Source organism: Acidobacterium sp. S8, assembly GCF_009765985.1.
Classification (GTDB): domain Bacteria; phylum Acidobacteriota; class Terriglobia; order Terriglobales; family Acidobacteriaceae; genus Alloacidobacterium.
Genome location: NZ_LMUM01000037.1, coordinates 425,433 through 483,103, shown reverse-complemented (window position 1 = coordinate 483,103; position 57,671 = coordinate 425,433). Strand labels below are relative to the sequence as shown.

The 57,671-nt window shown below is 55.9% G+C and carries 53 protein-coding genes and 1 tRNA gene (1 of these 54 only partly in view); 26 read left to right on the top strand and 28 right to left on the bottom strand.

Features of this window, described 5'->3' with window-relative positions:
• The 4 genes in view from GSQ86_RS20810 to GSQ86_RS20795 are tightly spaced (at most 10 nt apart) and all read right to left on the bottom strand, a layout consistent with a single transcriptional unit that may run on beyond the window.
• Positions 1-396, bottom strand: partial view of an SDR family NAD(P)-dependent oxidoreductase gene (locus GSQ86_RS20810; protein WP_158752083.1) — the 5' portion only. 402 nt of this gene lie to the left of the window's left edge; the window shows 396 of its 798 coding nt (coding positions 1-396); it begins with the start codon at positions 394-396; its stop codon lies off the left edge, out of view.
• The gene (locus tag GSQ86_RS20805) at positions 393-1,439 is read right to left on the bottom strand and encodes a galactitol-1-phosphate 5-dehydrogenase (protein ID WP_158752082.1); all 1,047 of its coding nucleotides are present in this window, start codon (positions 1,437-1,439) and stop codon (positions 393-395) included. Before GSQ86_RS20805 ends, GSQ86_RS20810 begins: the two co-directional genes overlap by 4 nt.
• 10 nt (positions 1,440-1,449) lie before the next feature.
• Positions 1,450-2,979, bottom strand: a complete 1,530-nt coding sequence (locus GSQ86_RS20800) for an ABC transporter substrate-binding protein (RefSeq protein ID WP_254062521.1) — start codon at positions 2,977-2,979, stop codon at positions 1,450-1,452.
• Positions 2,972-4,183, bottom strand: a complete 1,212-nt coding sequence (locus tag GSQ86_RS20795; protein ID WP_371720686.1) for an anhydro-N-acetylmuramic acid kinase — start codon at positions 4,181-4,183, stop codon at positions 2,972-2,974. The genes GSQ86_RS20800 and GSQ86_RS20795 overlap by 8 nt, the downstream gene beginning before the upstream one ends.
• A 137-nt stretch (positions 4,184-4,320) precedes the next feature.
• On the opposite strand from GSQ86_RS20795, the gene GSQ86_RS20790 reads away from it, so the two are divergent.
• Genes GSQ86_RS20790 through GSQ86_RS20770 form a run of 5 tightly spaced genes read left to right on the top strand, consistent with a single transcriptional unit; the run spans position 4,321 to position 7,932 of the window.
• Positions 4,321-5,457 (top strand): sensor histidine kinase, encoded by a 1,137-nt coding sequence (locus GSQ86_RS20790; RefSeq protein ID WP_158752081.1) that lies wholly within the window; start codon positions 4,321-4,323, stop codon positions 5,455-5,457.
• Positions 5,454-6,212 (top strand): LytTR family DNA-binding domain-containing protein, encoded by a 759-nt coding sequence (locus GSQ86_RS20785; RefSeq protein WP_158752080.1) that lies wholly within the window; start codon positions 5,454-5,456, stop codon positions 6,210-6,212. The genes GSQ86_RS20790 and GSQ86_RS20785 overlap by 4 nt, the downstream gene beginning before the upstream one ends.
• 39 nt (positions 6,213-6,251) lie before the next feature.
• Complete coding sequence (locus GSQ86_RS20780; RefSeq protein ID WP_158752079.1) at positions 6,252-7,253, top strand: zinc-dependent alcohol dehydrogenase family protein; 1,002 nt, start codon at positions 6,252-6,254, stop codon at positions 7,251-7,253.
• A 50-nt stretch (positions 7,254-7,303) separates the two neighbouring features.
• Positions 7,304-7,549: a type II toxin-antitoxin system Phd/YefM family antitoxin gene (locus GSQ86_RS20775; protein WP_158752078.1), complete on the top strand. Its 246-nt coding sequence runs from the start codon at positions 7,304-7,306 to the stop codon at positions 7,547-7,549.
• Complete coding sequence (locus tag GSQ86_RS20770) at positions 7,546-7,932, top strand: type II toxin-antitoxin system VapC family toxin (RefSeq protein WP_158752077.1); 387 nt, start codon at positions 7,546-7,548, stop codon at positions 7,930-7,932. The genes GSQ86_RS20775 and GSQ86_RS20770 overlap by 4 nt, the downstream gene beginning before the upstream one ends.
• A 40-nt stretch (positions 7,933-7,972) precedes the next feature.
• Here the strand turns inward: GSQ86_RS20770 and GSQ86_RS20765 are convergent, their stop codons facing one another.
• Entirely contained in the window at positions 7,973-8,488 is a 516-nt protein-coding gene (locus GSQ86_RS20765; RefSeq protein WP_158752076.1) for an META domain-containing protein, read from the bottom strand.
• Positions 8,489-8,515: 27 nt separating this feature from the next.
• Positions 8,516-8,848: a cupin domain-containing protein gene (locus GSQ86_RS20760; protein ID WP_158752075.1), complete on the bottom strand. Its 333-nt coding sequence runs from the start codon at positions 8,846-8,848 to the stop codon at positions 8,516-8,518.
• Positions 8,849-9,088: 240 nt separating this feature from the next.
• Here GSQ86_RS20760 and ispG point away from each other — a divergent pair, with 240 nt between their 5' ends.
• The 5 genes from ispG (at position 9,089) to GSQ86_RS20735 (ending at position 14,316) form a co-directional block, all read left to right on the top strand.
• On the top strand, positions 9,089-10,339 hold the full coding sequence (gene ispG / locus GSQ86_RS20755) for a flavodoxin-dependent (E)-4-hydroxy-3-methylbut-2-enyl-diphosphate synthase (protein ID WP_158752074.1): 1,251 nt from the start codon (positions 9,089-9,091) through the stop codon (positions 10,337-10,339).
• Positions 10,340-10,491: 152 nt separating this feature from the next.
• Positions 10,492-10,974 carry a hypothetical protein gene (locus GSQ86_RS20750; protein ID WP_158752073.1) on the top strand — a complete coding sequence of 161 codons (483 nt, stop codon included), beginning with the start codon at positions 10,492-10,494 and terminating at the stop codon, positions 10,972-10,974.
• Positions 10,975-11,214: 240 nt separating this feature from the next.
• Positions 11,215-12,438 (top strand): alkaline phosphatase family protein, encoded by a 1,224-nt coding sequence (locus GSQ86_RS20745; RefSeq protein WP_158752072.1) that lies wholly within the window; start codon positions 11,215-11,217, stop codon positions 12,436-12,438.
• Positions 12,439-12,460: 22 nt separating this feature from the next.
• Positions 12,461-12,871 (top strand): hypothetical protein, encoded by a 411-nt coding sequence (locus GSQ86_RS20740; RefSeq protein WP_158752071.1) that lies wholly within the window; start codon positions 12,461-12,463, stop codon positions 12,869-12,871.
• Positions 12,868-14,316: a hypothetical protein gene (locus tag GSQ86_RS20735; RefSeq protein WP_158752070.1), complete on the top strand. Its 1,449-nt coding sequence runs from the start codon at positions 12,868-12,870 to the stop codon at positions 14,314-14,316. The genes GSQ86_RS20740 and GSQ86_RS20735 overlap by 4 nt, the downstream gene beginning before the upstream one ends.
• 390 nt (positions 14,317-14,706) lie before the next feature.
• Here GSQ86_RS20735 and GSQ86_RS20730 read toward each other — a convergent pair whose 3' ends face one another.
• From GSQ86_RS20730 to queF, 3 genes are read right to left on the bottom strand one after another with little or no spacing between them, the layout of a single operon-like run.
• Positions 14,707-15,885, bottom strand: coding sequence for a glycosyltransferase family 2 protein (locus GSQ86_RS20730; protein ID WP_158752069.1), 1,179 nt, complete (start codon positions 15,883-15,885; stop codon positions 14,707-14,709).
• A gap of 23 nt (positions 15,886-15,908) precedes the next feature.
• The gene (locus tag GSQ86_RS20725; protein WP_158752068.1) at positions 15,909-17,189 is read right to left on the bottom strand and encodes an MFS transporter; all 1,281 of its coding nucleotides are present in this window, start codon (positions 17,187-17,189) and stop codon (positions 15,909-15,911) included.
• A 28-nt stretch (positions 17,190-17,217) separates the two neighbouring features.
• Complete coding sequence (gene queF / locus GSQ86_RS20720) at positions 17,218-17,619, bottom strand: preQ(1) synthase (protein ID WP_158752067.1); 402 nt, start codon at positions 17,617-17,619, stop codon at positions 17,218-17,220.
• An 85-nt stretch (positions 17,620-17,704) separates the two neighbouring features.
• On the opposite strand from queF, the gene GSQ86_RS20715 reads away from it, so the two are divergent.
• The 6 genes from GSQ86_RS20715 (at position 17,705) to GSQ86_RS20690 (ending at position 23,814) form a co-directional block, all read left to right on the top strand.
• Positions 17,705-18,946, top strand: a complete 1,242-nt coding sequence (locus GSQ86_RS20715; RefSeq protein WP_158752066.1) for an efflux RND transporter periplasmic adaptor subunit — start codon at positions 17,705-17,707, stop codon at positions 18,944-18,946.
• Positions 18,946-19,929 (top strand): lipopolysaccharide assembly protein LapB, encoded by a 984-nt coding sequence (locus GSQ86_RS20710; RefSeq protein ID WP_158752065.1) that lies wholly within the window; start codon positions 18,946-18,948, stop codon positions 19,927-19,929. Before GSQ86_RS20715 ends, GSQ86_RS20710 begins: the two co-directional genes overlap by 1 nt.
• 109 nt (positions 19,930-20,038) lie before the next feature.
• Positions 20,039-21,304, top strand: a complete 1,266-nt coding sequence (locus GSQ86_RS20705) for a TolC family protein (RefSeq protein ID WP_158752064.1) — start codon at positions 20,039-20,041, stop codon at positions 21,302-21,304.
• A gap of 144 nt (positions 21,305-21,448) precedes the next feature.
• Entirely contained in the window at positions 21,449-22,927 is a 1,479-nt protein-coding gene (gene hpnJ / locus GSQ86_RS20700; RefSeq protein WP_158752063.1) for a hopanoid biosynthesis associated radical SAM protein HpnJ, read from the top strand.
• 70 nt (positions 22,928-22,997) lie between these two features.
• Positions 22,998-23,417, top strand: a complete 420-nt coding sequence (locus GSQ86_RS20695; RefSeq protein ID WP_158752062.1) for an EamA family transporter — start codon at positions 22,998-23,000, stop codon at positions 23,415-23,417.
• A gap of 1 nt (position 23,418) precedes the next feature.
• Entirely contained in the window at positions 23,419-23,814 is a 396-nt protein-coding gene (locus GSQ86_RS20690; RefSeq protein ID WP_158752061.1) for an EamA family transporter, read from the top strand.
• Positions 23,815-23,822: 8 nt separating this feature from the next.
• Here GSQ86_RS20690 and GSQ86_RS20685 read toward each other — a convergent pair whose 3' ends face one another.
• From GSQ86_RS20685 to GSQ86_RS20645, 9 genes are all read right to left on the bottom strand, one after another.
• Entirely contained in the window at positions 23,823-25,652 is a 1,830-nt protein-coding gene (locus GSQ86_RS20685; protein WP_254062520.1) for a glycoside hydrolase family 15 protein, read from the bottom strand.
• A 62-nt stretch (positions 25,653-25,714) separates the two neighbouring features.
• Positions 25,715-27,130, bottom strand: coding sequence for a hydroxysqualene dehydroxylase HpnE (gene hpnE, locus GSQ86_RS20680; protein ID WP_158752060.1), 1,416 nt, complete (start codon positions 27,128-27,130; stop codon positions 25,715-25,717).
• A 3-nt stretch (positions 27,131-27,133) separates the two neighbouring features.
• On the bottom strand, positions 27,134-28,081 hold the full coding sequence (locus GSQ86_RS20675; RefSeq protein WP_158752059.1) for a phytoene/squalene synthase family protein: 948 nt from the start codon (positions 28,079-28,081) through the stop codon (positions 27,134-27,136).
• A complete protein-coding gene (gene hpnC, locus GSQ86_RS20670) occupies positions 28,078-29,025 on the bottom strand; it encodes a squalene synthase HpnC (protein WP_158752058.1) in 948 nt (315 codons plus the stop codon). Before hpnC ends, GSQ86_RS20675 begins: the two co-directional genes overlap by 4 nt.
• 97 nt (positions 29,026-29,122) lie before the next feature.
• Positions 29,123-30,166: a zinc-binding dehydrogenase gene (locus GSQ86_RS20665; RefSeq protein ID WP_174239998.1), complete on the bottom strand. Its 1,044-nt coding sequence runs from the start codon at positions 30,164-30,166 to the stop codon at positions 29,123-29,125.
• 6 nt (positions 30,167-30,172) lie between these two features.
• Entirely contained in the window at positions 30,173-31,294 is a 1,122-nt protein-coding gene (locus GSQ86_RS20660) for a zinc-dependent dehydrogenase (RefSeq protein ID WP_158752057.1), read from the bottom strand.
• Between the two features lie 17 nt (positions 31,295-31,311).
• Complete coding sequence (locus GSQ86_RS20655) at positions 31,312-31,980, bottom strand: hypothetical protein (protein WP_158752056.1); 669 nt, start codon at positions 31,978-31,980, stop codon at positions 31,312-31,314.
• Entirely contained in the window at positions 31,977-32,984 is a 1,008-nt protein-coding gene (hpnA, locus tag GSQ86_RS20650) for a hopanoid-associated sugar epimerase (RefSeq protein ID WP_158752055.1), read from the bottom strand. Before hpnA ends, GSQ86_RS20655 begins: the two co-directional genes overlap by 4 nt.
• A gap of 552 nt (positions 32,985-33,536) precedes the next feature.
• Entirely contained in the window at positions 33,537-36,992 is a 3,456-nt protein-coding gene (locus tag GSQ86_RS20645; protein WP_158752054.1) for a TonB-dependent receptor, read from the bottom strand.
• 535 nt (positions 36,993-37,527) lie between these two features.
• On the opposite strand from GSQ86_RS20645, the gene GSQ86_RS22885 reads away from it, so the two are divergent.
• Positions 37,528-37,809: a hypothetical protein gene (locus GSQ86_RS22885; protein ID WP_174239997.1), complete on the top strand. Its 282-nt coding sequence runs from the start codon at positions 37,528-37,530 to the stop codon at positions 37,807-37,809.
• A 111-nt stretch (positions 37,810-37,920) separates the two neighbouring features.
• On the top strand, positions 37,921-38,802 hold the full coding sequence (locus tag GSQ86_RS20635) for a transporter (RefSeq protein ID WP_216841231.1): 882 nt from the start codon (positions 37,921-37,923) through the stop codon (positions 38,800-38,802).
• A gap of 22 nt (positions 38,803-38,824) precedes the next feature.
• On the opposite strand, the gene GSQ86_RS20630 is transcribed toward GSQ86_RS20635, so the two are convergent.
• The 3 genes from GSQ86_RS20630 to GSQ86_RS20620 are packed head-to-tail and all read right to left on the bottom strand — an operon-like array spanning position 38,825 to position 42,576.
• Positions 38,825-40,279: a sulfatase-like hydrolase/transferase gene (locus tag GSQ86_RS20630; RefSeq protein ID WP_158752051.1), complete on the bottom strand. Its 1,455-nt coding sequence runs from the start codon at positions 40,277-40,279 to the stop codon at positions 38,825-38,827.
• Positions 40,280-40,288: 9 nt separating this feature from the next.
• A complete protein-coding gene (gene recJ / locus GSQ86_RS20625) occupies positions 40,289-42,100 on the bottom strand; it encodes a single-stranded-DNA-specific exonuclease RecJ (RefSeq protein ID WP_254062519.1) in 1,812 nt (603 codons plus the stop codon).
• A 2-nt stretch (positions 42,101-42,102) separates the two neighbouring features.
• The gene (locus GSQ86_RS20620; protein WP_371720685.1) at positions 42,103-42,576 is read right to left on the bottom strand and encodes a hypothetical protein; all 474 of its coding nucleotides are present in this window, start codon (positions 42,574-42,576) and stop codon (positions 42,103-42,105) included.
• Between the two features lie 80 nt (positions 42,577-42,656).
• Here GSQ86_RS20620 and GSQ86_RS20615 point away from each other — a divergent pair, with 80 nt between their 5' ends.
• The 3 genes from GSQ86_RS20615 to GSQ86_RS20605 all read left to right on the top strand — a co-directional run bounded on the left by GSQ86_RS20615 (position 42,657) and on the right by GSQ86_RS20605 (position 43,641).
• A complete protein-coding gene (locus GSQ86_RS20615) occupies positions 42,657-43,025 on the top strand; it encodes a ferredoxin (protein ID WP_158752050.1) in 369 nt (122 codons plus the stop codon).
• A gap of 65 nt (positions 43,026-43,090) precedes the next feature.
• Entirely contained in the window at positions 43,091-43,369 is a 279-nt protein-coding gene (locus tag GSQ86_RS20610; protein WP_158752049.1) for a DUF507 family protein, read from the top strand.
• Positions 43,366-43,641, top strand: a complete 276-nt coding sequence (locus tag GSQ86_RS20605) for a DUF507 family protein (protein ID WP_158752048.1) — start codon at positions 43,366-43,368, stop codon at positions 43,639-43,641. The genes GSQ86_RS20610 and GSQ86_RS20605 overlap by 4 nt, the downstream gene beginning before the upstream one ends.
• Before the next feature lie 106 nt (positions 43,642-43,747).
• On the opposite strand, the gene GSQ86_RS20600 is transcribed toward GSQ86_RS20605, so the two are convergent.
• Complete coding sequence (locus tag GSQ86_RS20600) at positions 43,748-44,794, bottom strand: LLM class flavin-dependent oxidoreductase (protein ID WP_158752047.1); 1,047 nt, start codon at positions 44,792-44,794, stop codon at positions 43,748-43,750.
• Positions 44,795-44,983: 189 nt separating this feature from the next.
• On the opposite strand from GSQ86_RS20600, the gene GSQ86_RS20595 reads away from it, so the two are divergent.
• Both GSQ86_RS20595 and GSQ86_RS20590 read left to right on the top strand, forming a co-directional pair.
• Positions 44,984-45,060 (top strand) — tRNA-Glu (locus GSQ86_RS20595).
• A 577-nt stretch (positions 45,061-45,637) separates the two neighbouring features.
• Positions 45,638-46,945: an NRAMP family divalent metal transporter gene (locus GSQ86_RS20590; RefSeq protein ID WP_216841230.1), complete on the top strand. Its 1,308-nt coding sequence runs from the start codon at positions 45,638-45,640 to the stop codon at positions 46,943-46,945.
• A 79-nt stretch (positions 46,946-47,024) separates the two neighbouring features.
• On the opposite strand, the gene GSQ86_RS20585 is transcribed toward GSQ86_RS20590, so the two are convergent.
• From GSQ86_RS20585 to GSQ86_RS20575, 3 genes are all read right to left on the bottom strand, one after another.
• On the bottom strand, positions 47,025-47,513 hold the full coding sequence (locus GSQ86_RS20585; protein ID WP_158752046.1) for a histidine kinase dimerization/phospho-acceptor domain-containing protein: 489 nt from the start codon (positions 47,511-47,513) through the stop codon (positions 47,025-47,027).
• 630 nt (positions 47,514-48,143) lie between these two features.
• Positions 48,144-48,575 carry a PhzF family phenazine biosynthesis protein gene (locus GSQ86_RS20580; protein ID WP_158752045.1) on the bottom strand — a complete coding sequence of 144 codons (432 nt, stop codon included), beginning with the start codon at positions 48,573-48,575 and terminating at the stop codon, positions 48,144-48,146.
• Between the two features lie 636 nt (positions 48,576-49,211).
• Positions 49,212-50,369, bottom strand: a complete 1,158-nt coding sequence (locus GSQ86_RS20575; protein WP_254062518.1) for a hypothetical protein — start codon at positions 50,367-50,369, stop codon at positions 49,212-49,214.
• On the opposite strand from GSQ86_RS20575, the gene GSQ86_RS20570 reads away from it, so the two are divergent.
• Complete coding sequence (locus GSQ86_RS20570; protein WP_158752043.1) at positions 50,361-51,188, top strand: outer membrane beta-barrel protein; 828 nt, start codon at positions 50,361-50,363, stop codon at positions 51,186-51,188. The two genes, GSQ86_RS20575 and GSQ86_RS20570, sit on opposite strands and share 9 nt — an antisense overlap.
• A gap of 119 nt (positions 51,189-51,307) precedes the next feature.
• On the opposite strand, the gene GSQ86_RS20565 is transcribed toward GSQ86_RS20570, so the two are convergent.
• The 3 genes from GSQ86_RS20565 to GSQ86_RS20555 are packed head-to-tail and all read right to left on the bottom strand — an operon-like array spanning position 51,308 to position 54,015.
• A complete protein-coding gene (locus tag GSQ86_RS20565) occupies positions 51,308-51,997 on the bottom strand; it encodes a TetR/AcrR family transcriptional regulator (RefSeq protein ID WP_158752042.1) in 690 nt (229 codons plus the stop codon).
• 50 nt (positions 51,998-52,047) lie between these two features.
• Positions 52,048-53,523: a hypothetical protein gene (locus GSQ86_RS20560; RefSeq protein WP_158752041.1), complete on the bottom strand. Its 1,476-nt coding sequence runs from the start codon at positions 53,521-53,523 to the stop codon at positions 52,048-52,050.
• Between the two features lie 54 nt (positions 53,524-53,577).
• Positions 53,578-54,015: a MaoC family dehydratase gene (locus GSQ86_RS20555; protein ID WP_158752040.1), complete on the bottom strand. Its 438-nt coding sequence runs from the start codon at positions 54,013-54,015 to the stop codon at positions 53,578-53,580.
• 188 nt (positions 54,016-54,203) lie between these two features.
• Between GSQ86_RS20555 and GSQ86_RS20550 the strand changes: the two genes are divergently transcribed.
• On the top strand, positions 54,204-55,886 hold the full coding sequence (locus GSQ86_RS20550) for a carboxylesterase/lipase family protein (protein WP_158752039.1): 1,683 nt from the start codon (positions 54,204-54,206) through the stop codon (positions 55,884-55,886).
• Between the two features lie 28 nt (positions 55,887-55,914).
• Positions 55,915-57,498 carry a long-chain-fatty-acid--CoA ligase gene (locus tag GSQ86_RS20545; RefSeq protein ID WP_158752038.1) on the top strand — a complete coding sequence of 528 codons (1,584 nt, stop codon included), beginning with the start codon at positions 55,915-55,917 and terminating at the stop codon, positions 57,496-57,498.
• Positions 57,499-57,671 lie beyond the last annotated feature (173 nt).

Below are 57,671 nucleotides of genomic sequence, written 5' to 3'. Positions count from 1 at the left end.
ACCGCGCGCAATGGCCTGCGCCACAAAAAAACTGCCGCGCAGATTTGTATCGAGCACGAGATTCCAATCGTCCAACGTCACGTCGAGAGCAGGCTTGCGCACATTGCAGCCCGCATTGTTGACGAGGATGTGAATCTGTCCAAAGGCCGCGTATGCGTCGGCGGCCATCTGCGTGATGCTCGCCTGATCGCGCACGTCGAGCGCAAGCGAAACAACGCGCCGCCCCATCGCTTTGATCTCAGCTTCAAAATCTGCAAGCGTCTCGCGCTTGCGGCTTGTCAAGATTAAATCCGCGCCTGCTTCTGCTAGCGCGCGCGCAAAATACTGGCCAAGACCACGGCTGGTTCCGGTCACGAGCGCGACCTGACCGGACAGATCGAAGAGTTTTCCGCTCATCGCGCAGCCTCAGAGGGCGCAAGCACGACCTTCATCAGGTTCGGCTCATGTGCGTAGAGACGCTCAAACCATCGCGGGCCTTCATCGAGCGGCGCCACTGCAGAGATCAGCGGCTTCACGCGAATCTTTCCGCTCGTCATCAACTCTATTGCCTGCGGGTATTCGCCAGATGAAGCGGCTGTTCCCTGCAAGCGAATCTGCCGCGTGACCACTTTTTGGAGCGGCAGGGTGACTTCCGGAGATATGTTGCCGATCAGCGTCACAGTACCGCCCTTGCGCACGCAATCGATCGCAGCGGAGATAGTTTCATTTCTTCCTACGGCCTCGAGGGCAACATCCACCCCCTTGCCGGCGGTCAAGCGCATCACTTCGGCGACGAGTGCAGCGCCGGAAAGCTCGAGTACCTCATCCGCGCCCATCTCCTTCGCCATCTTCAAGCGGGTCGCATCGATGTCCGCGACCATGACGCGCGATGCACCTCCGGCTCGCGCCGCCTGCAATGTGAGCAAACCAACCATGCCTGCTCCAATCACTAACACTGTCTCGCCGCCCTTGAACTCGGAAACAGCCACGGCATGCAGCGCAACGGAGACAGCCTCAAGCATTGCAGCTTCCGGAAACGAAAGCTCCTCAGGCAGGCGATAGAGAATTCGCTGCGGCACAACAACATACTCAGCGAAAGCTCCGGAACGACGGTAGTCGCCGCATGAGACGCCGACAACCTGCCGGTTGTCGCAGAGATTCACCTGCCCGCTGCGGCAGTAGTCGCAGGCTCCGCAATACACGGTGGAATCGAAGGTCACGCGGTCGCCCACTTTGAAATCGCTGACGCCGGACCCAATTTCGGCAACTACGCCAGCAGCCTCATGCCCCATCACGATAGGCGGAATGCGTCGCCCGGACGTTCCGTCGTAACCGTGTACATCGCTGCCACAAATACCGCAGGCCTCGACCCCCACCAGTACCTCCTCAGGTCCCGGAACCGGGCGAGGGAGATCGGCGACTTCAAGCTTTTTGTATTCCGAGAGCAATAGAGCTTTCATGCGTACCTTTTTATTCCTTCAGCGTGGCATCACGCAAAAAATCGTAATTGCCGGATGGCGATAGATGAAGATCCTGAAGCCTGCGGCTGTGCACAAGTACCGTGTCCAGATACCAGAGATTGATGGCGGGCATTTCGTCTGCCAGAATTGTCTGGACCTCGTCGTATGCCGTCTTCTGCGTTGCTCGGTCAGCGGTGGAAGCGGCTTCGGTCAGCAGTTGATCGACACGCGCGTTCGCATAGAAGCCACGGTTCGCGCCGTGCGGCGGAAAGCTAGCCGTCGAAAATGAGTAGCGGAAGATATCCGGCGCTTCGTTACCGCCGATCCAACGCGAGGGCGCGACCTGAAAAACGCCGCGGCTGATATCGGCGTAGAACGTAGCAAACTCATAGCTGCGAACATCGAGAGCAATGCCGACGTCGGCAAGCTGCTGCTGTACCACCATGGCCAGCAGGCGAGAGCCTTCGTCAGTCGAGGTTTTCATACCGATGTGAAAGCGAAAGCCGTCGGCTTTGCGCGTATATCCGGCGCGATCGAGGAGCGCGCTCGCGGCGGCCGGATTGAAATCATGTTTCGCGACGCTGCCGTTCCATGCCCAGTGCTCTGGCGGCAGCACACTTTCAGCCAGCCGTGCCTGGTCGCGAAAGAGCGAGTGAATAATCAGCGGACGGTTGATGGCCAGCGCAATGGCATTGCGAACACGCGCGTCGCGCAGTACGGGGTCGCGTGTGTTGAAGGTGAGATAGACAAGGGTCGTTCCTGGTCCAGAATCGATTTGCAGGTTGCGCTCTTTGCGCAGCGCATACACCGTGTCAGCGGGCAGCGCGTTGATGGCAGCGTCCGCGGAACCCTTCTGTAATTCCAGCGCGCGAGTGGTGGCGTCGGGCACCACGGCAAAGCGGAGATTCTCAATCGAAGGCTGTGGCTGCCAGGAACGATCCGCGCGCCGCAGCACCACGTCTTTATCCTGTTCCTGGCTTACAAATGCAAACGGCCCGCTGCCTACAGGGTGTTTCCAGAAATCGCGGCCGCTTCCCGCAGGCACCACCCCGAAGCCGCCATCGCTCACGTTCCACAGGAGCGCGGGATCGGGCTTCTTGAGATGCACAATCAACGTTTGCGCATCCGGAGCATCAATGCGGTCAATCGTCTGGTAGGCATTCGCTTTTACGCTGATGACCTTGCCCTGGATGATCGTATCGAGCGTGTACTTCACGTCGGCGGAAGTCAGCGGACGTCCGTCTTGAAACTGCACATCGTTTCGCAGGTGAAAGATATACGTTAACGGGTCAGGATTTTCCCATCGAACAGCGAGCCACGGCTGCAGATTGAAATGCTCATCTCTGCGAACAAGCGAATCGAAGATCAGCGAATCGATGCGCTCCGACTGCGCGTCGACGCCAATGCGCGGATCGAGGTTCGTTGGGCTGCTCTCGATGAGCATGGTCGCGGTGCTGCTGGAATTGTGCTGTTGTTTGCATCCCGCAAAAAACCAGCAAATAGCAACCAGTGACAGGACCTTTACCAACTTCTTAGACATGGCTGATCTGCCCCAGAATCGCAGGCCTCTTCGCCCCGGTCGCGGAAGGAACATTCGCCGGGTATCCATGCCACGTGTAATAAGCCAGCAGCGCGAAGGCGGCCGCCTCTTTTGCATCGACAGGAATTCCAGCCGCGGCAGTTTCCATCAGATGACAACCCAAAGGCTCCAGCCTTTCGCGCAGCATCTTCATCAGTGTCGCGTTCTTGGCGCCACCGCCGGAGACGATGTAATCGACATCCGTTGTTACGTGTCCCAATTTTGGCAAAACAAATTGCTCGATGGCTCGACCGATGCTCTCAACAGTCAAGGCGGTGGCCGTGGCGATCGTATCTTCCGGAGAGCCTTTCGCTTTTCGGCAAGCGCGGAGAAACTCTTCAACAAATGCCGCACCAAACTCTTCCCTGCCTGCAGACTTGGGCGGCGAGAGACGAAAGTAGGAGTGTCGCAAAGCCGCAGCCAGCGCTTCTTTCAGAACGCATCCGCGCGCAGCCTTTTTACCGCCGCTGTCATAGCGCTTGCTAAAAAGCTGCTGCATGCAGGCGTCGATCACCATGTTGCCCGGACCGGTATCGAAGGCCAACACTTTATCCATCCCAGCAGCAGGCGGAATCAGCGTCAGGTTGCCGATCCCTCCGAGATTCTGGAGAATACGCGCCCGCTTCGCATGGGCAAATTGAACGTAGTCGAGCAACGGCACAAGCGGCGCGCCCTGGCCACCAGCTACCATGTCCGCCGGACGGAAATTGCTGACTACTGGTACGCCAAGCTCCGCGGCCAGCAGCGCAGGCTCGCCTATCTGCCAGGTACAGGCAATCTGGCATCCGGCATACATCTTTGGAATCGCCTGGTGATAGATCGTCTGACCGTGGCAGCCGATGAGCTGAATCTTCGCGCTATGTTGCTTCACGGTATCCTGAACCGCCTTCGCGTAAGCCATGCCAAGACGCCAGTTCAAACGCGCTAATTCCGCCGTAGAGGTCGATTTCGCATCCATAGCTGCCAGAACGGCTTTACGCAGGGCCGGAGAAAAAGGATAAGCCGAGTGCGCCAGAAGCTTCAGCCTGGGAACACTCTTTCCCGGTTGAATTTTTACCAGGGCAACATCGATACCATCGGCCGAGGTCCCGCTCATGACACCGGCGACAACCATCGGGCGAAACGGCACAGGCTTTTTTTGGGGCAGAGCTGAATTACCGGACAAGAATTATTTCCCCTGAGGTTCAGCCATCATTGTATGGCCTCCGTTCGCCCCTCCCGGTATGTCGTTCGCCCATTCCGCCGGGCTCTTGGCCGCAAAACGGTACGGGAGTAGCATCCAGCTAGTTGAGGATAAGAACAATGGATCGCAAGGAGCAATCGCAATGCGCCGCAACCGGCTTGCGTTATCCCGGATGGCTGGCTCTCTTCGTCATCTGGACAGTCATTGGCGCATGCGGCTACGTGCGCCATCTGCTGAATCCTGCGTCCGGGGCGGCCGCACCGTACGCGTTCAAAGAGTTTCTCGAATGGCTCAGCTGCTTCTATCCATGGATCCTGCTCGGCCCGGTCGTCTTTTGGCTGGAGCGCCATTATCCGCTCAACCGCGCTAAGTGGAAGACCAGCGTTTCCCTTCATCTGCTTTTCGGAGCTGTGCTGGCGGCGGCGGCGGTCAAGATCACCATTGCCCTGAATATACCGTTTGATCCAAGGGTCAAACTGCATGCGCTGCTCGTCTCCCTGTCGAGCAGCGAATTCTGCCTCTCTCTCTTTCTCTATTGGAATATTGCGATCGCGGGGGCGGTCATCCGCACCATTATCGACCTTGAACGCCAGCAGAGAGACGCCGTCCAGCTTGCGTTGCAAAATGCCGAGCTCGAGGCCTCGCTCAAAAACGCTGAACTCGAAACCCTGCGACTTCGCCTCAAACCGCATTTCCTCTTCAACACGCTCGAAAATATCTCGGCGCTTGCGGAAGACAATCCACGTCTTGCGCGCAAGATGCTCTCGCGCCTCGGGGAGCTGCTGCGCGCCGCCTTCCGTCGCGATTTTCAGGCAGAAATCAGCCTCAGCGCAGAGATCGCGTTGATGAACGCTTATATTGACGTCGAGCGTGTCCGTTTCGGTGAGCGCCTGCGGGTCGATGTCGATATCGACCCGGAAACCGAGGCAGCTCTCGTGCCTAGCCTGTTGCTGCAGCCGATCGTCGAGAACGCCATCGTCCACGGGCTGCGCGATTCTTCTGACATTGGACGTATAGGACGAATTGAAGTACGCAGCGCAAAGAATTCCGAATCCCTGGTCCTCACCGTGAAAGACAATGGCAGCGGGCCGCCTCACGCATCGCTCGCCGAACTCCCGCTTGGCGTCGGCCTTGGCTCTACTCAGGAGAGGCTTACGCGCATGTATCCGCAGGCACACCAGTTGTCTGTCGAGCGCTCCGAAGAGGGCGGCACGCTCGTCCGCATTCACCTTCCCTTCAGAACAAAAGGTCTATGAAATCTCTGCGTGTTTTAGTTGTCGACGATGAGCCTGCCATTCGCGGCGGTATCCGTAAACTTCTCACCACCATGGACGATGTGGTCGTCGCAGGCGAATGCCAGAACGCCGCTGAAGCTGTGACCGCGATACGCCGCAACTCCATTGATCTGGTGCTGCTCGATATTCACTTGCCCGACGCCAGCGGTCTCGACGTGGTGCGTTCGGTAGGCACAGAGCGTATGCCGCTCGTCGTCTTCGTCACCGCCTATGACGAGCATGCTATCGAAGCCTTCGAATTGAACGCTCTCGATTATCTGCTCAAGCCATTTGATGAAGAGCGCCTTGAGCGCGCACTTGACCGCGCCCGTGAAAGACTCACCACAGACGGTCAGCAGCAGGTTGTGCAGCAGCTGCAAAAGCTATTGGCCAACTACACGCAGGCTGGTCCGGAACGCTTCGTCATCCGCAAGACCAACCACTACGAATTCGTCTCCGCCGATGCCATCGACTGGATCGAATCAGCTGATAACTACGTCGAATTGCACTGCGGCGGCAAAACCCATCTGCTGAACGAGACCATGGGCGGAATCGAGCAGCGCCTGGACCCGCAAAAATTTCTCCGCATCCATCGCCGCCACATCGTCAATACCAGCCGCATTCTCGCCGTGCACCCGCTTGCCGGCGGTACTTACGAAATCGAGCTGCAACACGGCGCTCGCCTCACCTCCGGCAGAAACTTCACGCAGGCAGTGCGGTTGTTGATCGGGCGATAGAACCGGGTTATGAGCATCTAGGGCGGTAGAATTGTGGCCATGCGAGCAGCTGTCCTGCGCCACATCGCGCCCATCGAAGAGAATCCGCTACACCTGGAAGATCTTCCCATTCCCGAGCCGGCCCCGGGCCAGGTCCTTCTCAAAGTGGAGGCCTGCGGCGTCTGCCGTACCGATCTGCACATCACCAGTGGCGAGCTTAAGCCGATACTCGCTGCGGTCACACCGGGACACCAGATCGTAGGCCGCATAGAGAAACTCGGCGGCAGCACAATCATCTTGAAGCAGGGCGAGCGGGTCGGAGTCTCCTGGCTTGGAGGAACCGACGGCACCTGCACACTTTGCCGCAAAGGCATGGAAAATATCTGTGATCACCCCACGTTCACCGGGTATTCGGTTAACGGCGGCTATGCTGAGTACACCCTCGCCCGCGCCGATTTCTGCGTCCCTTTGTCTGAAGAAACACCCGCTAGAGACTTAGCGCCGCTGCTCTGCGCTGGGATCATCGGCTTCCGCAGCCTCCGCGTTGCCGAAGTCAAACCCGGCGACCGCGTCGGGCTCTTCGGCTTCGGCGCCTCCGCCCATCTCGCGATCGACGTGCTCAAGCATTGGGGTTGCGAAGTTTACGTGGCCACGCGGGGAGCCTCGCACCAGCAACTTGCCCGCGATCTTGGAGCCACCTGGGTCGGAGAAGCCACCGAGCGTCCTCCCGTGCAACTCGACAGCGCCGTCACTTTTGCTCCCAGCGGAGATGTCGTTATTGCAGCATTGGCATTGTTACGCAAGGGCGGCATCGTCGCCATCAACGCCATTCATCTTGATCGCATCCCGCAATTCGACTACGACACGCTGCTCTGGGGCGAGCGCCAGCTGCGCAGCGTCGCCAACATGACACGCGCTGACGCCCACGACTTTGTAAAGCTGGCGGTCGATATCGGGATTAAGCCGCGAACCACTGTCTTTCCGCTCGATCAGGTCAACGAAGCGTTGGCCGCCGTTTATAACGAAACCATCGACGGCGCGGCCGTGGTGCTCTGCCAGTAGCACCACAACCCTTAAATATTAATGTAAACTTAGTTCACTGGACTTAGTTTATGAATACCTATAATATTCACGAAGCGAAAACACAACTATCCAAACTGGTCGAGAAAGCGGCGAAAGGCGAATCGTTTGTCATCGCCAAGGCGGGAAAACCCTTGGTGAAAGTGATCGCACTGGATGCTCCCGAACCGTCGCAGATGAAGCGCTTCGGGTTTATGGCCGGTCAGATTAAAGTGCCTGACGATTTCAACACGATGGGTGCCGGTGAAATTCAAAAGCTGTTTGAGGACGAGGCTTGAGGCTGCTGCTGGATACCCATCTTCTGCTTTGGGCTGCCGAAGGAATGGATCGTGTGCCGCCCGGTGCTCGCACCCTCATGGCCGATCCGGAAAACGAATTGCTTTTTAGCGCCGCCAGTCTATGGGAGATTGCCATCAAGAGCCGGTTGAATCGGTCCGATTTTCAGGTCGACGCGCGCATGCTGCGTCGTGGCCTGATCGATAACGGATATCGGGAAATGGCGATCTTTAGCGAACACGTGGTTGCCATAGACTCTCTGCCGCCCATCCATAAGGATCCATTCGATCGGTTGCTGATTGCACAGGCAACGGTGGAAGGCATTACTTTGCTAACCAATGATTCGATGGTGACGAAGTATCCCGGGCCGGTGCGGCTGGCATAAGGCTTCAACGCATAAGAGCGAGCGTTGCGCTTGCTGGGCATCATATTGTTCCGTGTCTTGAGTTAGCGGCAATCAGGCGCGCCAGGACCTCTCCGTTCTGATCCAGTAATTCCAGCGTTGAGCCGTAGATTTGGAAATGGGATGTCGCGCGAAGAGCATCAACGAATGACTTGGATTGTTCTTTGGGTCGAACGCGTTCCGCTACCGCTCCCATAGTGCTGATGTGCATACGCAAGGACTGATCGGATATTTCATACATTCCGGTGAATCCATTCACCGTGTCCTCCGCGACGAAGTTTCCAGTTGCGGCGCCCGCTACCTCTTTGCTTTTCTCGAGCGTAAAGTGAGACACCCGACCATAAGAGACAACTGGCTTCTCATACAAAGTGACTAAATTCCATTGTGTATTTAGCAATGGAATTCTATTGTCTGAATTATCTTTTGACGATTGGACCGTCTGGGCCACGATAGATGTTACCGATACGAGAGCTATGATTGCGACTACCAGAAGGCAATGGCTGCGCTTCTCTTGTCTTCTTTGCACCATTGGAGACATTCCTCCTCAGCTCTGAAGCTCCGAACGCTATGGCTCCAATTCATTAGACGCCGCCGCCGTTGTGTTTTGCCAATAATCATCCGGCAGATTCACAACGATCGGTATCGATGTGCTCCGAACTACAACCCAGCGAAAAGGCACCTGGCTCGAGGGATTGATCTCCTGATGCGGCAGCCATGCGGGAACATGAAGAAATTCGCCCGTATGCACCGTGGCGCTGTGTTCGCCCTTTTCGCCCCACCGCACATATGACTCGCCTTCGAGCACGTAAACAATCGTCTCTTGCTCTCCATGATGATGAATGCCCGTACGCGCACCGGGTTCTACGGTAAAAATGCCGCCCCATAAACCGGATTGCACACCCTGTGTTGGGCTAATGGCAGCAAGTCGCAGCGAGCCAGACGTCTGCGGGTGCCCGGATCAAACTCCTCGGGACGAATCACGCGGATGTTTCCATAAGTAGAGTCAGCAGCTTTGCCCAAAACATCACCTCTATCGGCAATAAGCCTAAATTATCGGATGACTGACACTTACGCGGCGATGCGCGAAGTGTACTCGCCCCGAAGCCCAGTCCCTAGTAAACTGGTAATGAGGAAATCTATGCCGGAAATTCATCGCAGGAAGACCGTCACGGTCAAGGTTGGCAATGTGCGCGTCGGCTCAGACGTGCCGGTGGTTGTCCAATCCATGACTAACACCGACACCGCCGATGTTGAAGGAACCATTCAGCAGGTGGCAGCGCTGGCCGCCGCCGGGTCGGAGCTGGTCCGTGTCACGGTCAATAATGACGCCGCCGCGAAAGCCGTTCCCTACATTGTGGAAGGACTGGCAAAGCTCGGCATCTACGTTCCCATCATCGGTGATTTCCATTACAACGGCCACCAGCTGTTGAAGAAATATCCCGATTGCGCCAGAGCGCTCGCCAAGTACCGCATCAATCCCGGCAACGTCTCCATCGGCCGCAAAGACGACGACAACTTCCGCACCATGATCGAGTGCGCCGTTGAAAACGACAAGCCCGTGCGCATCGGAGTCAATTGGGGTTCGCTCGATCAGGCTCTGCTTACGCGCATGATGGACGAAAACTCCAAACTCGCCGAGCCGCTCGACGCCCGCGACGTGATGATGGAAGCCATGTGCCGCAGCGCGCTCGACTCCGCTGCCGCCGCCGAGCGCTACGGCCTCAGGCATGACAAGATCATCATCAGCGGCAAGGTCAGCGGCGTGCGCGACCTCATCGACGTTTACGAAATGCTCGCCAGCCGTTGCGATTATCCTCTGCACCTCGGCCTCACCGAAGCCGGCATGGGCATGAAGGGCATCGTCGCCTCTACTGCAGGACTCGCGCCGCTGTTGCTCCAGGGTATCGGCGATACCATTCGCGTTTCATTGACGCCGAAACCGGGCGGCGACCGTTCCGAAGAAGTGCTCACTGGCCAGCAGATTCTGCAATCGCTCGGCATCCGCAGCTTTACCCCGCAGGTCACGGCCTGCCCCGGTTGCGGACGCACAACCAGCACCTTCTTCCAGGAGCTTGCTCAGCAGATCCAGAATTACCTGCGCGATTCCATGCCCTCGTGGCGCGCGCAGTACCCCGGAGTCGAAGAGCTGAAGCTCGCCGTCATGGGCTGCGTTGTCAATGGTCCCGGCGAATCGAAGCATGCCAACATCGGTATTTCGCTGCCGGGAACGTTTGAGGAACCAAAAGCGCCAGTTTATGTGGATGGACGCCTCATGACGACGCTTAGAGGTGATACGATAGTCCAGGACTTCCAGAAGATTCTCGACGAGTACGTGCAGACCCGTTATGGTACCGGCTCGAAGAGGGAAGAACTGGTCGAAGTCCACTAGGTTTACCGTTTGGCGGGGCATGTACGATTTTGCCCTGCCACCCTCCCCCCTTATTTCTTCCACTCTTATATTCCTTTCGTAACTTGGCCTCTGCGTTCAGTTTGTCTACTCTTGCATCCAAGCCTCCCCTACCTTGAAACGAGAAGGCATCGATGCATCGCGTTTCCCTTTGTTTTTTCCTGCTCTACTCAAGCGCGACCTTAATGGCCGCGCGTATCTGCTATACCCCGCAAGACGCTCTCACCCATCAAAACAAGGATGTATGCGTCTCGGCGCACGTCTATGACGTAGTCGAGCTATCCGATGGAACGCGCTTCCTCGACGTTTGCAGCCCGGAAACGGCTGACGAAAATTGCCGCTTCACGGTCATGAGCCTGAACAGCGATCGTAAGGAAGTTGGCGACCTCGACCAATACCGTGACCATGACATCGAGCTGCGAGGCGTCGTGCACGAATATCGCGGACAGGGCGAAATCCTGCTCAGCCACGCCCGCCAGTTCCACGGAGGAGCAGAAAAATTCCACCCGAATCCGGCTCTTCTTCACGGCTTTTCGGCGGAAGACGGAAAACCAGCGATCAGCGATCCGGCCCTGCGCAGCGGCCGTCATCGCAGCGTCTTCATGACGGCACATTAAGTATTCAGTCAGAGACGAATATATCTCGCTGACAATGGCAGGGCACCGCAATGGCATGATTGAATTTTGAAACGCTTCGAAGATACAAAGCACCATCCGTGCGTGACGCAAAGCGCATGTTTTCCTGCAAATGGTTTAGACTCAGGCGCTTTTCCGGCATACTTTAAATTGCGTTTACCGACCGCCTAATCCATCCGGCAAATTCCTCAGCTGGCCGAAAGATATGGCTCACAGGAGCACATGATGCTGGATAGGACCCTGCCGGGAATTCAGGCGCTGCAACATATTGTGGTTCTCATGATGGAGAATCGCTCCTTCGACCATATGCTCGGAGCGCTCCATGCTACCAACCCCGCCATCGATGGCTTAACCGGACACGAAACCAACCCTGACTCGACTGGCGTGCCTGTAACCGTATCGCCAACGGCTGAATATCAGAGCCAGCTCGACCCTGATCCCGACCATCATTTCCCGGCTGTAGACCTGCAGATATTCGGCGGCGTCACCACGGCGCAGGATCCCAACCGGCAGCCAACCATGCAGGGATTCGCGAAGAGCTACTTCAATCAGCAGCACAATCTCAATCATTCCCATCTGATTCTCAATTACTTCACGCCGGATAAACTTCCCGTACTCACAACCCTGGCCACGCAGTTTGCCGTCTTCAACCGCTGGTTTTCTTCTATTCCCGGTCCTACGCTCTGCAACCGGGCCTTTGCTCATTACGGAACGTCGTTCGGTCAGGTGAGCATGGATGTTTTCTACTGGAACAAGCAGTACAAAAGCATTTACGAGCGGCTCGTCGCCGCCGGAAACACTACGCGCCTCTACTACTACGACGAAGCCAGCTCTTCTCTCGAAGTCGTCAATCTCTTGCAGAACCAGCCATCTCTCTTCGGCACCTTTCAGGATTTCCTCGACGCCTGCGATCGCAATAAGCTTCCGCAGTACAGCTTCATCGAGCCGAATTACACAGACCACGACGCACCTGATGGCTCTGGCGAATTGATTGCATGCGACCAGCATCCGGATCACGATGTTCGCGCCGGTGAGCAGTTCATCGCCACGGTTTATAACCGGATTCATAGTAATCCGAATCTCTGGCCCAACACGGCGATTTTGCTTGTCTATGACGAGCATGGCGGCATCTTCGACCATGTGCCTCCTCCAGCCTGCACCCCAGACGGCTTCGTCGCTCAACCCAATGCAACCGGCACGCCCGACCCATTCCACTTCGACCGGCTCGGGGTGCGGGTGCCTGCCATCCTGATTTCGCCATGGGTTGCTCCCGGCACAGTTATCAATGAGATATTCGAGCACGCGTCGATTCCCGCGACAGCAACGGATTATTTCATTGGCGCTTATGACGCGCGATCGCCACGGGAAATTGCGGCCAACACATTTCTGGGTCAGCTGAATCAGCCGAAAATGCGCGCTGCCGGCGATTGTCCCAGTTTCAAATAATTCAGGTTTCGGAGAATTACAAATGGAACCGATTGAAGTACCCGTCCCACCCAAACACGCTTTCAATAAACAGCGTCCCATCTCCGATCTCGTCAAAAAACAGATCGAGCACTTCAAGCACCTTGAAGCTAAGCTTCCGGCAGAAGTGCGCGCGGCCCTGCCGCAGCACCGCATCATCACAGAAGACGACGCGGCGCGTTACATCGCCCCAATGACGCAGTTTCTTGTATCCGGAAAGGTTTCCGGCAAAGTGCCGGTAAAGACCCGGCCAAAGACCATCACCCAAATCCGACCCGCAGAAGGTCTATCCATTGCTGCCGTCGCAGATACCGGCAGCACAAAATTACCGGCGAAAAAGCGGTCCTCCGCCGCGAAGAAAAAATCTTCGCCGAGGTCCGGGAAATCCTCGTCTTCCCCCAGGGTGACGAAGTGAGAACTGCGCTTGCTTCCATACTGCTTCTGCTGGCCGCCGCGCCGGCTTACCCGCAAAACAGCAGCACGGATGAAAGCCGTCTCCACCGTGATTTTCGCGTAGAAAAAGAGGCGCTCGGAGCCTGCACAAAGTTCGACTTCGGCAGCCTCACGGATTGCGGCCAGACTCTGGTCATGGGGCAGCCCATGCATATCACCGTGGGTAGTCTCGCTCCGCAAAATGGCATCGCCGCAGGTCTTGCTTTTGTGGAACATAAGAATTTCGCTAACGAGTGGAGAGTGAATTGGGACATCGATGCCCAGGCCAGCAGCAATGGATCGTGGCGGGCAGGCGGCTACATGAAAGCCTACCGGCTTCCCGGCGGAATGACATACCGTGTCGCGCCCTTGTTCAATTTTTATTCCCAGAGCATTTCACTCAATCGCGTCGACTACTATGGCCTTGGTCCATACTCTGTTCCGCAGAACCACACTACCTATGGTTTCAGCGAGAACATTACCGGAGCAGACGCCGCTATTCCACTGGCTGGAGCAGCCAGGATTGCCATCGTGGCCGAACTGAATGGCCGCTTCCCGTCGGTTCGCCCGGGCACAGACTCATCGCTGCCTTCTATCGGACAGTTTTTCGATGAAACGAACACTCCAGGGCTGGCCCATCAAGCCGCATACCTGCAGGCTTCCGAGGGACTCCGTCTCAGCCCTGCCCTTTTCAAAGACCACCTGCGCCTCAACTACCTGGTCCAGTTCCATCAGTTTGTCGCGCCCGGCAACAGCACCTATTCCTTCCGCCGTTTCAATGGCGACTTCAGCCACGAGATACCGCTTTATAGCCTCTTACCGGGAAAGTTCGGGAAAGCATACTATCCCAACCGGTCCGCTCAGTTTTCGCATAATGGCCCGGATGATTGCACCGGAAGCAGCGGGGGACAGAATATTGCGCGCCCACGCGCTGCAGCAGCGGACGCGCGTCCGAACGCAGCCCGGCCCTGCCCGATTATCTCCACCACGGATAAGCTCGAAGGCTCCATCACATTGCGCGCCCTTTTTTCTGAGTCCTTTGCCAATCGCGGCAGCTTCGTCCCTTTCTATTTCTCTCCTACCATCGGCGGCTCCGACATCAACGGCACAGCCATGCTGCCGAGCTACCCAGACTACCGTTTTCGCGGCCCTGACCTGCTGCTCTTTCGCGGGACGATAGAGCACTCCATCGGAAAACTCCCCATCGGCGCAATCTTCTCCGTCGATGAGGAAAAAATTGGCCTGCGCCGGGACGATGTCAGCATCGATCACCTTCGCCACTCATTCAGCGCAGGCATAACCATCCGCGCTGGCGGTCTCCCTGCCGTCTACCTGCTGTTTGGTTGGGGTGGAAACGAAGGCAGTCACACCACGGCCACCATTAGTCCTACGCTGCTGGGAGGATCGAGCCGTCCTTCCCTCTTCTAGAACGTTTTCGAATTGAGCATATGCACTGGGTGCCCCATTCTGACCCTGACTCTGACCAAAACGCAAGGGCAGGGTGAGATCGCACAGCTTTGACAACTGAATCAGCAGCCTGTCAATACCTTCGCACCCCGTTGCATCCGTAAATCATTGACACAACTATTTAATCGTCACAACAACCATTGACAGGGTATTTCCACTTGAAAAGCTACAATAGAAATAAAGGGATATTCCTTGTGCAGGCTGATCTATAGGACCCCCTGCTAAGTGATTGAAAACACTAGAACTACCTAACCAGTTTAGAATCATTAGCTTAAAAGGGGATGATCCCCCGCTAACCCATTGAAAACAAAGGAAACGGAAAGAATGGGGAGGGGGGAGGGGTACCCGGCGCTACCTCAGCCGTCCGGCATGCCTGCGAAGTTCGGCAAGGGGATAAAACGTGCCCCGCCAGACTACCCCGCGACGTGCCAGGGTTACGATCATCGATCGCAGCAGCATGTAGACGATCAGGCACGCTGCCAGCGGCAGCAGTAGTACATACCACGCGGGAATTCCATTCAGATGGCGCTGGCAGTAACGGTAAATGGCAAAGGCCGACGCGAAGGCCATGATGCTGGCAATCCGCATACTCCACGGACCGAACATGCCGCAGACCGGGGTGAGGCAGAAGACGGCAATCATGATGCAGGCTGTAAGCAGAACCGCAGGTTGAAATCGGAAAACGGCGAAAATGTTCTTCGTCAGGTTGCGCACAATGCCAAAAGCACCCGATGCCCAGTGGACCTGAATTAAATCGCGTCCCACGACAACGTGTTGTCGGAAGGCGCGCCTCTTCACCTCGTATCCGAGCTTGATGTCTTCCAGTATTTCCATGGGATGGCCCTCGAAGCCTCCAATAATGCGGTAAACATCGTTACGGATGAGGTTGAAAGCGCCGATACCGAATGAATCGCGGCTCTTCGGGTCGGAGGTTTTCCAGAGACGCGATGAGAGCAGCGACAGCACCTGGAAGGCAGAAAGCATCGTGCGTTCGCCGAGGGTCTTGAGAATCAATGAGGGAAAGAGGATAACGTGATCGGCGTGGCTCTCCGCATATTGGAGTGCGCGGAATAGACAATCCTCGCGGAAGAGGATATCGCCGTCGGTAAACAGAAGCCACGGCGCCGCAGCCTGCCGCGCCGCCAGCGCCATGGCATGCGTCTTGCCCATCCAGCCTGCGGGCAGGTCTTCGATATGGATGACGCCGATGCTCTTGCCCTGCGCTCGTCCTTCGGCGGCAATGCGCTCCATAATCTCGCCTGTCTTGTCGGTTGAGCGGTCATCGACTGCAAGAATTTCGATGGCAATTCCCTTCTGCGCCAGCAGCGAGCGCAGCGTTTGTTCAATCGCCAATTCCTCGTTGCGTGCAGGCACGATGACCGAGATCTGCGGCTGTGTAGCCGGTTCCCCGCCCGCAAACTGTTCGTGCAGCAGATTTGGCATTTTCGGCAAATTGCGCAGCGCCACGACTGAGCGCCATAGCCAGAGAAACGCAATAACCCAACTTAGGAAGATAGCTGCGGTGAACATTCTCTTCTATCGTCGCACGTGTTTTATGGGGTCTTTGAGTGGAGCGCGGTGCTGTCTTGGCTTTCCGGAAGCAATGGAGCAAAGCGCGATCCCACTAGCAGAATGACGCCGGAAGCAGCCAGGGCAATCAGCGTCATGCCGAGCCCCATGCGCAGCGAAGAGGTCGCGTCCGATACACGCCCGATGAGACGCGGAGAAAAGGCGTCACCGAGAGCATGAATGCAGAAGAGGTTGATGGCAATCGCGGTTGAGCGGATCGCCGCCGCAACCGAGTTCACGATAGCGGCATTCAACGGACCCGTATTGAGGAAGATGAAGAACTCGGCAATGAACGCTCCCGGAATCAGCCACGAACGAGGACCAAAGAAGACCAACGCTGCTGCGGGAATCGCAAAGGCCATGCTGACTGACGAAAGCAGGTAGAGCGCCCGGTGGTTCCGGCGGAGCCAGCGCTGCGCAATCCATCCGCCAATGATTGTGCCGAGCAGTCCATCGACGGCGGTGATCGCGCCGGTAAGCAAGCCCGCGCGCCCTACGGAATATCCGCCGAAGCGAACGAAGAAGGTCGGAAGGAAGGTCGAGATGCCGCCGACGGCAAATGTCCACGCAGCCATGCCAAGTGTCGCTGACCAGAAGGCGGGATTATGCCGAAGCCCCGAGAGTGTTGTTCGATCGAGCGTAGCTTTCAACTCGTCGGCAGTTCCCCGCTCCGGCTCTTTCACGAAGAACCAGAAGGCGGCAGCAATCAGTACACCGGGCAATGCGGCAATAAAGAACGGCATGCGCCATCCGTAACGCTCTCCAAGCACACCGCCCATTAAATAGCCCAGCGCCGCACCAACCGGAATGGTGATGTAAAAGATGCTGAGTATGCGATTGCGATCGATCTCCGGATAGAAATCAGCGAGGAGCGCTGGCGCATAGATGCTGAATGTAGCCTCACCAATGCCGACAATGGCATGACGGATCAGAAGCGTGTTGTAGCTGTGGACCGTCGCGGTAAAGAGCATTGCAGCGCTCCAAAGCAGCGTCCCGGCAACGATCAAAGGCCGCCTGGGATATCTGTCACCCAGCCAACCAGTAAGCGGCGCGACGATCATGTAGGTGAAGAAGAAGGCTGTCGTGAGCAGCCCCATCTGCGCGTCGTTGGCCGAGAACTCCTTCTGCACCAGTGGCTGCACGCCCGGCAGAACGTAGCGGTCAATGAAGTTGAAGAGATTGAGACAGGTAAGCAGGAACAGCGCAAGCCCGGCGGTTTGCGCTGTGGATGGTCTTGTTCCTGAGTGCACAATTCTTGCTGGCATGCGGTGAGCGCATGATATCAGCTTGACGTTAGTCGTTTTGCGGACGAGGCCAACGTGCTTCAACGGTCGTCGAGATGCCGCCGCGTGGACGGAAATCGCCTTTAACCTCAGCCCACACGGGCTTGCAAGCCTTCACTACATCTTCCAGCACCTGGTTGACGACGTTTTCCTGAAAGATGCCAAGGTTGCGGTAGGTAAAGAGATATTCCTTGTAAGACTTAAGCTCAAGACATAACTCACGCGGCATATAGCGCAGCGTGATGATGCCGAAATCAGGCAGCCCGGTCTTTGGACAGACCGAGGTAAATTCCGGATCGTCGATCACAATTTCATAGCCGGGAAACTGGTTCTTCCAGGTTTCAATCTCGGGAAAAGATGTGTCGAGCCCCGCTTTTGCGTGCTCGTCCGTGTATCGTTCAGAAAGTGCCATGTATTTATTGTAGGACAAGAGAGATACAGATTTCCTGATGCCTAAGCGCATCTCGTTGAATCTTATATACTGACACTCGGTTCAGATGGCGACAGCACGGACGACAAAGCGACGCACAACGTGGATATGGACCGGCACAGGAGTTGCCGTTGCTCTGGTCTTCTACTTTGTACATCTGGCGACGCGCACGACACTGCCGATTCGGGCAGCTGAAGTCGAGCGCAGCAGCCTGAAGAGCACTACGCCTACGAACGGTAAGGTGGAACCCACCTCGAACTTTGAGGCACATGCTCCATTCCCCGGCGTCATAAAGGCTCTGTACGTGCATGAGGGCGACAAAGTGCCTGCAGGCGAACTGCTGCTGCAGATGGATGATAGTGATGCCCGGTCAAAGCTGGCCACCGCACTCGCCGCACTGAAAGGCGCACAGGGCACATACGACGCCATGCTGAAGGGCGGCACGCAGGAAGAACGCTTATCGCTGGGCGGTGATGTAACGAAAGCCGAGATGGATCGCGATCAGGCGCAACGCGATCTGGCTGCACTCCAGAAGCTGCAGGCGCAAGGCGCGGCTTCTGCTGCGGAGGTCGCATCGGCGAAGGATCGGTTGACCGCTGCGAATAACTCTCTGGCGCTGCTTGAAAAGCGTAAGTCATCGCGCTATGACAGCAATGATATGGCTCACGTGAAGGCCTCACTGGAAGATGCGCAGGCGGCTTATGCTGCGGCGCAGGAAATAGTGAACCAGGCAAATGTGAAGGCTCCGTTTGCCGGAACCGTGTATTCCGTGCCGGTGTCCAAGACGGAATTTGTCCAGCAGGGCGACAGACTATTGCAGATGGCGGATCTGACAAAACTGCAGGTGCGAGCCTATTTCGACGAGCCGCAGATCGGAAAGATACGAGAAGGATTACCGATCGCGATTAATTGGGATGCGATGCCAACCAAAGAATGGCATGGCCACGTCGTGCGAGTGCCCGCAACAATCATCAGCTACGGAACGCGCAACGTCGGCCAGGTCATCATTGCTATCGATGACGCGGATGGCACATTGCTGCCAAATACGAATGTAACTGTGACAGTGACTACTTCGAACACGCCCAACGCGTTGAATGTTCCACGCGATGCGCTCCATACGGAGCAAGGGAAATCATATGTATACCGGGTTGTGAACGGAACACTGCACCGGACACCGGTTACGGTGGGATCTCTGAATCTTACCCAAGTAGAGATCGCCTCCGGCCTTAAAGAAGGAGACACGGTCGCACTGGGCACGACAAATGGCGTGCCCGTCAGCGAAGGTGTCGCCGTGAAAATTGTGCGGTAATGCGTTTGGTTTTTCGAATTTTCGTAATTTGTGTGCTGGCATGCGCTGCTATAGCTGTAAATGCCGACGTGCCACCGGATCAGCTCCTCTCAGTGCGGAACGCCCTGACCCGTGGACATGCTGACGAGGGACTGCAGGCTTTGAACCAGGTTCTGAGCACGCAGCCTGGAAACGCCGAGGCTTACAACCTGCGCTGCCGCATTTATATGCAGGAGCAGCGCTGGAATGACGCCATTCCTCCCTGCCAATCAGCTGTAAAGCTTTCTCCGGGAACCAGCAACTATCACCTTTGGTTGGCCCGCGCGCTGGGCGAGAAAGCCGATCGAGTCTCTTTCATTACTGCTTTCAGGATGGCGAAGCAGATTCGGCAGGAGTTTGAAACAGCGGCAAAGTTGGACCCACATAATGCCGCAGCGCTCTCTGATTTGGCAGAGTTCTATGTCGATGCGCCGGCGATTGTTGGAGGCGGTATCGATAAGGCCGGAGCGGTAGCCCAGCAGTTGGACACCGTCGCTCCTGACCGCGCCCATTACATTCGTGGACGCATCGCTGAAAACGCAAAAGACTATGGGCGAGCCGAGACGGAATATAAAGCAGTCATTGCCGGAGCGAAAGATCCGGCGGATGCGTGGATGGAACTGGCTTCGTTCTACCGCCGACAAGAACGCTGGGGTGACATGATACAGGCTGTACATACGGGTGCTTCGCTGGATGCCAACAAGGGCGTGGCGCTCGCGGACGGTGCGTCGGTGCTTATCCGCGCGGGCCGCGACCTGCCTTTCGCGCGGCAACTGCTGGAGCAGTACCTGGCTTCACCCAATAAGTCCGAAGATGCCCCTGCGTTCAAGATGCACGTCCAGTTGGGCACGCTGCTTTCGCGCCTTGGAGATTCATCTGGAGCGCAGCAGCAATTTGCCGCCTCGGCTGAGTTGGCCAAGGATTACCAGGCTGGTACACAGGCTGCAACGAACACTGGCAGATGAATCGGAAACTGAAATCATCTGAAAGCGAATAAAATCGAGAATTGCAGGTACGAGGTGAGTCCGTTTGAAGAGACGACGTTGCAGATGGGTTTGCCTGAGCGCTTTTACCGTGCTTTCTTTTGTAAGCGCTGAAGCACAGGTCTCTCTGTATACCGTCGTTGATCTGGCGCTGCGAAACAGCTCCTCGGTGCGAATCGCTAAAGCCGACGTGATGCGCGCAGCTGCGGGGCTGACTGAAACCAAGGACGCCTACATCCCGAACCTCGTGCTTGGATCGAGTCTTGGCTATTCGTATGGCTTCCCGCTCGGTGAGCCTTCCGTTTTTAACGTTACCTCGCAATCTCTCCTCTTCACTTTCTCGCAGCCTGATTACATCCGCTCGGCACGCGCTGCCTTGCAGGCGGCAGAGTTCAGTCTGAAAGACAGCCGCCAGCAGGTGATCCTTGACGCCTCTCTCGACTACATTCAACTCGACAAGGCGGAGTTGATGCTCGCCGCACTCGCGCAGGAAAAGGAATACACCGACAAGCTGGTGAATATCGAAACTGACCGCGTGCTGGCAGGTGTTGAAAGCCAGATGGAGCTGACGAAAGCGAAGCTGACTGCTGCGCGTATCGACCTGAAGCGTATTCATCTACAGAACGATGCGGAGATGGTGCGCGAGCAACTGGCACATCTCACCGGACTTCCATCATCCAGCTTTGTTACCAACGCCAGCAGCGTTCCAGCAGCGCCCAGCATTCTTCCCACCAGGGACAGCCACATTTCGCTGTCTACAATGAATGCCGGCGTGCAAGCAGCCCAGGCCGATGCGAAATCGAAGATGTACGTGGCATTCGGCGATTCCCGTCAGATGTTGCGCCCGCAGCTTTCGGTTGCGGGTGACTACAGCTTGTTCGCCAAATTCAATAACTACGATCAGTATTTCCGAAGCTTCCAGTACAACAACTTCGGCATCGGCATTCAGATCCGGGTTCCTCTTTTCGACGCAACAGTGAAAGCGCGCGAGCAACGATCAGCTGCGGATGCGGCGCATGCCTACGCACAGGCAGACCAGACGCGGGATGCGGCAAATGAGCAGATTTTTCAACTGCAAAACAGTTTGACGGAACTGGCGGCGCAGCAGCGCGTAACCCAACTGCAGGCTGAACTGGCTCAGGATCAGCTTGACGTGATTGCAACCCAGCTGAGTAATGGCAGCGGTTCACAAAGCGGCACGCCTTTGACTCCCAAAGATGAACAGCAGGCCCACATTGAGGAGCGTCAACGCTATGAAGATGTGCTGGATGCCAACTATTCTCTCCTGCGCGCGGAACTGAACCTTCTGCGTTCTACCGGAAGCATCGAAGATTGGGCAAAATCCGGCCCGAAATAATCCACACTTCGTTTGTTTCGAATGATCTTCGTAAGTGCATGTTACTGATAGTGATATGCCGATAGGAGTACCTTTCCGGTATCCCGAATGGCACCTCTATAAGCCAGTAAACCCGCTCCGGATGTTACACTTAGGTAATACGCCATGCCACTGAAAACACTGTTTCTTAACCCGCCCTCGTTTGAGAATTTCGATGGTGGCGCCAGCTCGCGCTGGCCAGCCACGCGTGAGATTGAGTCCTACTGGTACCCAGTGTGGCTCGCCTACCCGGCTGGGATGCTCGAAGGCTCGCGCCTTCTCGATGCACCGCCGCATCACATCTCCGCGCAGGAGACAATTGAGATTGCCAAGGGCTACGAGTTTCTCGTGCTCTTTACAAGCACTCCAGGTTGGACGGGCGACCAGAAACTGGCCGAAGCCATCAAGCGTGCCAATCCTTCGATCCGTATCGCCTTCGTAGGACCACCGGTCACGACGTCCCCTGATCGCGCTCTGAATGAGTGCGAAGTGATGGACTTTGTCTGCCGCCGCGAATTTGATTTCTCGGTCGTGGAGTACGCCAACGGCAAGCCGCTCGATGAGATTCTCGGAATCAGCTACCGTAAGGACGGCAAGGTCGTGCATAATCCCGATCGCCCGCAGGTAGAAAATCTCGACGCAATGCCGTGGGTCACCGATATTTATGCACGCGATATGGACGTGACTAAGTACAACGTCCCCTTCCTGTTGCATCCTTATGTTTCGCTTTATTCGACGCGCGGCTGCCCGGCGCAATGCACTTTCTGCCTGTGGCCGCAGACGCTCTCAGGTCATGCCTGGCGCAAGCGCTCGACCGATGACGTTGCCGCCGAGATGGCGCACGCGAAGGAGCTCTTCCCGCACGTCAAGGAATTCTTCTTCGATGACGATACCTTCAACATTCAGAAGGCCCGTACGATCGAGCTTTGCGCAAAGCTGAAGCCGCTCGGTCTGACATGGTCCTGCACATCGCGCGTTACCACTGACCGCGAAACGCTGAAGGCCATGCGCGAGGCCGGCTGCCGTTTGTTGATCGTGGGCTTCGAGTCGGGCGATCCGCAGATTCTGAAAAACATCAAGAAGGGCGCAACGGTCGAGCGTGCGCGTGACTTTACGCGCGACTGCCACGACCTGGGCCTGACGATTCACGGCGACTTCATCCTCGGACTTCCGGGTGAGACAAAGGAATCAATTCGCAACACCATCAACTTTGCCAAGAGCCTTGACGTAGAAACGATCCAGGTTTCGATCGCCCATGCCTATCCGGGCACAGAGTTTTACGACTACGCCAGGGAGAATGGCTTCATCATCAACAACGGCGCCATGGTCGATGACGAGGGCCACCAACTTGCGCATATCGAGTATCCGGGCCTGCCGACCGAGTACGTCCTGGAGATGGTGCACCGCTTCTACGACGAATATTACTTCCGCCCCAAGGCTGCATGGCGTGTAGTGAGCAAGGCAATTGTGAACCGCGACGTGCCGCGCCTGTATCAAGAGGCGAAATCGTTCCTGAAGCTGCGGTCACAGCGTAATAAGCTCGTAAAACAGAAGAAGCAGCAGAAAGCGAATGAGCCGGTAAACACCGTAAGCGCAGAGGTCTAGCTGTAACGTTGTATCCGTACAATCGGCCAGCCATGCGCTGGCCGCTTTCTCTTCTATGACGCGAAGCACCATGACATTTCGGCGCTATCTGGTGCTGGCATTTGTTTCAGTCGCAGCGCCGCTCGGCGATACGTTCCTCGATGTTGGAATGAAGAGTATCGGTCCCGTCTCGCTGACTCATATCACGACATTGTTTCATGCGGTCAGCACACCGTGGGTTCTTGCCGGGATAGTGATGCTGATCGGTTTCTTCGCCTCCTATCTCACCGCACTATCATGGGCGGACCTTACCTTTGTCCTGCCTGCTACCTCTTTAGGCAATGTTGTCGTAGCGCTCCTTGCTCGATTTTGGCGACATGAAGATATTTCTCTGTCGCGCTGGGCGGGCATCTTTCTCATTACCGCAGCAGTTGGATTTGTCACGCAGGGCCCCTCTTATACCGAGCATGAGAAGCCTCTTCCCGCACGAGATGTAGAGGAAGTGTACTGACATGAATGAACTGCATCATTCCGGATTGACAAACGCTGCCATGATTGCATGCATCGTTGCAGCGGCAACCATCGGCGATGTGATGATTGCTTCGGCCATGCGACAGATTGGCGATCTCGACGACATCAAGGCGCATGCCGGACTGCTTGGAGCTATCAAGGCCGTTATCACCAACACTCGATTCTTTTGCGGAGTGGCGGCCATGGCTGTCAGCTTTTTTTCGCTGCTCTTTGCCTTGAGCCATGCGGATCTCAGCCTTGTCGCCCCTGCGTCGGCTTCCTTAACCGTGGTGACAAATACGATTGCCGGTAAGGTTTTTCTTAAAGAGAACGTAGATCGCCGACGCTGGCTCGCAGCGCTTTGTGTTTGTTTCGGCGTTGCTCTGCTCGCGCGCTGAATGCGGTTCTAATGCCAGGTTGATCCGTTTTTTCCGCTGAGAACACGATCTAGGTATGTTGCTGCGCTGATGAGCGCAAGATGGGTAAAGGCCTGGGGAAAGTTTCCGAGGTGCTGCCCGCTGCTGCCAAGCTCCTCCGAATAGAGTCCGAGATGATTCGCGTACCCGAGCATTTTATCGAAGAGTAGTCGCGCCTTTTCGACCTGATGCGAGCGGGCCAGCGATTCAATAAACCAGAACGAGCAGGCAGTGAAGCTGCCTTCATCGCCTCGTAATCCATCGACAGAATTCTCTCGAGTGTCGTAACGATAAACGAGACTATCTTCCGTCAGCGTCCGTTCAATCGCATCCATCGTGGAAAGCCAGCGAGGATCGACAGGGCTGATGAAGCGCATCAACGGCATAAGCAGAACTGAAGCATCAAGGCAATTCGACCCTTCATACTGAACAAATGCTTTCTGGGAGTCATCCCAGTAATTGGTAAAGATATCTTCCGTGATCGCATCGCGGATTTGCAGCCATTCCGCCAGCGGTCCGGGGAGGGAACGTTTGCGCCCCATGCGAATGGCGCGGTCGAAAGCGACCCAGCACATCAGGCGCGAGTGAAGAAATTTTCGGCGTCCGCCGCGTACCTCCCAGATTCCTTCATCTGGCCGATCCCAGTTTTTGCTAAGCCAATCCAGAATGCGGCGAACTCCTGCCCAATCATCGTGTGAAATAGCATCACCGTACTTATTGGAGAGATATATGGCGTCCATAAGTTCGCCATAGATATCGAGCTGCAACTGTTCTGAAGCTGCATTTCCAATTCGTACCGGACGAGAATTCTCATAACCCTGGAAGTTTTCCAGTATCTCCTCTTCCAGTTCCTGATCGCCGTTGATGCGATACATCACCTGCAGCGGACCATGCTCGGCATCGTCGTGAAGACGATCGCGCAGCCACAACGTAAATGCCCGCGCCTCTTCGGTGAAGCCGAGACGCATAAAGGCATAGAGGCTGAAAGCCGAATCGCGAAGCCACGTATATCGGTAATCCCAGTTGCGCTCGCCACCAATTCTTTCGGGCACTCCGAATGTGGGAGCGGCGATGAGAGAGCCATATTCCTGGCTGCAGAGCAGCTTCAACACGAGCGCTGAACGATTGACCATCTCGCGCCAGCGTCCTGAATAATTTGAACGGGCAATCCACTCTCGCCAGTAACGGGCCGTCTGGTTAAAGTGATTTTCGATTACCTCAGGATCTAAAATCTTGACCTCGGGCGCAGATTCGCCAAAGGTAAATGTCGCCGTCTCTCCTGCCTTGAGCGTAAATACCGCGATTGCATCGCCCCCTTCCAGATTCAGCGGAACGGTGGCATGCAGTGCCATCTTCGGGCATGTTGGGCAATCAGGTTCAAAATGCACTCGACTCTCTTCCAAGTGAGCCGAGTGACCGCTACGCGCATAGTTGAAGCGCGGCTCGCAACGCAGCTTGAACTCCACCTCACCCTTAATCACGCTGACAGTACGAATAATCTGATGCGCATAAATTTCTCCCTTCTTTCCGGCGAGGATCGGCATGAAATCTGTGATTTCAGCTACGCCGAAATCTGAGAGAAGGCGCGTGAGAAGAATGTTGGTCTCGGGCAGATACAGCTGCTTGGTGCGACGATTGCTCAGTTCCGCCTGGATGCAGAACATGCCGCCTTTATCGCCGTGGAGCAGGTTTGCAAATACTGTAGGTGAGTCAAAATTCGGGAAGCAGAAGTAGTCGATAGAGCCTTCCATGCTGACCAACGCGGCGGAACGCATGTTTCCAATGATCCCGTAATTTTCAATCGGCTGCGCAGCCATCATCACCTCAGATACTACAAGCCTTAGATGTTTCAGCGCGGCAAAGGTTTATATGGCCGTGGAAATCATTTGAATAGACGCATCAGGCCCGATGGAGGCAGATCGGGTCGAAGAAATTTCTCTTCGTCCCCGGCAACTTTACTAAGCGCTTCAGCTGCGAGATAACCGCTGCGTGCCGCGCCCTCCATGGTTGCAGGCCAGCCAGTAGCGGTCCAGTCGCCGGCGAGGAAAATGCATGGCCACGGGCTCTGTGCAGCGGGGCGAATCTTGTCGAGCTGCGGGCGAATAGAGAAAGTGGCACGGACTTCTTTCGTGACAGCGGCTTTGAGCAATCTGGCTTCGTGAACAATAGGAAAAAAGAGGGCCAGCTCCCGCATTGCCAAATCGATCAGTTCCTGACGCTGCATAGGGATGACCGAGCGTAAGACGCTGATGACCAGTTCCAGATATTGTCCCTGCTGCCCGTGCCGTTGAGGTTGCAGCTTTGACTTATTGAATAGCCACTGGATCGTCGTATCCAGCATGGAAGCGTGTTCGAGTTCTGTGATTTCCCTATCGAACCAGAGATGCACCGCAGCAATGGGCGCATGGCTGAATTGGCTCACCTGCGAGGCAAGAGCCTGCTTGCCCGGAGCATCAGGAAGCGAGGACAACAACTTCGCCATTGCTTCAAATGGCAGAGCAAAAATCACAGCATCGCTGGTGAAACGGTCGTTCTCCGTTATAACGATCCACTGATCGAGCTGTGCATCCCATTCGACCTGCGACGCGCCGGACCTCAGGTTGATCTCCGCGCCGCGCGCCTTGAGTGATTGCAAAGCATGGCCATAGAGATCGCTTAATGGAACGGACGGAATCGCCATACGTCCGGCCTCAGGCGAGCTGAGAAATAATTCGCGGCAGACCTTTGCGGCATAATGTACCGACGTTTTATCCAGTTCTTCATTCAGCGCTGCATAGAGCACCGGCTCCCAGAAACGCTTGATGGCTCCCGGGGTCTGCTTGTGCCGCTTTAGCCAATGCGCAAAGTCTTCTTCCGTATCGTTCGGAATTCCAGAAATGAATGATGAGAGTCCGCGCGCTATCGCCAGCTTGTCAGCCCGCGAGAAAGCGTGTGCGCCCAGAAATGCAGCACTGGCATGCAACGGAGCTGGCAGCGCCGAGGGACGCAGTACGCTTTGGCGTCCGCCCGGTTCGATCATCGTAATCTCGTCGAACCAGCGTAGCTTGTCCAGCGCCCCAATGCGTCCGTAGAGATCAAGAAGATTTGTGCAGCAGCCAAATAAAAGGTGCTGGCAGTTGTCGATGATCTCGCTCGTCCCGGGGTGCTCATAGGAAGAAGCGCGTCCGCCTACGTAGGGCCGGCGCTCAACGAGACGCACTCTATAGCCGGAATCGGCCAGCGCCGATGCAGCTGCAAGGCCGGCAACTCCCCCGCCTACGACGGTGACGGATTGTATAGAGCGACCTTGTCCATGCATCGATCAGCCTCTGCCTCGCAAACGATATGCCACCATACGCATGAGGCCGCGCGCGAGAATCGCGAGCTTAGTGAGAGTGGACACAGAAACTCTCTCGCTGAAGACATCAAAGTCCCTGCGTTCGATGCGTTGCAGCAGGCGGTGATAGATCGAGACAAGAACCCATAGTGCGGGTCGGGAATCTGCTGCGATCAGCGGCAGTAGTTCTTCGCTGGATTTGTAATAGTGTTCGGCACGATTCGCTTCGAACTCCAGAAGCTCGCGCTGATTCAGCGTCAGGTTGCGGCCGCCTTTCAGTTCCCGAATCTCACTTGCAGGAACGCCGTAGCGCTCCAGATCTTCTAACGGAAGATAGATGCGGTCGCGCTCCGCATCCTCGCGAACATCGCGCAGAATATTCGTTAGTTGAAAAGCAATCCCGGTTTCTTCCGCCAGTTTTTCCGCGCGCGCATCGCTGTATTCAAAGATGCGAATGCAGACTAAGCCTACGACCGATGCGACGTAATAGCAGTAGCGATATAAATCATCGAACGTGGCATACGTGTCTAGCCTGAGCGGAGGAACTGCGTCTTCACCTTCAGGGCTCAGTCGGTCTTGCGATGTATGGAGATCCATCGCAGTTCCCCGCACTAACTGATCGAGCAAATCTGTTGTGATGTGAAAGCGCGATTGCGCGTCACGCAATGCGATAAAGACGGGGTCCTCAGTTGCCCCTCCCTGCGCTGCGGCGTGCCAGGCTGCGAGCCATACATCGAGATCGGTCCTACGCTCTGGCCGCGACTTGTTCTCATCATCGGACAAATCGTCGGCGTGCCGCATGAAAGCATAAACCGCACAGATGGCATCGCGCTTGGGCTTGGGAAGAGCGACGAATGCATAGTAGAAATTTTTAGCTTCCCGGCGTGCGATCTGTCGGCAGACCGCATACGCCTCTTCGACACTTACACTCACGCTGCGCTCCGGCCCAGAAATTTTCCGCTCAGTGCACGAAGCAGCAGAGCTACTTTCCTACCTTTGGAGATAGAAGGTCTTGCCCGCAGCACGTTGTAATCCTGTTGTTCGATAGCGTTCAGAATCTCAAGACCGCCCCGACTGAAGAGATCAAGATCGAGAGCAAGATCGCGGTCCACCATTCCAATCAGCGGCATGCCCTGGGCGAACATCTGGCGGGCGTATTCCACTTCATAGCGCATCAGCTCTCGAAACTGTGGCGTAAAACTGCGGCTGGCAATCATCGCTTCGTCAACACCGAAGCGGCGCATATCGGCCAAAGGAAAATAGATGCGGTCCTTTTCGTAATCGACCGTAACATCCTGCCAGAAGTTCGCCAATTGCAAGGCAGAGCAGGTGTAATCGGAAAGCGCAAAGCGTGCTGCATCGCGGTAGCCGCAGGCATAGAGCACGAGGCGGCCAACGGGATTTGCCGAATACCTGCAATAGCTCAGTACGTCATCCATTGTCTCGAAGCGGGTCACGGTCTGGTCCTGACGGAAAGCGACCAGCAGATCGGCAAACGGTTCTTTGGGAATATCGCAGACACGAATAGTTTCCGCCAGAGCTACAAACACAGGATGCCGCGCTTCACCGCGATAGCATGCGTCGAGTTCCTGTCCCCATAGATCGAGGAGCGCCAGCGATTGCTCGCGGTTCCCTACCTCATCTCCGAGATCGTCTGAAATACGGCAATACGCATAAATGCTGTGGAAATGCGGACGGAGGCGTTTGGGAAGAAACCACGACGCAACGTGAAAATTTTCGTAGTGTGTCTCGGACAGCCGCTGGCAATATTCGCGCGCTTCTTCGAGTGTCGGAGGCTTCTCTGGAATGCGATATTCCGCCGGAAGCGCGGCCCAGCCTTTTTCGATCAGCTCGTTCTGTGCAGTGTTCGGAGTCATTCGTTCCCGGAGTTTCTGTTGAAGATGATCCCTGGCGACGAGCGCCATAAGGATTATCTCCCACACTTCTCTATGCGAAGTGTGAGGCGCACATGTTTTAAGGAATGATTGCTGTCTTGATGTCGTTCGAGCGATCCATCAGCTTTCGAAAAACCTCATCCACGCTCGAGAGCGGTGCCCGGCCTGTGATGTATTCGCGGCAGTTGAACCGGCCGCGTGTAATCAGCTCGAATGCCTTGCGAGCAGTCGCCGGCGTGTGATGAAAACTCGCCTTTAATGTGATGTCGTTGTAATGAAGCCGGTTTGTATCCAGCTCGACTTTCGTGCCTGCGGCGCAGCCTCCGAAGAAGTTGACGGTGCCGCCCTTTCGCACCATGTCAACCGCCTGTTGCCATGTTGCAGGTGTTGCAACCGCTTCAATCGCGATATCTACACCACGCTGGTTGGGTGTGAGATTGCGAACGGCGGCGGTGACATCGTCGACCACGGTCGTCTGTATTACCTCTTCTGCGCCGAAGATTTTTGCGGCCTCAACCTGCTCGTCGCGCTTCACCACGGCGATCACTCGCATGCCTGCCAGTTGCGCGGTATGAATGAACATCAATCCGATTGGCCCTGCGCCAATGACAACCGCTGTATCTCCAGCTTGAGCATTGCTTTCTTCAAGACCACGCACCACACATGCGAGTGGTTCCGTGAGTGCCGCGTGTTCAAACGGAACTTGATCGGGAACGTGGAGAGTGTTTTTTTCAACGATGCGTGCCGGAATGCGGATGTACTCCGCGTACGCGCCGTTATTAAAAAGCAGATCGTCGCAGAGATTTTGCTGATTGTGTTTGCAGTAATAGCATGCATCACAGGGCGCGGAATTCAACGCGACCACCCGATCCCCTATGCGGAACTTTGTGACGCCTGCACCGACTTCGACCACGATGCCAGCCAGTTCATGCCCAAAGAGAATAGGCGGCTTCAGCATGATCGCGTGATAGCCGCGACGGTAGACCTTTAGATCGGTGCCACAGGTTAGCGCTGCGGCGACGCTTACAACAATTTCACCTGGTCCGGCGGACGGCACCGGAACCTGCTCAATTCGCAGGTCTTCTTTCCCGTACAGCACTGCCGCCGTCATTTGGTTTGCCATAACTTTCTATTTTCTCAGATCAGGCTGAATAAAGATCTTCATTGAAGCCGCTGTGGGGTTGGACGCGACTTCAATCGCTTCCACCGCCTGTTCCAGCGGGAATCGGTGGGAAATCAGCTGCGTCAGGTCAAATCCGGTCTTATAGCCGTTGAAAACCAGACTCGCACCCTCATCCTGAATCTCGACCGAGGCACTGTAAGAGCCCATGAGCGTCTTTTCGTCCATGCATACGGCTGCCGGATCTATGAAGGCTTCGCCGTGCTGGGTCTGCGCGAAGAGTAGCACCCGGCCACCAGGTCTGGCTGCGTCCATCGCGGTACGGATAAGAGCGTTGCCGCCGACGGCCAGGATCACGGCGTCTGCGCCTCGTCCTTCCGACTCACGTTTCGCGACTTCGACGACACTCTCGTTTCCCGCATCAATGGGGTGCGTCAGACCGAAACCAGCAGCAATGGCGTGCCGCTCGGTGTACAGATCCGAGGTGAGCACTTTTGCTCCCGTGCGCGCTGCCAGCGCCGCCAGCAGGATGCCGATCGAACCCTGGCCAATGACCAGTACGGTTTCATCCGGCGCGAGATCGAGATTCTTGATGGCCTTGAGGCAGGTATTGACCGGCTCGACGAATGCCGCCTGTTCAAAAGGCACGCCGTCGGGGATACGGACCACGCCGCCGGTGCTGACAATCCAGTCCATGACGCGAACATATTCAGCAAAACCGCCGCCGGAAGGCTCAAATCCGGCGGTGCAGCCGACTTTTTTGTAGGTTTCGCACTGAGCAAAGGTCTTCTTGCGGCAGTAGTAGCATTTGCCGCATGGGATGTGGTGGAAGACCATGACGCGGTCGCCGACCGCGAAGTTATCTACGCCGTCCCCGATTTTGACGATAGTGCCAGCCGTCTCGTGGCCGAAGATGCGCGGGGCCGAGTGTGAGCCGGTGTGAATTTTTTTTAGATCCGTTCCACAGATGCCGCAGGAATGGACGCGGATAAGAACTTCACCTGGTCCGATTTCAGGGACCGGGACAGTTTCGACACGAACATCGTTGACGGCGCGATATACGGCTGCCTGCATCGTGGCTGGTATTCTTTCGCCGGCCGGAGCGGGCGCATTGCTGGTTGCTGTCGCCATAGACTGTTACTACTAGATTACAGCGTCTTACCCAGAGATTGGGTGATTATGGTCTCCAGGTTGAGGGCTGCTGACTGGCTTTGTTTACCTAGCTGCTTCAGCGCGGACCAATAGCTGGGATGCAGCAAAGCGTAGCCGATGAATGCGGACATCTTCAACTGGCCATCTTTGCCCAGAAAAGGGTTGAAATCCGGCAACTTATCGTTGGCTCCGTCTGAGACCCCTTTGAAACAATAGAAGGCAATATTTCGCGCTGCAGCGACACGGGCTACGGCGGCTGCTTCCATATCGACCAGCGGAGCCTGATACTCTTGCGCGATTTGGCGCTTCTCTTCGGGACGGGCAACATGGTCCAGCGTGACCAGGCGGTGGCCTGAGGGAAGCTCGGTGACGAAGCGGTCGCCGGTGCGACTGTCGATGATGTCGTAGATGGCGACGGCCGACGGGGGTTTGATTCCGCAGGAAAGCGATCCGGCCCAGCCGTAGGAGACCAGTGCTTCGATTCCGCCTTCGGCCAATACTTGCTCGCAGGCACGGCTTGCGGCTTCGGCTCCGATGCCGCCGGCGATAGCGATGCAGTCGGTTTCGCCGATACGGCCGAAATAAAACTTTTCCCGCTGCTGCCAGCCTTTGACCAGGGGCTTCAATTCTCCCGCGAGGGCTGCGATGATGCCTATTTTTTTCATGACTTGGGGGCGTATCCGTTGGCACGGAACCAATCGATGGCTGCGCGGAGCGCGGGGTAGACCGGGACCAGCCGGAATTCAAGATCGCGGACGGCTTTTGCGGAGGAGGCGAACATTTTCTTTTTGCCCATGCGGACCGCTTCTACGGTCGCGCGCGGTTCTTTGCCTAATATACGACCGGTGATGATTTCGTCGAAGAAGGCGAAGGCCATGGCAACGGCATTCGGCACCTGCATGGTTGGCGATGGCAATCCGGTGATTGCCGACATCTTATCGAGGATTTGCTTAAGGGTAAGATTTTCGCCGCCTAGGATATAGCGCTCTCCCGGCGTTCCTTTTTCAGTGGCAGCTACGTGAGTGCGCGCAACCTCTTCCACATCAACAAGATTGAGGCCTGTATCGACGTAGGCGGGGAATTTCTTGTTCAGGAAGTCGACGACGATGCGGCCTGTCGGGGTGGGTTTGATGTCTCCAGGGCCGATAGGGGTGGTGGGATTCAGGATCATCACTTCCTGACCGTCGTAGGCGGCTTTGAGCGCCTCCTGTTCGGCAAGGAACTTCGATCGTTTGTAGTGGCCGACCATATCGGAGAGGGATACAGGCGTGTTCTCATCGACGATGGTCCCATCGGTTTTGAAGCCCATGGTAGCCACGCTTGAGGTGTAAATGACGCGTTTTATTCCCTCTTCGCGGGCAATACGGAGCAGCTCGCGGGTGCCGTCGACGTTGATGGCGTACATCTGCTTCGGATCGCGTACCCAGAGGCGATAGTCGGCGGCGACGTGGAAGACATAATCGCAGTCGCGGATGCCAAGGCGGAGCGATTCGGGATCGAGCAGATCGCCGGTGATTGTGGTCATCGACGATGGCGCCGGCATTCCGGCGAAGTTGGCGAGATTGCTGGTTTTACGGACGAGGAGACGGAGGTCTGCTCCCTGGCTGGCAAGGACTTTTGCTACATGACTGCCGACGAAGCCGGTGGCACCTGTGACGAAGACTTTCATTCTGCTCTAGGGGAGGTTACCACCCCCTCCCCTATTTTGTACGGAGATTCTTTGTTTTCAGCAACTTAGACTATTTACCCACACAGATATCGTTTATTATCAATGGTTTAGATTAGTTCTTTTCAACCATTGGATGAATACATGCCCATGGTAATTGGGTCCCTAGATAGCTGATTTTGCTAGATCTTCTGACAATTTAACGAACCCGTAAGGTCCTGATTTTGGATATGTTAGGCGAATTATTAGCTATTTAGCACTTGACAAGATATTCGTGTCGTTTGCTTTGAGGTATTTCTGTCGCGCGCAACTTGGTGGAGGTCCTTCGCTTCGCTCAGGATGACAACGTTTTTATCTTGCTGGACTTTCGGGTGTAGAAGGAATGCTCTCCCACCCTTCGCCTGCGGCTCAGAATGGGGCACCCGGGCGTCCTTGTGGCGCGAGATTGGTTGAGCTTCCCTCCTTCATAGGAGTCGTAATTTTTGGTGCCTTTAACGCGCGGTTTGGTTGCAGCTTTGAGCCTTTATCTGGCTCAAAGCTGCATTTTCCCTGCACTTAAAACTGGATTTTTGCGCCCAGCTGCAGAGTTCTTGGGTCGTAGGTTGAGGTGACCTGGCCGAAGTTTCCGTCGCCGGAGTTTCCGTCGACGCCGTTAAATTGCGTGTGGTTGAAAGTGTTGAAGGATTCAAAGCGTAGTTCGAGCTTGGGGCCAGTTTCGCTTGAAGTGAGCGGAATGTTTTTGAAAAGGGACATGTTGAAGTTGAAGAGTCCGGGCAGCACGACGGCGTCTTTGCCAGAATTGCCGAAGCCCTGCGTGGTTCCTCCAGCCCAGGGAGCAAGTGGGTTGGCGAAGGAGCTTGTGCTGAACCATCCAAGGCGGTGTTTGGGGTAGGAAACCTTGGCCACCAGGTTCGAGCGGTTGGAAGTGCCGCCGCCGAGACCGAGGGTGTCTGCGCCGGTGTAGGCGACGCGCTGCGGAGTTCCTGATTGCGCCACGGTGATACCGGAAAAGACCCAGCCTCCCAGCACGGCGCGCTCGAAGAAGCTCGAGCTATGCAGGAAAAATGGAAGCGTGTAGATGTAGTTGGCGTTGAAGATGTGACGACGGTCGAGGGCGCCCGAGCCGCGATCGTAATCGAGGTTGAACGGATTGGAGACGCCGCTGAGATCGCCGGTTACCTGATCGATAGCATGGGACCAGGTATAGGCAAGCTGCAACGTCAATCCATGCCGGTTCTCCATACGGAGACCTGCCTGCAGCGAATGGTAGTTGAAGTTGCTTTCGTTTTCCTCCTGATTGATGGTGCTGTAACCGGGATAGATTCGATAGCGGTTGGCATTGAAGGAGGGTATCGGATTTCCGCTGGCGTCTTTCAGTTGTCCCGCGACACCTTGCCTGTCGTAATAAGGATTCGATGGATCGGCAGGATCGACGCTGGTCAGCGGCAACGAATTCACCTGCCGGACATCGCTCTGGAGCCAGCCTAAGGAGCCGGCATACTGCACGATAGCGACGACGGATGGCGCGATCTGGCGCTGTACTCCGAGGCTGAACATCGCAGTTCCAGGCGGCGCGTACTTGTATTGAAGGTTGGTAAGCGTCGATGGAAAGGTCTGCGATGTAGTGATTCCGGTTTGCGCGCTGGTATTCGGGTTGGAGAAATAGACGTTGTTGGCCGAAGGCTGGTAGGCAAAGGGCGGATTCAAGGCTGCGTTGTATACATCGTTGCCTTGTACGCGCTCAAAGAACATACCAAAGCCGCCACGGACAACAGTCCTGCCGTCTCCCTTGACGTCATAGGCGAAGCCGACTCGCGGCTGCCAGGTGTTGTATTTGTTCTGAACGACACCGCGGGGAAAGCCGTTGACTCCGGCTTCGCGGATACCGTTGAGGTAGAAAGGCTGTCCGCCGAAGTTTGTGAGCGAGGCGGGATCGAGTGTGCCATCGGCGGCGACTGGATTCCCTGCCGTCGTGTCGTAGTAGGCGGGCACGAAATTGGCAAACTGGTTGAATCGCTCGTAGGCATGCGGCAGACCATCGAAGCGAAGTCCGAGGTTGAGGGTTAGCTGCGGGATGATGTGCCAGTTGTCATTGAAATAGGAACCATAGTTGTTATTGACCCAATGCTTCCCTGCCAGGAACTGCAATTGAGTAAAACTGGCCGCATCACCGAGAAGGAAATTGACGTAAGAGTCGCCGGAAAAGGTGCTTTGAGAGAAGACTGCAGTGCCCTGCGTATTGGCCTGTAATTGCTGGTTCTTAGGATCGTGAAGGTAGCTGAAGCCGAACTTGAACTGGTGTTTGCCTTTTGTCCATGAGAGATCATCTCTGGTCTCGTAGCCTTCATAGGAGTTTTTCCAGGGGAAATAGCTGGAACTCCACGTGGTGCTGTAAGGCCCTTGCAGCTGGATTTCCGGCATACGGCTGCCGACATTGTTGGCCAGCGGGAAGAAGCTGGTAGCCGACCATCCATCCGGCTGCGCCGAGACGCCGACTGGATCGAGATGAATGGTGTTACCGCTATAGAGGAATGCTGTTTCGTTGAGCAGTGTTGGCGAGAAAGTCTGCGTAAGTTTAATGGTTGCAGACCAGGATGGATTCAGCATCGAGGTACCTACGGTTGGATAGGTACTGTCTCCCCAAAGCGGCGGATAGTAGGTCTGCGTGACCGCATCATGCAGATAGTGACCCATAAGCTGATATTTACCGCTGATGGCGTGATCGATACGCACTACATCTTCACGAACATTGGTCGGCTGCGGAATGGACGAGATGTACTGGCTGGTGCCGAGATTCGGCTTAGGAAATGTGCCGGCGTTGATTTCGAGCACAGCGTTGGGATCGATAAGATTCGCCGGGATTACGTTGTTGGGAAACGGCTGACCGGGAGTAAGACCGTCCTGCGCATACAGCGCCAGCTTAGCGGGATCGCTGGTAACGGGAACGATGGGAACCGTTCCATTCGCCGGCACGGTGTAGGCCAACGACTGTCCGGCTGTTGGAAAATTATTTGCGGCGATGGTATTGACAGTTGAAGGTGAACTGCCCTGAATCAACCTGCGCCATTCTTCGTTTACGAAGAAGAAGGTCCGTTTGCGGGATTCGTTGTAGAGGTGCGGAATCCAAAGCGGGCCGCCGATGTTGAAGCCGGGTTCATTGAGACGAAACTCAGGGCGTTGTTGTCCGGCGAGATTGGTGAAGTAGTTGTTGGCGTCGTAAGCTTCGTTGCGATTGAAGTACCAGACCCCGCCGTGGAAATCGCGTGTGCCCGATTTGATAACCATGAGGATGGTTCCACCGGAGCCGATGCCATAGTCAGGACCATAGTTGCTGTCGAGTGTCTGGAACTCAGCGAGGGCGTCGATGGATGGCAGAGAGCTGAAGCAGCCGCCGCAGCCGCGATCGTTGAGTTCACCGCCATCGAGAAGGTAGATGTTGTGGCTGACGCGGGTTCCGTTAAAACTGATGCCATTGGCGGAGGTAAGCGCGTTGACACCGCCGAATGCAGGCAGGTTATTGGATTTGCCCATGCCGAGAGCGGCAAGCGATGTGACGTTGCGTCCGTTGGTGGCGAGCTGTGTGACCTGAGCGCCGCTGATGAGATTGCTCAGCTCATTTGTTTCGGTCTGGACCTGAAGGGCGTCAGCCTGAACGGTGACCGTTTGGCCGGCACTGCCGACCGCGAGACTGATGTCTTCCTTGAGGGTCTGGTCGGTGTTCACGACGATGTTGGTTTTGGTGTAAGCCTGGAAACCCGTGTAGGTGGCGCTGAGAGTGAAGTTGCCGATACCGACGTTGGCGAAGTTATAGATGCCCGATCCGTTGGTGACGCTTTGCCTGACCTGTCCGGTAGCTTGATTGGTGAGGGAGATGGAAACATTGGGAACGATGGCGTTGCTGGCATCTGTAACCGTTCCGGTGATGGTTGCGTTCTCCTGAGATTTTGCGAAGGGAGCGATAAGAAGGGTCGCAAAAATCAGGCTAACGAAGAGCAAAAACCTGCGTTGCATATATAGCCTCCTGAAAGTGGAGCGGTGCGGTGGTGCGGACGTGGCGAAGCAGGGATAACGTTTGCCTTGCATTGCCACGAGTCTCTTATTTGTTTCCTATCGGCGGATTCTTCTTAGCCGGTCGTCATACTGAGCGAGAATCCGCCGAAGTTTAGAGGTAATCGCATTTACTTTCCCTTGCGAAAGCAGAATTCGAGTCCGGGTTAGAACAGCGAAGAACTTCCAGTAAATGTTTACTGAGCGGGGATGCTACTCAGCCCAAGCTGCGCCTGTCAAGGGCAAAGATATGACATGTTTATGAGTCTGCACGCGACAGGAGAGGGGGTTTTGCCGGCAGAATATCGAGTCCGCCGATGGACCACCACTTCCCTCCTTTAGCCGCGGCTCGCTACCTTCCAGACGCAAAGTCTTGGACAAGTGGCCGAACTCAATGTTGTATGGCGGGAGGAGCTGCCATGCATCGGAAAGACAAGATAGACGACCATCGCAAAATAAAATTTTTGATGATGTGGAATTCACACCGGGCGATAGACCAATGATGGCGGAGATGCTTTATCCCTGGCCGGGGCAGCTTTTCTGGTCCTGCATGACAGGAGCCGCTGTGGCGATCGCGGGGATCACCATTTTTCTGAACAGGAAGGTGAAACTCGCGGCTACATTGCTGGGGGTTCTGATTCTGCTCTTTGGGCTGGTGGTGTGGGTGACTCGACTGATTGCGCATCCGGAAGATGTGGGCGGAGCGAAATATCTGATTGACCTTGGACTGGCGGGGGGTGCGCTGCTGCTTGCGGGGGCGCTGCCCAGGAAGGGCGATTAAAACGGCGTAACGATCGGCGACCCAAACAGTTATGATTACGTGCATTGAGTGCAGATCATTATTGGGATTGGGGGCTGTATCCCTTTGCAATGGAAATTGGCCTGGTTGCTTTTGCTCACGATTTTTACAGCGAGTGAGAGGGTTTGGGCGCAGGATCTGGAACCGCGAGCCTATGCAGCGTCGCCGGTCGGCATCACTTTTCTAGGGGTTGTGATGGCACGATCGAGCGGGGATGTGACATTCGATCCCTCGATTCCCATCACGAATGTAAGCGCGAAATTGTACTTACCTGTGGCTACCGCCAGCCATACCTTCGCCCTGTTTCACAGGCAGACACTTTTTTCTGCGGGATTGCCTTATGTCTGGGGAAATGTGACCGGCGATGTCGGTACGCAATCGGGAAAAGTGTATCGGTCGGGACTGGGCGATCTGCGCCTGCGATATTCAGTGAACCTGCATGGCTCGCCTGCCATGTCAGCGAAAGAGTTCGCGCGCAAGCGTCACGGATACATTCTCGGTACCAGCCTTACTGTACAGGCGCCGTCAGGTCAGTACGGGGCTACGAAGCTTATCAATATCGGGACGAACCGCTGGTCCATCAAGCCGGAGATTGGATTCTCGTATCCGGTAAGAAAAGTGGATCTGGATTTCTATGCCGGGACCTGGTTCTTCACCGATAACTCTTCGTACTATCCGGGGAACGTCAACCGGACGCAGCAGCCCGTGACCGCGTTGCAGGCGCACGTAAGCTATACGATTCGGCGCGGGCTTTGGGCCGCATTCGATTCGACCTGGTACAACGGCGGCGACGTCTCCATGAACAACGGACCATACAAGAATCGCGAAAACAATAGCAGATTGGGCGGAACTGTTTCCATTCCGCTTCCAGCGAGCCAATCGATTAAAGTTGCGTACAGCGAAGGCGTATATGGCACGATTGGCGCAGACTTTACTACGTGGACAATCGGCTGGCAGAAGACTATTTTTCGATGATTTAAACCTCTTGACCAGAGGGCTATGGATACAGCTTTGCCGGCGCGATGGATGGTGCCGGCTCGCCTGATTCGCGGATAAGCTCGAGCAGTTGAGCACGCAGATCGTTGGCGGCTTCGCGATATTGGGCTCTTCCGGCAAGATTCACCTGCTGCGCGGGATCGCTGAAGTTGTTGTAGATCTGGTATTCCGTGTAGTGGGTGCTGGACGGCGTCTCGCCGCCGTCCAGTGCGGAATCGGCCACGCAGTAGGTCCACTCTTTCGTGCGCACGGCTCGTCCAACCATCGATTCGCTGATCTGAATCAGTTCCCTGTTTGGCCAGTTTTTTCGCGCCTGCGCGTCGCGCATCAGTGGAACAAGGCTTTTCCCGTTCATCGAAGGTGGAACGGGTGTCCCGGTCAAGTCGAGCAGCGTTGGTGTCAGATGACGGTTCCCGACGACGTGATCGAGGCCCATCGATTGATCGATGCCGGGGCCCTGCATCAGGAATGGAACCCGTATGGAAGCATCGTGAGCGCTTCGCTTGTATTCACTATTGCGCGTGCGGAAGTGGCAGCCGTGATCGCTGGTGAAGAGAAAGATGGTGTTGTCTAAAATGCCCTGTTCTTCGAGCGTCTTCAAAATTGTGCCGACGGATTCGTCGATGCGTTCGATTGCACCGTAGTAGTCGGGGAGTTGCTGCTGCCAGTCTCCGGGCAGGTGCAGCAGGTCTTGCGGAACGAAGGGATTCTGATAGCGTTCCGCATAACCCCTGGGAGCGACGAAACGCTTCTCGTCGTTCTGGTGATGTGGCTCCAATTGCGAAATGAAGAGCAGGAAAGGCTTTTCCTGCGGCTGCTTCAGGAAGCGGACAGCGCGGTCGGTGATGAAGTCAACGCGATATTGATTGTCGAAGGTGATCTTGTTTCCGCTGCCGTCCCATATCTCTCCCGAGTAAGGATGAGAGGTCAGCTCAAGCGCGTTCGAGCCCTCCCAGAAGTCGAGAAAACCAGCGCGGTCTTCGGGAGGCACAAAGCCTCTCTGCTGCGTGTTGCCAGGTGTGATGGGCGCAAGATGCCACTTGCCGATAAAGTTTGCGGTGTATCCGTTCTGCCGCAATACCGATGCCAGAGTGGGAAGCTCGTGCTTCAGATCAAGCTCCAGCTTCCACATGCCTGTCTCGGTTGCGTAGCGCCCGGTGAGCATACACGCGCGCGACGGCGAGCACAGAGGCTGGTTTGTCACTGCCGTCGAAAATGCAATGCCTCGCTCGGCAATGCTGTTCAGGTTCGGCGTGCGCGTGGTCGGATTTAATCCGTAGGCGCTGATGAAATCCCACCGCACCTGATCGGCCACGAAGAGAATGACATTCGGCTTCTTTGTCAATTGCGCCTTCTCTTTTGCCTGCGCGGTGGTAGAAGCTGTGCCCGTCAGGATCGCGCTTGTGGCCAATCCCTTAATGAAATCGCGCCGGCTTGCGGACGCTCCATCCGTCATCTTTCGCTCCTAATGCGCTGTCTGCATGTCCGCAATTTCTAATTCGAGACCGCCGAATTCCGGGTGATCGTTCTCCCTCAACTTGTAAGCAAGATGAACGATGCTGTCCTGCACGATATTCATGGATTGCACGCGCTCGGCCCAGTGCCAGCCGATCGCGGGAAATGTGATCGCACGCGGGCCTTGCGCGAATTGCAGGCGGACATGCTTGTCTTTGATAAACCGGGGAGCCGAGGCTACGCGAACATTTTGCGCGACGAAGACCGGTTCCTCGTTGCCCATACCGCACGGCTCCATGCGCCGCAGCCAGGTGAATAAGGCGGGCGTAATGCGATCGAGCGGCAGATGGGCATGAATCGTCAGCGTGCTTCCGAGTGCATCTTCTGAAAGATTCGCAAGTGCATATGCTTCCAGCCGCTCGCGAAGTTCAGCAACACTCGATGACGGGAGCGAAAAGCCTACGGCGTGCGCATGTCCGCCGAAGCGGGTAAAGAGATCGTGACAGCTCTCAATCGCGTTCAACAGGTGGAAGCCAGGAATCGAACGCCCGGAGCCGTGAGCTGTCATCTGCGCAGCACTTCCGCCATCTCCCAGCTCGTGCGTGATGACCAAGGCCGGCTTGCCCGTTTGATCAACGACACGCGAGGCGAGAATGCCGACGATGCCGCGGTGCCAGCCTTCCCCGTCCATCACAATACACCGTGCATGCTCAAAGGCCGCATCGTTCAGGCGTTCTTCAATCTGCGTGCGGATGCCTGCTTCCGTATCGCGGCGATCTGTGTTCAGGCGCTCCAGCTTTTCGGCCAGCTCCTGCGCGCGCTGCGGCTGCCGCGTGGTGAAAAGCTCGACCACATCGGAAGCAATATCCATGCGTCCGGCGGCGTTGATGCGAGGCGCGATTCTGAAGGCGATATCTACGGGAGTGAGCTTCTTCTGACCCGGATCGAGATTCGCTGCTTTCATCAATTCGCGGAGTCCGGCATTGACGGGCCGTCGCAGGCCGTCCAGTCCCAGCGCAACAAAGGTGCGGTTTTCTCCGAGCAGCGGAACGGCATCCGCTACTGTCGCGATCGCGAGAATCTTCAGAAAGGAGGGCACGATTTTGGCGCGCGCACGCTCCGCATCATGCGCTTCCAGGAGGGCCTGCGCCAGTTTGAATGCCACTCCTGCTCCGCAGAGGTGCTTGCAGGGATAAGTACAGTCGGGCTGGTTTGGGTTGAGCACGGCCAGCGCGCGGGGAATGTTGCTTCCGGTGACAGGATCCATCTCCGGCAGGTGATGATCGGTAACGATCAGATCCAATCCAAGAGCTTCGGCTGCGCGGGCTGCCGCAAAGGCGCGAATGCCGGTATCGACGCTAATCACCAGCCGCACGCCTTCCGCTGCTGCCGTTTCCAACACCTCATCCCGCATACCGTAGCCTTCCTTGAGCCGGTGCGGAACATGAAAGCGGACCTCGCCGCCGAGCATTTCAATCGCAGTTTTCAGCAGAACTGTCGCCGTGGTTCCATCCACGTCGTAATCGCCGTAGATCAGGACTGGCTCTTTGCGTTCTATCGCCTGCTGCACGCGGGGAACAGCGGCACGCATGCCGCTCATCCGATAGGGATCGTGCAGGTCGCTGAGCTGCGGTTGCAGAAATCGGGTCACTTCAGCTTCGGTGAGCACGCCGCGCGCGCATAGAAGCTCGGCCACAATCAGCGGAAGACTGGCCGCACGCGACAGTTTCGCAGCGGCATCGCCGTCGCCTTGAATGTAAACCCAGCGCTTGCGAAGAGGCTGCTTACGGCTGGCTGCGCCTGTGACCACAGTGGCGCTCACGGCTACTCGTCTTCATCCTCGTTTTGTTCAAAGACGATATCGCTGAAGTCGTCTACCGATTCGAGCAGCTGCTGGTAGCGCTCGTACCACGGCGTTGAAGATTCGTGCAGGAAGGCGACGCCCTGATATACAAAGCCGAGCTGGATATAGCCCATTTTGCCGACATAGTTGACCAGCGACTGTGCTTCTTCGACTTCGGCGCTCTCTTCATGCGGATAATCGAGGTCCTGCAGTTCCTCAAGAAGGAGCTCGAGATCTTCTTTTTCGAGAAGAACATCGCTCATGGTGACAAAGGGCGACCCCGCAGCTTTCGCCATCTCGACAAAGTCTTTCCAGCTGTCAGGATTGGCGTCGTCTTCCCACATCACCGTGGGCACGTCTTCGCCCACATAGCCGGGCAGGCGGCGCATTCCATGGCCTTCGACAAAGGCAATCATGTCGTCTTTCAGGGAGAGCAGGTCGTTGGGAGGCATCATCAAACGCCTATTGTCTCAGAATTCGCAGGTGGAAAACCGGGACTTTTCGGATTGTAGGATGGAAAGAGGAGATTCGAGTTTTGGCCAAGTTTGAGCGGCATGTATTTATCTGCACCAACGTGCGGGAGCCCGGCAGCGCACGACCTTCCTGCACCCACGACGGGAAGGGCGAGCTGCACGGCTTGTTCAAGGACAAGATGAAAGATGCGGGCCTGAAAAACACGGTTCGCGCGAATAAAGCGGGCTGCCTTGACCAGTGCGAACACGGCCCCACAGTCGTCGTCTATCCGGAAGCGGTATGGTACGGCTCTGTAAAGCCGGAAGACGTAGAGGAGATTGTGACAGAGCACCTGGTGCATGGTAGGCCCGTTCAGCGGCTCATGCTGGTGGATGACTGCCTCAATACGCCCAGCTGCCCGCATCGGCCACCCGTGAAGGGAAAAGCTTAACCTCAGCTTTGAGGACAAGGGCCTGAATTTGCTCTGTTTGCTGTGCTATATTCCGAATAAGATCAATGATTTTTTCTAAGGAATATGTTGGGTATCTGGCGCGCCACACGGTCAAGCACCTGATCGATGCGAAGATGATTCGCACCGACAAGGCTAAGGTCGTCGAAGAGCGCGTATATAACGGTCTGCTGGAAGAATTGCAGCTCGAAGACCGCATCAACGAAGAGGTCCGGGTCATTCTGGAGGCATACCAGGAAGACATGCGGAAGAGCGGCGCAAGCTACCCTGAGATGTTCAAAAAGGTGAAGCAGGAACTGGCGCGCAAGTACAAGGCGGTGCTGTGAGAATCTCGCGTGACAAGTTGAACAAGCTGGCACACGTAGTCGCGGACACACTCGCGGAAACCGACGAGGCCGAATTCCAGGAGGACCGCAACACGATCCGCCAGGAAGCCCGCAAGGCTTTGGAACACCTGCTGAATGAAGAGCTGCGCATCGATAAAGCTGCCCGCCAGAAGATCGAATCGCAGCGCAAGGTCATTCTCGAAGGCAGCCAGGAGTGGGATATTCTCTACCGCAAGTACTACACCGATGAAGTGAAAAAGCTCGGTATCTAGCTGTTTTCATCTAATCCGCGAAAAGACATGCTTAAAGCATGCCTTTTTCTATTGCCCTTAAATTACACAAATGAAAAGATTTGTCGCCGAAGATATCGAGCTCCACTTATCTCGTCGTCGAGGATAGTTCAAGGGACTGGCCAGCAGCTTCTTTCGCGATTCCGGCGATGATCTCGTACGAGCGGCGACGGGCACTGTGATCGTAGGGATTGGAGGTGATGATCAACTCATTCGCCTGTGTCTCATCGAGAAAGAGCTCCAGCTCGCGGCGCACGGTTTCAGGTCCGCCCACAATCGCAGCCGCTCTCTTTGACTCGACCGCAGCATCTTCGAAAGCATTCGCCAACCCATCGAGGCTGTCGACTGGCGGTGAAAGCGGCGCGAGCTCATTGCGGATCAGGCGGAGAACGTTGATGTACTCAGTGGTGGAGAGATACTTTGCCTCTTTGTCTGTGTCGGCCGCAAGCACCGGGACGCCGACCATCGTGTAAGGCCGATCCAGCACGTCAGACGGTTGAAAGCTGCGGCGGTAGATGTCGAGCGCCGGCAACGTATTCTGCGGCATAAAGTGTCCGGCAAAGGCGAAAGGAAGTCCCAGCTCACCGGCAAGCTGCGCACTGAATCCGCTGGAACCGAGCAGCCAGATGGGGATATTCAGCCCGGCGCCGGGGAGAGCTTTTACAGGCTGTCCTGGCTTCGGCACGGCGAAAAATCCGCGGAGCTCGGCGAGCAATTCCGGAAAGTTATCGTTATTGCGCAGGTCGCGGCGAAGCGCCTTCATGGTTGGAAAATCTGTGCCGGGGGCACGGCCCAAACCGAGATCGATGCGTCCAGGATAGAGGCTTTCCAGCGTCCCGAACTGCTCGGCGATGATCAGCGGCGCATGGTTCGGCAGCATGATGCCGCCGGAGCCGACGCGAATGGTCGAAGTACCTCCGGCCACGTGCCCGATCAAGACGGACGTAGAGGAGCAGGCAACCGATGCAAGATTGTGGTGCTCGGCCAGCCAATATCGCTTGTAGCTCAGCCGCTCCGCATGCTGCGCCAGATCGAGGGTTTCCTGGAAAGTCTGCGTGAGAGTGCGGCCTTCTTTTACCGGAGCGAGATCGAGAACGGAGAGCGGCGTGCGGGCCAGACGAGATGAATGCGCCATAAGAAAACCTACTGATCAGTAGATGTTCAGTGTAGAGGAACGATGCAGATGTGAGCTCCGGGGCTCATTCGAAGAGTGCGCCTAAACGAGGCGGAATGATGGGAATGTGCACCTCGGGAGATCATTGGTGGCGCGAAAAAGTTCTGATAGAATTGAACAGTCGGCAACGCCCATGCTGACACTTCTTCTGGCGCCATGGTGTAATTGGTTAACACGCCGCCCTCTCAAGGCGGAGAGTTCGGGTTCGATCCCCGATGGCGCTACCAAGCCTCAAAAATCCCCAAAATTCAGCTTTCAGTCCAGCACTAGCGCGGTGTTGAGCGCATAGCTTGTGCGATTAACACATTCTTGTAATCAAAAACAATTACCTGGGTGAGTTTCAAAGAATCATGGCTTTCGGCCATGCTCAGACTCGATCGCACGCCCTTTCTTGATGTCTGCGTACAACTTTCAAAATAAAACCACCCGTTATTACTCTCATGCTGCGCCATTCCCGGGCACGGCGTCGCCTCTTACCTAGTGGAATGTCGCAGAGTAAACGTCATTAGCTGAGATGAATCAATATCAGTGTGGCTATGCGCGCGATCAGAATTGAGGGATCGTCTGGTTTCGCGCTCGCACAGGCTCTTGTACTGTTCTGATTAGCTTCGTGAACTAACTGTTAGTGGATGCAGTTGGCCGGTCCCTGAAAACGATGTTTTCGGCAACTCCGATCGCATTTAGCTCTAATCTGAAAATCAGAATTCGGGGAGTAGCGTAGAACGCAAAGCGACTGGAGCTAGGGAGAAAACCTCCCCGACCACGATTTCTATATTGTTTATTATTACTCCGGTACCATGAGGCGTGACAAAACGAGGCATCGCTTCACCGAACCCGACGCAAGAAGATGTCTCATCGAACCAACTTCAGCGATTTCTGAAGGAGCTTGGACCCGGTATCATCACGGGCGCGGCAGACGATGATCCATCGGGGATCTCGACCTACTCCGTTGCTGGCGCTTCATACGGATACACGACACTTTGGACGGCACTGCTTTCATTTCCACTCATGGCCGCTATCCAGTTCATGTGCGCAAAGCTGGGCATGGTGACGGGTTGCGGTCTAGCTAGCGTAATTCGTACGCGCTATCCGCGCTGGGTTCTATGGCTGGCTTGTTCGCTCGTTGTTATCGCGAATATCTTCAACATCGGTGCGGACCTTGGAGGTATGGCCGACGCCACGCAAATGATCACTGGAGTTCCTGGCTTCTATTGGACGCCTTTCTTTGCTGCGGTGATCGTTGCGCTTCTTTTCTGGACCTCGTATCGCTTGATGGCTCGTATATTCAAGTGGCTTACCCTGGTTCTATTTGCCTATATAGTCGCAGCGTTCTTAGCACACCCTAACTGGCGTGCTGTCGCGCATTCCACTTTTATTCCCCACATCGAATGGAGCAAGTCATACATCTCTGTCCTGGTGGCGATTCTGGGAACGACAATTTCGCCTTATCTCTTCTTTTGGCAGGCCGCACAAGAGGTTGAGGAAGACCGGGATCATGGAAAAGCGACGGTGGCCCAGCGAAAGGGTTCTACCAACGCTGAGATTCGCTCGGCCAGACGGGATGTCGTTACGGGCATGCTGCTTTCCAACGTCGTGATGTACTTCTTAATCCTGACGTCAGCGGCAACGCTCAACGCTCACGGCCATAAAGATATCGAAACTGCAAAGCAGGCAGCAGAAGCGCTTCGCCCCCTGGCCGGCGCGGGTGCGTACTGGCTTTTTACCTTGGGGATGATTGGAACAGGAATGCTTGCGGTCCCGGTTCTTGCCGGATCGTGTGCCTATGCAGTTGCAGAGGGTGCTCGATGGAAAGCGGCATCGCTGAACCTCAAACCGGATCTGGCTCGCAAGTTTTATGGAGTAATTGGCGTCTCGATCGCGGTCGGACTTGCGCTAGATTTCGCCCGCCTGAACGCGGTCAAGATGCTGTTTTGGTCCGCAATTCTCAATGGCCTCCTTGCCCCGCCACTCGTGGTCATGGTTGTCCTCTTGACTAGTGATAAGAAGGTGATGGGCAACCGGATGAACACGCGCGGTATGAAGTGGCTAGGTTGGACGTGCGCTGCCGTCATGACGGCAGCTGCCGTGGGTCTGATTATATCTTCGATCTGATTGTCTTCACTCCCAGCCCGAGGCTAGATCCGTCGGATCGGATTCAAGAAAGACGATAGCTTTGCACACGCTACAGGCTTCATTTTGAGATCAGAGCTACCCCGGTGTTCGATATGTGCGTTTTGTTGGCAATCTTACTTTGGAGAAGATCGATAGTCGCATCAAGGATCTCGGGAATGGCGACTTCTGAGATCAAACTGGATTCGCGGTAGAAGCCGAGAGATTGGCGGGTGATGTGCACTATCCTCTTCAACTCAGCATCGGCCAGGAACAAATATTCTCTCGCCGCAGGTGGGCCGTCGAGATCTTTTGCTAGATAAAGAAGGTTGGTGGTCGCTTCGAGAGGATTGTTAATCTCATGGGAGATGGAAGCGACGAGACGCCCCCGGACAGGCGAGTTTTTTATTTCCCACAAGATCCGCTTCTGCTCGCTTGTGATCGGTGATATCGATGGCATATTCGCCGATGGTGCCGTCGCCCAAATCGCGACCAGAGAACAACAGCCACCGACGAGAATCGTCCTTTTAGAAATATTTTTTCGTACGGAACCGACACAGCCCGTCTTCACGATAACTCCACCAACCGTTTGCGGCCTGGTCCTGCGCTCTCTGCAGATGGGCATAGACCATGTAGCCGCTCTTAGTACGTCCGCAGGCTGGTCTGCGGTTCGTGCAGCCGCCGCCGCAGAGCAAATATTGGTGTCGATCGAAGATTGCCGATCGCCAATACGAATATAGGCATGAGATGGGATGGCATGTGCAAGGCATGTGGCGTCGAAGACGCAATCTTTCCATAGCGTCGCGCCGCCTCTGCCGCTCGCGGCGCTAATGCCGGTTCGTTGTAGGCATGGATGATGTAGTGGGCTAGCTCAGGATGATGCGTCGGAAGAATCGCGACACGCAGGTCTCAGCCTAGAAGACTTCCTTGCAGATCCTTAGTGGATCGACATCAACAAAAGCGGTCTCTGCAAAGTGGGGCGATCTTGTAGACGGCGTCGACGATCGTTCTCTGGGTATGCCGCCTTACACGCCGAAACCCTCTTCGGCGCCCTAAGCCGATCTGGGCTTCAGCACCAAGTCTGCGATCCGCGCCAGATAGTGATTAACAAGAACGCGAAATGCACCAACGGCTGTTTCCCGCGAAAGAGGAAACGCTATCTGGGATCAGCGGCATCTCGCGGGGCCGATGGCTGCCGACATCATCGAAGACGCAACATGCCATTAGCGCTCGTGACGCAACGACCGGCCAATCGCACGACGTCGCCCCGAACCGTAACCGCCAACGAACTGGGGCGCTTCATATCGTAGCCCTGCTCGATATAGATAGTTGCACTATCTTCGACCAAGCCGTGCCTTACCAGCTGGCAAGCCAGCGGCCCCGCGGCCGTTCCGGTTGCTGAATCTTCGACGATCCCCATCGTAGGATTGAAAACTCTTGTGTGAGCCACAGCAGCCTGCGACACAGGCTCAAGACAATAAAGATAGCGACCCTCCCCGCCAATTTCGCGTAAAACATTCGCAAGGCGTTGCGGGTCGGGACGCGCCTTAGATATCGAAGCGCGGCTTCCAACCGGAACTAACAAATGTGATGCCCCGGTAGATACGACCTGGATAGGGAGATCACGAAGCAAGAGCTCGTTCTCTTCAGCCCAAGCGCGTCAGCTAATTCTCGACTGTCGCTCAATACGCTCGCAAATATCGGCGGTGACTGCGTCATCACAACCGAAGTGGGCTTACCTTCCGCAAAATTGATTTTCAGGGGAAGCTGTATCTGTGACTAGACTCGTCGACTATTCACAGACTCCGAGCGCAGTCCCTATTTGCGGTGCCGAGTTCGCTGGAATTCCTCCTCCGGTGTTGGGTCGCCACGACTATCCATAGGGCTGAAGGTCGTAAGCGATCTTTCGTCCGGAGAAGCCGGTTTCTCGTCAGCTAACTTCCGGATTGCCGTTACCCGGGGAGCAACAGGAAGTGTTGAGCTTTTACGAACCTAGTGAGTGCATTGGCGATAATCCACTCATTGAGAATCGGCATGGGGTCAATCGGCCGCGGTCACGTGTCCGAGATGCCGGTTTTACATCCAGTGAACCGGAGTTTTTGCAATCCAGCACCACTGCGCAAAGAACGAAAAGAGCATCAGTAACGACGGCTCCTTCCGCTATCCTCTATTGGTGGTTGACGAAGCCAATCCGCAACAGCTGGTGGACTTGGGCTTGAAATAGCCGGTAGCACGAATTTCGAGTTTCCAGATGAATTTGCATGTTGTATCACCTGAACTGCGCGTATCTATTGTTTGTGAGAGTCATCACGTTGCTTGTGGACGGGCTCGGACAGGGAGAGCCGGCATGCGCTGCAATCATTGCCTGTCCCAGGCTTAATCCCCCGTCTCCTGGCGGTACCTGAGATTGAGTAAAGACCTGTATGCCTGCTTTTTCTAAGCGATTGATGAGGCCGGACGTGAGCTGCCGATTCAGAAAGCATCCACCGCTGAGACATGCCTGTCGAATACTCGTCCCTACAGCGATGTCAGAAACGATTTCACTAAGAGTAGAGACTAGCCCGTTATGAAATCTTCTACTGATCACACTGCGCGGAACACCATTTTTCAGATCAGCGAGGATCTGTTCAAACAGGACAGATACGCCGATCTCCAAGCATTCACCTCCACGGACATCGAACAAGTAGGCGCCATCCTCAATCTCACCCTCACAAAGCGCTTCCATCTCGATGGCTGCTTGTGCTTCGAAGGTGACATGAGAGCGCGCACCGATCAAGGCGGCAACACTATCAAATAGCCTTCCGCAGCTGGAGGTCAAGGGAGACCTAATTTGCCGTTCCACCATCTGTCGTACTGTCTCGATATGGCTACGAGGGATCTGTCCAAGAAATGGAACGCCATCTACGAAGCACTTTTCTCCTGCATGCAGCAGGTGAGAAACCGCCATGCGCCAAGGCTCTCGGATAGCCTGCGCTCCGCCCGGCATCGGCACATATTCAAAATGTCCAACCCTTCTGAAACCAACAAAGTCAGCGAGCAGAATCTCTCCGCCCCATATCTGAGCATCGGTTCCGTAACCTGTGCCGTCCAGAACTATCCCTATAACGGGGCCGGAGAGATGGTTCTCGGCCATACAGGAGACAACGTGGGCGTGATGATGCTGCACGCCGATCGTCTTGATGCCCTTTTGCTGAAGGGTCCACTGAGTAGAGAGATAGTCGGGGTGAAAATCGTACGCGATCACCTCTGGCTCTACCGCGAGGGTTTGTTTTAGATGTGCCATCGATTCCTGAAAGAAGGTGTAAGCTGCCAGATTTTCAAGATCGCCGATATGTTGCCCAATAAAAGCGTTCTTTCCTTTTGTTAGGCAGATGGCATTTTTAAGTTCGCCTCCGACAGCGAGCACGGGTGGAAGATCGTGCTCCATCGCGCGAACGAAACGCGCCCGGATATCTATCGCAACATTTTCCAGGCCTATGGGCGGTACGTAGCCCCGATCGGCAAAGGGCTGACAATTGATTTCGGTAAGTGGGCTAGTTCGCTTGGCTTCGAAAGCAACTACACCAAAGATCAGCTCAATTACTCCCGTTCTTTCTATTTCTATTACCTTCCCTTCTACCACATGGGTGTGCGTACGAACTTTCAGATCAACGATAAGGTGGCGTTCAATTATTGGCTCACGAACGGCATTCAACAGACCGAAGCATTCAATTCCTTCAAAGACGAAATGTTCGGATTTACGGTGACGCCGACGCACTCCATTACCTGGAACATCAATTATTACCTTGGACAGGAGCACCCTGATGTCACATCGTCCACCAACTGCAGCGCGGCTCCTTGGCAGCCCGGCCTTTGTCTCAACCCGATTCTAGATCCAGCAAATGGCAAGACTCATATCTTCGATAGCTATTTGAGTTGGCAGGTCAAACCAAAACTTCTTCTCGGGGCCGAGGCTGACTACTCGATCCAACGAGTCTGGCAAAACGCGGCACCTGGCCAATCTTCCGCTCCATCGCACGTAGATCGCGGAGGTCTTTTCAGCGGAACCACCCAAGCTCTGAAGGAGGGCACCGGAACTGCGACCTACCGGTTTGGCAACGGTTTCCTCGGAATGCTGGAATATAGGCGGGATTGGACGAACCAGTTGTTCTTTCCGAGGGGAACGGCCGGCGCTCTGGTTGGGCACCAGGATACGGCGACTCTCGGACTCGTATGGTGGTATGGCGCTAAGCAGGGATCGTGGTGAGATCAGTCAACGGCCTTATCGCTATCTATTCGATGAGGCTGTCGCGAGTTTCTTGTGCTACTGAGGGTTTTCAGTAAGTCTAGTTACTCCAGATATGTCCTCTGGTCTCTATGCTGGTGTCACTCCGATTTCGTACTTCTCGCTCCTCTCCTGCTGCTGCGAACCGGCTTTGGAGCCGGTGCCATGCTCACGCCATCAATCAAAATGTCGGTATACGCCTTCACGAAGGCCGAGGTACTCAATTTGCCATTCGGATCGTACCAGGCGCCGATAGAGTTGACCGCGCCACCGAATGCGAACGCGACCAGGCGGATGTCGCACGGCTTTATCGTTCCGTCGGCAATGCCTTCCGCAATTCGCTCGCGAAGGCTGCGGTCGATCCGCCGCTTCAATCTGCGGACTTCGCTGCGCGCGGCGGGCGCCAGCTCATTGTCGTCCAGGCTCACAACACACTGGCCAAATTCCATCGTGGTGATCGTCTCGACCCAGACGCGCAGAAAGGCGCGCGTTTTTTCGAGACCGGAGCCGGTCGCCTTGTCGGCGTCATCCAGCCGGGTCAGAATGCTTGCAATACCTTGCGAATAGCAGCCGACGAGGATGTCGTCCTTGCTGGTGAAATAGTGATAGAGCGCCGGCTTGGTGATCTCCAAATGATCAGCGATGTCCTCCATCGAAGTCCGGCGATATCCGTGCTTCAGAAAAAGGTGCGCAGCAGTCGAAAGGACAGCGTCACGCTTTAATTCCGGTTTTCGCTTGCGGTTCTGGAAGGCTTTTTGAGCTTCCTCGCGCAAGTTGAAGCGTTTTGGCATCGCATCTACTCTCTCAGATTTTCTTACAAACTGCCCCGTCACAAGAGCCGTCAGCGGGGCTGCGACGCCGGACTGGAAACACCGTCGGCATTGATTGCAGTAACCCGATATTTCGCACCTGAAACGGGATGCGGGTCGGGCCAGGGATCGTCGGTGTCGCTGGCACACTTGTCGCAGATCGTCCGCCAGACCTTGGACACAGCGTCATAACGTTCTACCGAGTATCGAAGCGCGCCGGCTGAGCCACGCCAGACGACAAGTCCGCCAACCACGATGGATGTGATCACAGGTGCGGGCGGAACAGCATGTGCGGGGACGGCCATACCGGACATTATGTATCCGTGGTTGCGCAGTTGCTGCGCTCGTGCGCCCATGTCCTCGGCAGACATGACCAGCGTCCGGATGCCCGGATAATAGAGCGCCCACCATTCGCCGCATTCTCCTTCCGCCGCAAACTTTGGATTGCTGGCGCCGGCCGGGATTGGTTGAAAGCCGAAATTTTCAAGGTGCGCCTGGAGCGCCCAGAAGTCATCCCCTGAGATATTGGGATCGTTCGCCATGGTGTCGAGAAGGCGCTGCAGGTCAGCGGCTGATTTCCAGTTGGTGCGGTCCCAGCCGAATTCATTGACTACGAAAACTTTGCCATGGAGCGTAACCGCGGCAGCATCCTGCGAAAAAGTCTCGGCAGTGGTTGGCGGAAAGCTGAGGGCCATGCCGAAGAGCGCGTCCCAGTGTGGATATTCCTCAAACGAAACCATGTCGGTCTGGGAATTGTCGATGATGTTGGGATAGTTGCGGAATAGGCCGCTGCTGTCGAGGTACAGATGGTTATGATCAAGTTGTTTGATATGGAAGCCGATTGTTTCTGACCACGCGGCAACCTCCCCAAGATTGCCCTGCGAAAAGAGTGTGCTGAGGCTGCAGATATTGCAGTTTTCCCACGCCAGAATTGTCGGGTCGTCGCGGTAGAGCACTCCAGTAATACTGTTGCGATGGTTAAGCACAGCGTCGATATGGCGTTCAAATGCCGCAATGATGGCCGGATCAGTAAAGAAAGCTTGCGGGTTCGACGCGTGGTTCCAAGCCAGGAACTGACCGATTCCTCCGCCGCTGCAAGTCGCGCAGTCGCCGATGAGCGAGATGATGAGACGAATGTGATGCTTGGCCGCGACTGCGAGCGCATAGTCAGAAGACTGGAATGCCGCATCGTTAAACTTTCCCTGCTCCGGCTCGATGCAAAGCGGACAGCCAACCGTATCGCCGATGGTCTGCGAGCGGACAACCCTGGCCCCCATTTCGGCGGCGGTCGCGAACGCATCCTCCACTTCAAAGCGGGAGGGATAGCGGGGACCGCCGGGGTCGTGGGGACCGTAGCCTTCCAAGCCGAGCCATTCAATGTTGGCACCGCTGTAGCGGAACGGCTGGCCATCGAGCGACAGGCGAGTACCCTTGCGCTGGACGAAAGATTGGGCATGCAGACACGCCGTCATCACGACCAGCGCCAGAACACATTTCAGACCCTTCATGAATCCTCCACGGGCGACGCCATATCTTACTCTATGGTCAGTATTCACGGCCCACTACCCTATGCCAACGCCGCTTTCGGGTGAATAGAGTTTGCGGTTCAGCAGCCGACAGGAGCCGCGCAGGACTTGCTTCCCGTCTTCGGCGAACATCTCCAGCTGGTAGACAACTTGAAACTTTTCGGGCAGCATCTCCGCCACGGTAACGATGGCGGTGTAAGGCAGCTCGGGCCGTACGGGAGAAAAAAATCGCGCGTCGATCCCGAGCACCACCTGTCCGTCGGAGTGGAGGATGGTGCCGAATATTTTAGAGAATACGCCGAGAATCAAGACGCCATGTGCGATGCAGCCATCAAATTCGGCCGCCGACGCGGCGGCAGGATCGAGGTGAATTGGGTTTGTATCGCCGGTAATCCTGGCAAAGCTCACGATCTGTTCCTGCGTGATCGTAAACGGATATGTGAATGAATCTCCTACCGCAGATACAGTGTTCAATTCCAGCTCCCTGCTTTGCGCAGAACGGTTTTCGTAGTTACGGTCCTGGCCGTGCAACCCTCTCGCGGGGATCCGGGACCGGCTGTGGCCGCCATTATAAGTGACTGGACAGTAAGATACAAAGTGGTTATTGTTATCGCGGTTCGATTTCCAATCCGAATCATCCCGAATTTGAAGGACCGCTCGTCATGCGCATCATCTGTCTTTGCCTGGCGCTTTCCACGTTGGCTGCCGCGGGACAAAAGCCGGGGCACACTGGGTCTTCTGGGCCTGCAATCCGGCTGGCCAGCGGAACAATCGCCGGCAAGCAGCAAGGCAACATCGCCGTCTTCACCGGAATACCGTACGCCGCTCCGCCGATAGGCCCTTTGCGGTGGCGGCCTCCGCAACCTGTCGCTGCATGGTCGGGCGTACGTGACGCAACGCAGGCCTCGCACCCATGCATGCAGAATGTGAATGGCACTGATACTTTCATGGCTCCGCAGGCCGCGGCTTATGGCGTGCCATATGTCGCTCGGCCGGTCGATCCCTCTGAGGATTGTCTCTATCTCAACGTCTGGACTGCGCAACCCGCGCCGGCCGCGCATCTTCCAGTCATGGTCTGGCTGCACGGCGGCAGTAACAGGGTCGGCAGCGGGACGGAGAGCGGTTATGATGGCAGCTCCCTCGCGTCGCGCGGCGTTGTCGTGGTCACGATCAACTACCGGCTCGGCGTAATGGGCTTCTTCGCGCATCCCGAGCTCACGGCGGAATCTCCGCACCACAGTTCCGGCAATTACGGGCTGCTGGATCAGATTGCCGCGCTCAAGTGGGTCAAGCAGAACATTGCCCTGTTCGGCGGCGATCCAGGAAACGTGACATTGTTCGGCGAATCTGCCGGAGCGATTGACGCTACCGTTCTCATGACATCGCCGCTTACGACAGGTTTGTTTCGCAGAGTGATCGCGGAGAGCGGTCCCGGATTCGGTCTGGCGCCTGAGCAGAATCTACGGAAGATGGAGGGACTCGGTGAGGCGGTTGGCAAACAAGCGGGAGGTCAGCCGGGATCGCAAATCGAAGTGCTAAGAAAGCTGCCCGCTATTCAAGTTGCCCAGATCGAAGACGAGCTCATCCAATCACAGTTCAAAGGTTATGACCCCAACGCGTCCATTGTGGATGGCTGGCTGCTTCCCCAATCTCCTGCGAGAGCATTCGCCCTGGGCGCGATACAGCGGGTCGATATCCTTGTCGGCGTCAACGCGAGAGAGTTCAGCGCGTTCCGAACCGCTGCGGCTGCAGCGGCGAAGAAGGCACCGCAATCCGCCAGCAAGTCTGGAGTGGGAGACCAGGTCAAACTCTTCGCGGACACGGCGCGTCCTCTCTACGGCAGTTGGACGGACATGGCGGTGGCAACTTACATGACCAGGATTCTCATCCATGGCGCGCCGGCTCTCGATCAGGCGAGCAACGATATAGTTGCTGCATGTCCCATTGGAGCGGAAGCCGCTCTAACAACGAGCGCCGGGCAGCGTGCATTTGTCTACAGGTTCGACCGCTCAGTGCCGGGAGAGGGCGAGTCCGCTTTGGGAGCATTTCATTCCCTCGAGCTTCCTTACGTTTTCGGCACTTTTGAGGCGCGCACATTCAGCTGGCTGCCGTTTGACGCGACGGATCACAAGTTGTCGGACCTGATGCAGAGTTATTGGACGAATTTCGCCAGGTCCGGAGACCCTAACGGTCCCGGCCTTCCGCACTGGCCGGCATGGGACATCGGCCAGGAACCATATATAACGTTCAGCCAGGGCGGCGATGGGGTTCCGCAGCAGGACTTTTCTCCGATCTTCTGCCATCTTTCGCCGGACCGTCTCAAGCAGCAACTTGTAAATTACTAACCGCTCCATACCGAGGCTTGATAACGAAATGCATGTTCCTCTCACGCCCCTGCGCTGCCTGTCCCGCGCGGTGGATTTGTACCCCAGCAAGATCGGCGTTGTATCGGAAGGTTCGCGATATAGCTACGCGGAGTTCGGCAATCGCTCTCGGCGCATGGCGGGGGGATTTGTCGCCGCCGGAGTGGTTGATGGTGACCGGATAGGAGTTCTGAGTTTCAACAACAATGTGCTGCTGGAGAGTTACTATGCCGTTCCGCTGGCTGGCGGGATCGTGATGCCTCTGAATGTTCGCCTGCAGCCTTCGGAGCTTGAAGTTATCCTAAAACATGCGCAACCGCGCATTGTGCTTTACGAACAGGCTTTCTCGGCTGTCGTGGAACAGCTTCTTGCGACTGTGCCCGGCTGCAACTTTATCTCCATTGAAGATTCCGGCCGTGGTCCCACGCTCTCATCTCTCATGGCGGTAGAGCCAATTCCTCTTCCCGATCTCATGTCGATCGATGAGACCAGCATTGCCGAGCTTTTCTACACCAGCGGAAGCACCGGGATTCCGAAGGGCATCATGCTATCGCATCGCGCGCTCTATTTGCATGCGCTGTCTCTTGCGGGCAGTTTGGATCACAGTGACAGCCAGGTGATTCTGCACACGATTCCCTTGTTTCACGCCAACGGCTGGGGCTTTCCGCAATTTGCAACCATGTGCGGCTTAAAACAGGTGATGGTGCGGCGTTTTGATCCTCCGACTGTGTTTCGCTTGATCGAGCAAGAGCGTGCGACGATCATGATCGTCGTCCCGACCATGGCGGCGGCGCTGATGTCGTGCCCGGACCATTCGCGATTCGACGTGTCCAGCCTTGAGCACGTCATCATCGGGGGTGCGGCCGCATCTCCCGAGTTGATCGGGGCCCTTGAAGCATTCTTCCCCGGAACCACGATCAGGGCTGGCTACGGACTGACTGAGACCGCGCCGGTCATCAGCACAGCGCGGCCAAAGAGCACGCTAACTTTTGCGAATGAAGATGAGCGGCGTAGGTTCACGGCGTCAGCGGGGTGGCCGTTTCTTGGAGTCGAGGTCCGCGTCGTCGATGGGAGTGGCGTCGACGTCCCTCAGGACGGAAGTACCGTGGGAGAAATTATCGTGCGGGGAGACAATGTAATGGACGGCTACTACCAGGCTCCGGTGCTGACGCATGATGCCATCGTGGACGGGTGGCTGCATACCGGAGACCTGGCCGTGTGGAACGAGGACCGCTGCCTGCGGATCGTTGACCGCAAGAAAGATGTGATCATCAGCGGCGGCGAGAACATTGCTTCAATCGAGGTGGAGCATGCGATCCAGGCGCACCCTGATGTCGCGGAGTGTGCCGTTGTCGCGGCTCCAGACGCTCAGTGGGGAGAAATTCCTGTCGCGATTATTGTGCTGCGGGAGAACAGAACAGTAACCGAAGAGCAGCTTTTGGAATGGACCGGTAAATATATCGCACGCTTCAAGCTTCCACGACAATTTGTGATTCAGAAAGAGGCTCTCCCTAAAGGTGGAACCGGGAAAATTCTGAAGTATCAGTTGCGCGAGCAGTTCTGGATCGGCAAAGAGAAGCGCATCCAGGGCTGATGATGAGACTCCTTGGGAGAATGAACCTGCTGACCTCTCGACATCGTCGTGCGCTGCTGATCGCGGCTCTCGGCTTTTTACCATTTTCTTCGGCAGCGACTCTATGCGCGCAAGCAGATACGTGGCGAGCGATGTAGGTAAATGGTGGCCAGAGACGGGATCGAACCGCCGCC

Excerpts from the sequence above, each read along its gene's own strand:
- GSQ86_RS20695 (WP_158752062.1), top strand. The coding sequence starts at position 22,998 with ATGACATTTCGGCGCTATCTGGTGCTGGCATTTGTTTCAGTCGCAGCG.
- GSQ86_RS20565 (WP_158752042.1), bottom strand. The coding sequence starts at position 51,997 with ATGCCAAAACGCTTCAACTTGCGCGAGGAAGCTCAAAAAGCCTTCCAG.
- GSQ86_RS20765 (WP_158752076.1), bottom strand. The coding sequence starts at position 8,488 with ATGTCTCCAATGGTGCAAAGAAGACAAGAGAAGCGCAGCCATTGCCTT.
- hpnJ (WP_158752063.1), top strand. The coding sequence starts at position 21,449 with ATGCCACTGAAAACACTGTTTCTTAACCCGCCCTCGTTTGAGAATTTC.
- GSQ86_RS20660 (WP_158752057.1), bottom strand. The coding sequence starts at position 31,294 with ATGGCGACAGCAACCAGCAATGCGCCCGCTCCGGCCGGCGAAAGAATA.
- GSQ86_RS20610 (WP_158752049.1), top strand. The coding sequence starts at position 43,091 with ATGATTTTTTCTAAGGAATATGTTGGGTATCTGGCGCGCCACACGGTC.
- GSQ86_RS20775 (WP_158752078.1), top strand. The coding sequence starts at position 7,304 with ATGAATACCTATAATATTCACGAAGCGAAAACACAACTATCCAAACTG.
- GSQ86_RS20690 (WP_158752061.1), top strand. The coding sequence starts at position 23,419 with ATGAATGAACTGCATCATTCCGGATTGACAAACGCTGCCATGATTGCA.
- GSQ86_RS20620 (WP_371720685.1), bottom strand. The coding sequence starts at position 42,576 with ATGATGCCTCCCAACGACCTGCTCTCCCTGAAAGACGACATGATTGCC.
- GSQ86_RS20665 (WP_174239998.1), bottom strand. The coding sequence starts at position 30,166 with ATGGCAAACCAAATGACGGCGGCAGTGCTGTACGGGAAAGAAGACCTG.
- GSQ86_RS20575 (WP_254062518.1), bottom strand. The coding sequence starts at position 50,369 with ATGGAGCACGATCTTCCACCCGTGCTCGCTGTCGGAGGCGAACTTAAA.
- hpnC (WP_158752058.1), bottom strand. The coding sequence starts at position 29,025 with ATGACTCCGAACACTGCACAGAACGAGCTGATCGAAAAAGGCTGGGCC.
- GSQ86_RS20710 (WP_158752065.1), top strand. The coding sequence starts at position 18,946 with ATGCGTTTGGTTTTTCGAATTTTCGTAATTTGTGTGCTGGCATGCGCT.
- GSQ86_RS20750 (WP_158752073.1), top strand. The coding sequence starts at position 10,492 with ATGCATCGCGTTTCCCTTTGTTTTTTCCTGCTCTACTCAAGCGCGACC.
- GSQ86_RS20550 (WP_158752039.1), top strand. The coding sequence starts at position 54,204 with ATGCGCATCATCTGTCTTTGCCTGGCGCTTTCCACGTTGGCTGCCGCG.
- GSQ86_RS20600 (WP_158752047.1), bottom strand. The coding sequence starts at position 44,794 with ATGGCGCATTCATCTCGTCTGGCCCGCACGCCGCTCTCCGTTCTCGAT.
- GSQ86_RS20740 (WP_158752071.1), top strand. The coding sequence starts at position 12,461 with ATGGAACCGATTGAAGTACCCGTCCCACCCAAACACGCTTTCAATAAA.
- GSQ86_RS20685 (WP_254062520.1), bottom strand. The coding sequence starts at position 25,652 with ATGATGGCTGCGCAGCCGATTGAAAATTACGGGATCATTGGAAACATG.
- GSQ86_RS20645 (WP_158752054.1), bottom strand. The coding sequence starts at position 36,992 with ATGCAACGCAGGTTTTTGCTCTTCGTTAGCCTGATTTTTGCGACCCTT.
- GSQ86_RS20805 (WP_158752082.1), bottom strand. The coding sequence starts at position 1,439 with ATGAAAGCTCTATTGCTCTCGGAATACAAAAAGCTTGAAGTCGCCGAT.
- GSQ86_RS20655 (WP_158752056.1), bottom strand. The coding sequence starts at position 31,980 with ATGAAAAAAATAGGCATCATCGCAGCCCTCGCGGGAGAATTGAAGCCC.
- GSQ86_RS20800 (WP_254062521.1), bottom strand. The coding sequence starts at position 2,979 with ATGTCTAAGAAGTTGGTAAAGGTCCTGTCACTGGTTGCTATTTGCTGG.
- GSQ86_RS20790 (WP_158752081.1), top strand. The coding sequence starts at position 4,321 with ATGGATCGCAAGGAGCAATCGCAATGCGCCGCAACCGGCTTGCGTTAT.
- GSQ86_RS20725 (WP_158752068.1), bottom strand. The coding sequence starts at position 17,189 with ATGCCAGCAAGAATTGTGCACTCAGGAACAAGACCATCCACAGCGCAA.
- queF (WP_158752067.1), bottom strand. The coding sequence starts at position 17,619 with ATGGCACTTTCTGAACGATACACGGACGAGCACGCAAAAGCGGGGCTC.
- hpnA (WP_158752055.1), bottom strand. The coding sequence starts at position 32,984 with ATGAAAGTCTTCGTCACAGGTGCCACCGGCTTCGTCGGCAGTCATGTA.
- GSQ86_RS20745 (WP_158752072.1), top strand. The coding sequence starts at position 11,215 with ATGATGCTGGATAGGACCCTGCCGGGAATTCAGGCGCTGCAACATATT.
- GSQ86_RS20545 (WP_158752038.1), top strand. The coding sequence starts at position 55,915 with ATGCATGTTCCTCTCACGCCCCTGCGCTGCCTGTCCCGCGCGGTGGAT.
- GSQ86_RS20780 (WP_158752079.1), top strand. The coding sequence starts at position 6,252 with ATGCGAGCAGCTGTCCTGCGCCACATCGCGCCCATCGAAGAGAATCCG.
- GSQ86_RS22885 (WP_174239997.1), top strand. The coding sequence starts at position 37,528 with ATGATGGCGGAGATGCTTTATCCCTGGCCGGGGCAGCTTTTCTGGTCC.
- GSQ86_RS20630 (WP_158752051.1), bottom strand. The coding sequence starts at position 40,279 with ATGACGGATGGAGCGTCCGCAAGCCGGCGCGATTTCATTAAGGGATTG.
- GSQ86_RS20715 (WP_158752066.1), top strand. The coding sequence starts at position 17,705 with ATGGCGACAGCACGGACGACAAAGCGACGCACAACGTGGATATGGACC.
- hpnE (WP_158752060.1), bottom strand. The coding sequence starts at position 27,130 with ATGCATGGACAAGGTCGCTCTATACAATCCGTCACCGTCGTAGGCGGG.
- GSQ86_RS20560 (WP_158752041.1), bottom strand. The coding sequence starts at position 53,523 with ATGAAGGGTCTGAAATGTGTTCTGGCGCTGGTCGTGATGACGGCGTGT.
- GSQ86_RS20785 (WP_158752080.1), top strand. The coding sequence starts at position 5,454 with ATGAAATCTCTGCGTGTTTTAGTTGTCGACGATGAGCCTGCCATTCGC.
- ispG (WP_158752074.1), top strand. The coding sequence starts at position 9,089 with ATGCCGGAAATTCATCGCAGGAAGACCGTCACGGTCAAGGTTGGCAAT.
- GSQ86_RS20730 (WP_158752069.1), bottom strand. The coding sequence starts at position 15,885 with ATGTTCACCGCAGCTATCTTCCTAAGTTGGGTTATTGCGTTTCTCTGG.